The following is a 43,001-nucleotide window of genomic DNA, read 5'->3' as shown; positions in this document are numbered from 1 at the left end:
CCCCCGGCAATATCTGGCCTGGTGGCACCCCCCCGGCCTGCGCATGGCCTTTTCTTTTGCCGGTCACTCATCGGTCAGCCGGGCCATTTCCTGGCGGGCATTCTCACACCAGTGGCAGCCACCCTCGCCGGGATCCAATTCCAGCGACAGGCGATAATGCCGGAGCGCCAGAGTCTCCTGCCCGGCCCTGGCATAGGCCGTGGCGAGCGAGTCCTGGAGATTGCCGTCTCCCGGGAAGAGGCGGGTGTTCCACTCCAGCAGGGCGATGGCCCAATCGGTTTGGCCCTCGTCCAGCAGATGAAAGCCGAGACGGTTGAGCACCCAGGAGTCCTCGATCGGACCGGCCCCGCTTTCCTCCAGCCAGGCCGGCAGACGGTCCACGGCGTCGGCCGGATATTGTGCCGTAAAATTTGCCACAGCCCGGATTGAATAGGGCGTGATCGGTGCGGGCTGATAGTCCGCATCAAACAGCATGTGGCGGATCGCATAGCCCATGCGCTCGATCTCGCGGCTGGCCTCATTGGTGAGGTGAAGGACCAGAATATCCTCTTCCGGGTAGCGGTGGATCGAGGCGAAGAAGATGGAATTGCCGCCATTATGGCTCAACACGCGCGTCCCGTCCGGACTGGTCCCGACCGCCCAGCCATAGCCGTAATGGGTAAAGCCCGGCGCATTCTCGAACCCGCTGGGAATATGGGGAGCCTCAAACAGGGCGCGGGAGTGTGCCGAGAGAATGCGGTCCTCCTGCAGGGCGCGATGCCAGCGCTCCAGATCGGCCATGGTCGAGTGCAGGCCGCCATTGCCGCGCAAATGCCAGGTCACCGGCTCTTCACGCCAGCGTTCCAGGAAGAACCAGCCGGTGTCAGCCCGGGACGGATCCGGCTGGCGGTAATTATAGCCCCGCGCCGCTTGGCCCTCGCTCCAATCCATCAGCCGGTATCCGGTGCTTTGCAGGCCGGCCGGTTCGAACAGGGCCTCTCGCAGGAAGGTCTCATAGTCCTGGCCGGACACACGCTCGATGATCGAGGCCAGCACGGAGTATCCGGCATTCGTGTATTCGTGCCGCGTCCCCGGCGCCGAGGTGAGCGGGCTGGCAAGCACGGCCGCCATGAAATCCGCCTCGGACACGAAGGGATCGGCGTCATGGCCCTGGAAACCGCCTGTATCATCGGACAGGCCGGAGGAATGGCTGAGCAATTGGTCGATCGCGATGTCGGCCTTGTCGGCCGGCACGCCGTCGAAATGGTCTGCGAGCCTGTCATCCAGCGAGAGCTGGCCCCGGTCCACGAGAACCAGGATGGCGGCAGCTGTGAATTGCTTGGTCAGGGAGCCGATATCGAACAGGGTGTCCGCGTCAAAGCCGCGGCCGGTGCGCCGGTCGGCCTCACCGAAAAACGCTTGATAAACGGGCTCGCCCTCGATCCAGACGCCGATGGCGCCGGGCACGACACCATTGACCTGGCTTGCCCGCACAAAGCGGTCGATGCGGTCGGTCAGCACCGGGTCAGAGCCGGTGGATTGGGCATGCGTCATGGCTGGCGCAAGGCACAGAACGGCCCCCGCCACGACACCCGCCAGGGTGCGAAGCTGCAACATGATGATCTCCAGATGGAAGGTGTCAGGGACCGGCGCAGCCGGTCCGGGAATGGGCGCCTATTTCCAGCGCCAGCTGATGGTGAAACAGCCCAGCGCGCCGAAGAGGAGCATCAGGCCGGGCACCCAGAACCAGCGCAGGGGCGAGCGCTCAACCACGGTCTGGCTGTCGAGAGCCTGGTAGTAACGGCGTCCACCCTCCACGCGCTCGATATATCCCTCGCCCTGCAGGGTACGCTGGATGCGGACGTCTTCATCGACGCGCTCCAGCATGGCGATCTGCTGGCCTAACACTGTCGCCCTTTCCGCTGGCGTGCCGCTGGGCTCCTGGTGGATGATGTCGAACACATTGAGCGGTTCGTCCGGTGCGATCACGCCGCGGGACATGTAGATGTATTCCTCATGGTGGGTGTCGGACACGGTCAGGGCCGCGCCCACCGATCCACCGCCGGTCAGCAGACAGGCCAGACCGGCCAGCATCCAGCCGCGCGAGAGGCGCTGGGCCGCGCGGTGCACGATCAACCGTGTGGTGCGCAGGCTCTCGATATCGCGCAGCGCTTCCGCCTCGGCCGGGTCGAGGTCGCGGACCAGGGTTTTCACATCGATTTCATAAGCTTGGACCAGGCGGCCGAACACGTCATCGGACGGATAGGATTTCCCGGTCTCCAGCTTGGACAGATAGGATTGCTCGATCCCGGCCCGGGCTGCCGCTTCGGGCTGGGTCCAATGGCGGGTTTCGCGGATCTGTCTGAGATAATCACCGAATTTCATGGTCTCTCTCGTCTGACTGATGGGGCGCTGCGATGGGCGCCCTCTCCTGCAGTCTTGGAAAGTCGGGCCGGGAATGACAGGTGAATATTGCGGAATATCCAAGAAATATCACGGGTTTTTGGCGTCCGCGGGCAGGAATGGAGCGGTTTCGCTTAGTCCTTGCCATCCCCACCGCCGCCGCGCTTAGCTGTCGCCAACCATCGAGGGGAGCGCCATGAGATACCTGATTTCCGCGTCCAGCCTGGCCGTGACCGCATTGCTGACGGCCTGCCAGCCCGCCAATACCGCATCGGAAACGGACCAGGCCGGGTCTGCCAGCGAGACAATTGTGACGCGGTATGATGCTGCGACCTTCCATGAGACGACCAGTTTCAGCATGGCGTCCTCATCCGGCTTTGCCTGGTCGGCGGATGACAGCCGCATCCTGATCTCCTCGGACGAGACCGGCGTGTTCAACGCCTATGCCGTGGACCCGTCGAGCGGCGATCGCGAAGCCCTGACCGCGTCGGAGACGAATGCGACCTATGCCCTGTCCTGGTTCCCCGATGACGACCGCGCCGTGGTCACTGCCGACAGTGGCGGCAATGAGATCAACCATATCTATGTGCGTGAACTGGATGGCCGGCTGAACGACATCACGCCGGGCGAAGAGGTGCGCGCGCAATTCCTCGGCTGGTCGCCGGACGGGACGGATATGTGGGTGATGACCAATGAGCGCGACCAGACCGCGATGGACATCTATGCCTATGACACGCTGAGCTATGAGAGCGGGGTGGTGTTCCAGAATGATGACTCGCTGGATATCGGCGATGTCAGCCCGGACGGGCGCTGGCTGGCCCTGGTGCGCAACCGTACTTCTGCCGACAGCGATATCCTGCTGGTCGATCTGGCCTCCGGCGATGCCACGCCGCGCCTGATCACCGAGCATGAGGGCAATATCGCCCATGGCGTCTACACCTTCACGCCCGACAGTTCGCAACTGGTCTATGCCACGGACGAGCATGGCGAGTTCAACCAGGCCTGGACCTATGATCTGGACACCGGCGAGACCGCGCCGCTGATCGAGGCCGACTGGGATGTGCAATTCGTGATCTATTCGCCGTCGGGCGATTACCGCGTTTCGGCAATCAATGCCGATGCCCGCACTGAAGTGATGATCACCGACACCGCGTCCGGTGAGGCCCTGGCCCTGCCGGACCTGCCGGCCGGGGATCTCGGCTCGGTCCGCTTCTCGCGCGATGAGAGCCGGGTCGCTTTCCTGATCAATTCAGCAACCTCGCCCTCCAATCTCCATGTCGTGGACCTGGACAGCCAGGCGCATGCCCAGCTGACCAATGCGCTCAATCCGGCCATCTCCGAAGCGGAAATGGTGGATGCGCAAGTCGTGCGGTTTGAAAGCTTCGACGGGCTGGAAATCCCGGGCATTCTCTACCGCCCGCATGGCGCCAGCGCCGAACATCCCGTACCGGCCCTGGTCTGGGTGCATGGCGGTCCGGGCGGGCAGAGCCGGATCGGCTATTCCGCCACCATCCAGCACCTGGTCAATCATGGCTATGCCGTCTACGCCGCCAATAATCGCGGCTCATCGGGTTACGGGAAGACCTTCTTCCACATGGATGACCGCCGCCATGGCGAGGAAGACCTGATGGACATCGTCTCCGCCGGCGAATGGCTGCGCCAGCAGGACTGGGTCAATGCCGACCAGGTCGGCGTGATCGGCGGCTCCTATGGCGGTTACATGACCGCCGCCGCCCTCACCTTCCATCCCGATGCCTTCGAAGTCGGGATCAATATTTTCGGCGTCACAAACTGGGAACGCACCCTGGCCTCCATCCCGCCCTGGTGGGAGAGCTTCCGCGAGGCGCTGTATGACGAGATGGGCGATCCGGCCACGGATGCCGAACGTCACCACGCCATCTCCCCCCTCTTCCATGCCGACCAGATCACCAAACCCCTCCTGGTGATCCAGGGCGCCAATGATCCGCGCGTCCTGCAGGTGGAAAGCGATGAACTGGTCGCCGCCGTCGAAGCCAATGGCGTGCCGGTGGAATACGTCCTCTTCCCCGACGAAGGCCACGGCTTCCGCCGCCGCGAAAACCGCATCACGGCTTCGGAGGCCTATGTGAGCTTTCTGGATGCGTATCTGAGGGGGGATGAGGAGTAGGGCCGGTCGCCTCACTCAGGACGCACTTGTCTCCGCGGTCATGGGAATGGCCGTGGAGAATTTGTGGGTGGTGAAGACGACGGCGGTTTCATAGCGCTGGACGACCGGGTCGGCGAGCAGGGTGGACTTCGCCCAATCCTCGAATTCCCGCAGACTGGTTGCGTGGACGTGGAGGATGAAATCCACCTCCCCGGCGATCGAATAGCATTGCGTGACACGGTCACTGGCCAGCATTTGCTCGATGAAGCGCTGATAGGCTTCCGCCATGTCATCGCGGAAGATCACCGAGACGATCAAGGTCTGACCCAGCCGGTCGCGGTCCAGCATTGCGATGTCCGCCTGGATCACCCCGTCCGCCCGCAACCGGTCGAGGCGGCGGCGCACGGCGGTCTCGGACAGGTTCACGCGTGCCGCGATCTCGCGATTGGGCAGGCGATTATCGGCCTGGACGATATCGAGAATGGCACGATCAAAATCGTCGAGCATGAGAGCCTCCCGGGTGCAGCATGTGGCGAATTTCGCCGCTCATTGTACGGAATTCGCCGATTGTCGGCGCGCGACTTCGTCTAGTCTGCGGGTCCGACAAATTCAAGCAGAGTGCTCCATGTCCCTGATCCGCCCCCTCCTCACGGCCCTCCTGGCCGGTTTTTCCGTCACCGCCGCGGCCTATGCGCAATCACCCCTCGATGCGCAGATCGAGGCGCGGATCGACGAAACCCTGGCTGAAGGCATTGCGGGTGCCGTGGTCCTGGTGGAAGCCGGGGGCGAGCCGCATGTCTATGCCCGCGGACGGGCAGACCGTGCCCAGGGCACGCCCATGCCGGAGGGCGCCCTCCTGCGTCTCGCCAGCGTCGGCAAGCTCTACACGGCCGCCATCATCCACCGCCTGGCGCTGGACGGGCAGATCGATCTGGACCGGACCGCGGCCGACTATGTCGCGCCGGAGCTGATCGCCGGCATCGCTAATGCCGACATAGCGAGCCTGCGCCAATTGCTGAACCATTCCGCCGGTGTGCCCGATTATTATGATGAGGCCTGGGAGGCGCAGGTCGGCACGACACCCCGTAATACTGCGCAGATCACGCTCGACCACATCCGCGGCCGGCCGGCCGATTACGCGCCGGGCGAGGGCTATGGCTATTCCAACAGCCATTACCAATTGCTGGGCCTGGTCGCCGAAGCCGTGACCGATGAGCCGCTGGGCACATTGATGGAGCGGATGATCTTTGCCCCGCTGAACCTGCAGGCCACGGGGTTCGACATCGAGGATGATCCGCGCAACACGATCCATGGCTATGGACGTCTGGGCGATGACACGGTCGATACATTTGCGCTGCGCGACAATAACGGCGCCGATGGCGGTGTGATGGCCAGCGCCGTGGACACCGCGCGTTTCCTGAATGCCCTGTTCGCGTCAGACGGCGCGCTGTCCGATATCGGCACCGCCATGCTGTCGGACCGGCTGGACCGCGGCGATGGCCGCTACCGGGCGCTGGGACCACTTTATGTCGAGCATGAATCCGGACTGTCCCTGGCTACGCATAGCGGCTTCATCGATGGCTATGTGACGACAGCTGTGCGGGTCTTGTCACCGGATGTGACGATCATCGTCCATCTCAATGGCAGTCAGCCGCAGCTGGCCGGCAGCCTGGCGCGGGACCTGCTCTTCATCCTGGCCGCACCGCAGGACTAGGCCAGACCCACGCGCTGTTTCAGGACGGCGAGGCGCGCCGCGGACTGGTTGATCCGGTGCTCGCTGAGCCGGCCCTCGGCGATGGCTTCGGTGACCCAGCGGATGAAATTCTGGGGCAGTTCCGGATCGGGCCGGGCCGAGTTGGACATCATGATGATGTCATTGCCCGCCTCGATGGAGCGCAGCACGGCTTCGCGCTGGGCGTAATTATTGCGGATCGCGGCCATGTCGAGATCATCGGTCATGATGGCCCCGGTAAAGCCGAGACGTCCCCGCAACAAGCCTTCCAGCGTGGGCTGGGAGAAGGTCACCGGTACACCGCTGGGATCGACGGTCTCCAGGGTGAGGTGACCGCCCATGATGAGATGGGCGCGGCCGCGATTGATCAGCTGGGCAAAGGGTTCCAGCTCGGCCTCGCTCCAGGTGTGGGTGATGTCGACAAACCCGTCATGGCTGTCGCCACGCGACCGGCCATGTCCCGGGAAATGCTTGATGGCGCAGACGGCGCCTTCGGCCTCGAACGCATCGATGAAGGCGCTGGCATAGTCGGCGATCTGTTCGCCATCCGTGCCATAGGCCCGGCCATGACGGCCAATCACGGCATTGTCCGGATCATGCACATCGGCCACCGGGGCGAGATTCATGTTGAAACCGGCGGTCCGGAATTCCTCGGCCGCCTGATGATACAGCTCACCGGCGCCCTCCGGTGTGCGGCCCTCGGCCACCTGCATGGCGCGGGGGATGGGCGAATAGCCCAGATCGCGCGAAAGGCGCTGGACCAGGCCACCCTCCTGATCGATCGCCATCCAGGCTTTCGGATCGGCCGAAGCAAACAGGCGTGCGGAACTCTCCGCCCCCTCGCGGGAACGGACATTGTGGCGCAGGAAGAGGACACCGCCGATACGCCGGGCCGCCAGATGCTCCGCGACAATCACCGCCCCGTCGGTCTCGGCCTCCCGGCCGATAAAGCCCATCAACAGCATCTGGCCGATCTTCTCGGCCAGGGGGCTGTCCTCGATCTGGGCAAAGGCGGACGGGGTCAGTCCCAGACCCGCCAGCGCCAATCCGGACTGAAGCAGTTTACGACGATCAAGACTCACCACGGCACGGTCCCCGAAACACACATCTTCTGGTTCTGAAGCAAGCGGCAGACCAAGCCGATGTGCAAGCCCTGCCAACATGTCCAATTGGTCACGGCGTCGCAATTACGGCGTTGGCCGGGCCCTGCCAGTCTGATCCTGCCGCGATTGCTCACGATTGCGGCCCCTTAAATACTGCGAACCTAGCGCGGCAGCCGGTCTCCGGTCTGCCGCGCCTTTTCTTCTGGGCACACCCTTCAAAGTATGACGAAATGTTCAGGACACAGAACAGGCGCCGTAAGGCTGAAAGCTCGAGTGTTGTTGGGGCAAAACGAGGGAAAGACATGAAACGATTTCTTCTGGCAGGCATTTCAGTCGCGACCCTGAGCGCGGCGGCCTTTGCCTTTGACGGCGAAAAACAGGAAACCCGTGTCCGCGTGGAAGCGGGACACAATGTGATGATTGGCGGCGATGGCCCGATCATCGAACTGCGTGGCGAGAACGGCGAACGCACCCTTCACATCGAACGCGATGGCGAGGACAGCGTCATCACCGTGAACGGCCAGACCATTGAGATCGAGGATGGGGAAGTCCGGATCGATGGCCAGGTCGTGGAAGCCCGCGCTCACAGCGTTGTCGTGGTGGAAGGTGATGACATCCGCGTTGTCGACGGCGATTTCGAGTTTGAATTCGATCAGGAATTCGCCATCCACATGGCCGAGCGCGCCGAGCACCTGGCCCGGATGGGCGAGGAAATGCGCGCCCAGTTCCACAGTGAAGACGGCAATGTCTACGCTTTCTCCTTCGACACGGAAGGCCTGACGGCAGACGTCATGGCGACCCTGGAGGCCACGCTGGAAGGCCTGGAGATGGACGGCCACCATTTCAACGACTCCGAATGGGACGACCTGACGGAGGAAGAGCGCGAGGAAGTCCGCCAGGAACTTCGCGAAGCCCGCGAAGAGATCCGTGAAGCCATGCGCGAAGTCCGCATCGAAATGGCCGAAATGGAATCGGAAATGGAAGGCGAGCGCCGCCAGGTCCGCATGGAAGTGCGTCGTGCGGCCCGCGAAATGGCCGAGGCCCAACGTGAACTGGCCCGCGCCGAACGCGAGCACCACCGGATCGAAATCATGCGCCGTTTGCAGGATGGCGAAGCCGGTGATGGCGCGCATTACACCTATTCCTGGAGCAGTGATGATGGCGATGAGATGGCTTCGCAAAGCCAGAGCATTCGTGTCGAGGAAGACACGGAAGGCCGTCGGCGCGTCTGGGTCGATGGTGAGGAACAGACCGGCGACGATCTGATCGAATGGCTCAACCAGCTCGAATCGGACCGGCTGGCCGGTGCGGCCGACCGTGAACGCGCGCGTCATGACCGCATGCGTCGTGTCGAACGCCTGGAATTCCGGGGCGAGGCCGGCGAGCGCCGCGTCATCGAACTGGATGGTGGCGGCCAGGTCGTCGTAGAGATCCACACCGATGACGAGGATTCGGACGAGTAATCGCCCTGTCCCGACACGCATTACGGGAACGGGCTGGCGATTGCCGGCCCGTTTTCTTTTGGGGCAAAGACAAGTGCCAATAAAAAAAGGGCTGGCACAAGGCCAGCCCAAAGATAACGGTTGGTCGATAAAGGGCGTCTCCTCCCCGAAACGCCAAAGGACAGGACGGTCAGGCCCGTGTCCTGTTCATACGTTTACGTGGCATGACCCTTACGTCAACCCCCAACTTTTCAGTACGCTGAGGATAAGCTCTTGCTGCAGCGCAATATTTTCTATCATTCATTGCGCGCTGCAATACGCTCCACGGCTTCGATCCAGTCATTCCGGGCGACGGTTTCCTGCGCCGGCTGTTCTTCACGCCATTGCTTGTTGTCGGAAATGTCCGACGCCAGACGCGCGCCCAGCTTGAGGTCCTTGATGGTCACAAGGCCCTCCTCGCGTTCATTCGAGCCGACAATCACGGCCGCCACGGCACCGCGGCGGTCGGCATATTTCATCTGCTTGCCCATATTGCCGCCGCCGACAAAGGCCTCGGCGCGGAAACCGGCTTCACGCAATTCGGCCGCCATGGAGAGATAGTCGGCGGACCGGTCCTTCTCGGCGGCCACGACCACGACCAGCGGACGTTCCTGGGCAGCGCCCGTCAGGTTGAGCGCCGACAGCGCAGCCGCAAACCGGCTGACCCCGAAAGAGAAGCCGGTGGCCGGCACGGCCTGACCGGTGAAGCGCGCGACGAGATCGTCATAGCGGCCACCGCCCCCGACGGAGCCGAACTGGATCGGGGAGCCGTCTTCATAGGTCGCCTGGGCCAGGAGTTCGGCCTCATAGACCGGGCCTGTGTAATAACCCAGACCCCGCACGACGGACGGATCGAACAGGGCCCGATCCTCATTCACGCCAATGGCGCTGAGCACATCATGGATCTCGCTGAGCGCGGCAATGCCCGCCTTGCCCGTCTCGGATGTGCCGACCAGGGGTTCAAGACGCGCGATGACCTCCTGGCGGCTGCCGCCGGTGGCATCGAGGAAGGACAGGACCTTGTCGATGGCGGCCGTGTCCAGCTGCGCACCTTCGGTGAAGTCACCGGACTCATCCTTGCGGCCCGCGCCCAGCAGCGCAGCGACCCCGTCCCGGCCCAGCCGGTCCAGCTTGTCAGCGGCGCGCAGGACACGCATGCGGCGCTCCGGCTCGGCCGCGCCAATGCTTTCCAGAACGCCATCCAGCAGACGGCGGTCATTCACGCGCACGACATAGTCGCCATCATTCAGGCCAACCGAGCGCATGACTTCAGCGGCCAGGGCGATCATCTCGGCATCGGCCGCGGCGCTGGCCGCACCGACCGTATCGGCATCGCACTGGACGAACTGGCGGAAACGGCCCGGACCCGGCTTTTCATTGCGCCAGACATCGCCCGCCTGATAGCGGCGATAGGGCTTGTTCAGGTCCTGGAAATTCTCGGCAACATAGCGCGCCAGCGGTGCCGTGTGGTCATAGCGCAGGGAAAGCCATTGCCCGTCATCATCCTCCAGCGCGAACACGCCCTCATTCGGACGCTCCTCATCCGGCAGGAATTTGCCCAAGGCATCGGCATATTCGAAGGAGGGCGTCATCAGGGGTTCGAACCCCCAATCATCATAGACCTTGCTGGCGCATTCGATCAGATGCCGCTCGACCCGCAGGACAGAACCGCTACGGTCTTCAAAGCCGCGCGGACGGCGGGCCTTGGGTCGAAAGGGCTTCTTGGCGCTCATCAGATCTCTCCGGCGAAAGCGTGCCGACCGGCACGCCCGACTGTGTGACAGCGGTGTTTTCCACGACAGGCCCGTCTCTGTGAACCCGTCTTTGCAGGACTGGCCCCGGAATTGCGTCGTCTTCACGAGAAATCAAGGCGTTATTGCCAAACTGTCCAGGTCTTGAACGGGAGTAGTCCGCCATGTTGCGTGTCATCGGCACCAGTCTGATCCTTCTGACCAGCCTTGCTTCGGCAGCCCAGGCCGGTCCGGGAAGCGATTTTGCCGAGTTTGCCCAACGCCTTGGCGAAGAGGCGACGACGCGTTCGCGCGCGGCTGCCCAGCGTCCGGCCGCTCCGGCCACGCCGCTGGACATCGAGGATCCCTATTCCTTCGAACTGGACCAGTTTGCCGTGGAAGCCATGATGCTGAGCCGCGAGATCGACGCGGCCGGCGGGCCGGTCGATTTGCGCTGCATCTTCCGGGGCATGTCGAATGACACCCAGGCGCGGATCGAGGCGATCAATACCGCCGAGACCGCGGCCGAGCAGGCGCACATCTATGCCGGCCTGGCCGATCTGATGCGCGATGCCGCCGAGATTGCCCCGGCCGTCGACACGGATACCGATCTGAGCGAACTCAACCTGCCCGCCAGCTGCCCGGCGCGTCAGAATTAGCGCCGCGTGGCGCGATCCAGCGCTGCGATGACACCATCCCGCGTGAGCACGGTCGGCAGAACCTGGGCCGGACCACCGCCCACCGGATAGAGCAGATAGAGCGGCACACCCGCCTGGCCATGATCGCGGATCAGCTGGGCGATCGTCTCATTTCGATTGGTCCAGTCAGCCCGCAGGAAGGCGACGTCATAGGCGTCAAAGGCGGCCTGGACATCACCCTGGTTGAGCACACGGATCTTGTTGACCTGGCAGGTCACGCACCAAGCGGCCGTGACATCCACAAACACGGCGCGGCCTTCGGCGCGCAGCTCGGCCACGCGGGCCGGCGACCAGGCCTCTTCCGACACGGACACGGAGACGGCCGGGTCTTCACCCGGCATGCGCGCCACCCAGCCCGTGCTGACAACAGCGCCCAGAAGACCGATCACACCGATCGCCTTCCACACGGGACCGCCCTGCCCCAGCGCCCAGACGCCGAAGGAGAGGAGCACCATGGCGGTGCCAACCAGGAGCACACCTGCAGGACCCGACTGGATCGAGATCACCCAGACCAGCCACAGGGCCGAGCCGAACATGGGGAAGGCCAGCAGCTGGCGGAAAGTCACCATCCAGGCGCCCGGCTTGGGCAGAAGACGCAGCAGTCCCGGCGCAAAGCACAGCGCCACGAAAGGCAGGGCGAGGCCCAGCCCCATGGCGGCAGAGACGAGGATCACGATGATGGCCGGCTGGGTCAGGGCGAGACCCAGCGCGCCCGCCGCAAGAGGACCGACACAGGGCGCCGCCACGACGACCGCCAGAACACCCGTAAAGAAGGCGCCGCGCCCACCCGGCGCTTCGGCCAGTCCGGAGCCCAGCCCCATCAGCCGGGTGCCGACTTCGAACACGCCCAGCAGGTTGAGACCAATGGCAAAGAGGAGGACGGAAAGCGCCGCCACCACGATCGGCAGTTGCAGCTGGAAGCCCCAGCCCACGGGCAGACCGAATTCGCGCAGACCAACCAGGATGGCGGCGAGACCGACAAAGCTGACCAGAACGCCCGCCAGGAAGAAGAGCCCCTGCTGGCGCACCTTGGCGGCATCCGCATGCGCGACCTGGACGAATTTGAGCACTTTGATCGACAGGATGGGGAAGACGCAGGGCATCAGGTTGAGGATCAGTCCGCCGCCCAGGGCGAGCAGGAAGATCACGATGTAATTCACCGGCATGGTGACGTCCGAGACCGTGTCATCGAGCGTCATGTCGTCCACCAGGAGCGCTGGCGCGATCTCCAGCATGCGGGATTCCCAGCGGCCGTTCTCATTGACCTCATAGGTCACGACACCGCCGCGACTGGTCTGGACCCGGTCTTCGGCGGCATAGCCCGGCGCGATGACGAGCACGGTGCGGTCCTCCACCATGCGATGTTCCTGCGTCGCCGCATGGCGGATCAGACCGGCCTTGAACGGGTAGAAGCGCAAATCCCGGATCGCGTCCTGCGGGCGTTCGAAGTCACCGCCCGTCAGAGCCAGCACGATCTGGTCGGACACTTCGCCCAGTTCGGCCGAGACGGCCGGGTCCGGCATCGGCACCGCGTCCAGCGCGGCCTGGATATACCAGTAGCCCGCCTCATCCCGGACCGGAGCCTCGCCAACCGCCAGGGTCAGCTCGAGCACACGTTCTTCCGGGATGCAGATGTCCTCGCACACCAGCCAGGTTGCATCCGCGACTAGGGTGAGGCTGTCGCCCTCAAACCCGTCGGACAGGCGGACCGGCATGGGCAGGGTCACCTCGTCCTTGTAGCCGTAATCCATGATGTCGGCCGTCAGAGGCAGGTCGATCGGAGCCGGCCAGGCGATCTCGCCAATCTCGACACCATCGGGGAGTGTCCAGTCGATCTCGATGGGCAGCCCGTTATCGCCCGGATTGCGCCAATAGGTGTGCCAGCCTTCCGGCATGAGCTGATGGATGCCGATATGGAATTCCGTGCCCGGCTGGGCCTGGGACACGTCCGACACGATCTGCGCTTCGATGATGGGTTCACCCTGCGCCCAACCGGGCTGGGCGAAAGCCGGCGCTGCAGCGGCCAGAGCCATCAAACAGGACAGGAAAAAGCGCATCAGGAGACCTTTCGGGTGACGGAATACGGCACGTATCCACAGCGATATAGAAGAGTTTGGCGCGCAGTCGAACCGGTTTGACGCAAAGGTGATCGCCAAAATGCAAACGGCCGCACCCAAAAGGGCGCGGCCGTTCGTCAAATCATCATCCGCGAAGGGATCAGGCCTGGGCCTGGCCTTCGGCAGCTGCGTTCAGTGAGGTGCGGCGCAGGATACGGTCCCAGCGCTGCAGGGAGATCAGGTGAGCCGTGATGGCGACCAGATCACCGCTGTCATGCAGTTCCTTGAGCTTGTCCGCCGGCAGGGCCGTGAACTTCTCGTTGGAAACACCCCAGTATTCGGCAACCGTGACCGGGTTTTCCGGGTCCTGCGGGTTGGACACCTTGATGTCTTTCTTTTCCAGCAGGTCCAGAGCAACGAGGCGTTCCACGAAAGCTTCCGTGATGCGGGCATCGTTCTCGAAGGCCGACACGAAGTCGACGGCCTGCTTGGTGTATTCCGTCGGCTCGCCATTCTCGTCGAAGAAGGGGCGTTCCGCATTTTCGGAGACCACGAATTCGGCGGCGAGATCGACGCAGACCGTGGACGGCTGGTCGTTCTGGGCCGAAGCGCTCACGAAGGGATAGCGGCGCACATAGGCCGGGATGTAGTGCTCATTGTCGAACTGGCCGTTCGCGTCGACGAACAGGTTGGTCCCTGCGCGCAGACCCATGACCAGAACCGGCATCTTCTTGTCGCCCAGGAAGACGATCGGATAGCTGCCGCAGGCAAAAGCGAATTCCGGGCTGATCGCCGGAACGAAGTGCCATTCCTTCAGGAAGGCGAACGGATTGGAGACCGTCTTCACACCATAATTCTTGTGCTTCTGACGGTTGAGCGGCTCGACATTCTTGTAGAGCGGCACGGATCCGGTAAGGCGCGGCTCGGCGGCGGCGTCGACCATGATAGAAACCCCTTTTAGTCCTTTGGGCGCTAGATAGCGGATATGCCCTGCCGCGGCAACGTAGCCGAGCAGGCCGATTCCACCCGTTCAACGCAAAAACAGTGCCGGACCCGAGCCGGATCCGGCACTGCACTGCTTTTGGCCCGGGGAAGACGCCTAGAAGCGGCGGCCGAAGCCGATGCCGAAGACGACGGGGTCGATCTGGACATCCGCCGCAATCGCGCCGTCGATCAGCACATCCGTGTCGATATCGATGTATTTGACGTCCAGGTTCAGGAACCATTCGTCCTGCAGGGCGATATCGATACCGGCCTGGGCGGCGAGACCGAAGCTGGCGTCATAATCGATCGTGCTCAGAGCCGAACCGGTGGGCAGGTCTTCATTGAAGAAATAGGTGTAGTTCACACCGGCACCGACATAGGGGCGGTACTGGCCTTCCGGATTGAAGTGGTATTGCAGCGTCAGCGTCGGCGGCAGCAGGGTGACGTCACCCAGATCAATGTCGCCAGCCGCTGTACCGACAGCCATCACATCATGCGGTGTCACGCCGAGGATCAGTTCCAGCGCCCAGTTGTCCTGCACGAAATAGGTGATGTCCAATTCCGGCACGATCGAGCTGTCGATGTCGACATCGCCGCCGATGGGCGTGATCGTGGCCTCCTCATTGGGCACGACATTGATAGCGCGCAACCGCACCAGCCAGTCGCCCTGCTCCGCCATCGCCGGAGCTGCGAGAATGAGGGCAGCCGCTGCGCCGAGAAGCATCCGTTTCATGGGTCCGTCCTTTCGTCCCTAAAGAATATGGGGACTTTCTGGACCCGGTTGCGCGCGGGATGAACTGCGCGTTTCGCCGCGCGTCAGCCTGCCGCGCGGCAGGCTGACGCAGGGGTTGTGCGGCTCAGAAATCCAGGACGAGGGCGGCCCGGAAATTGCGGCCCGGAAGCGGGAGCTGGTCCTTCAGGAATGAGGTGTGCAGACGCGCCTCCTCATCCGTCAGATTGCGCCCTTCCAGGATGACGCGCAGACCGCGGTCCGCAAAGGGTTCAACGGAATAGCGGGCATTGAAGATGAGATAGGACTGGGTCTTGAACTCGGCCGCGGTGATCTCGTCCTGCACATCCGCCCATTCCGCCTCGACGTGGAAGTCCTGCCGCTCGGTGCTGGCCGTCACTCCGGCTGTCAGCGAAAGCGGCGGAATGCGCGGCAGGGCAGAGCCATCATCCAGCTCACCATCGACATATTCGCCGGTCAGCTCGCCATCGAAATCCCAATTGCCCAGCGTGCCCAGAGGCCCTTCGATCCGGCCCTCAAAACCGGTCAGGGAGGCGTCTTCCTGCCGGTATTGATAGACGGCGAAGCCATCTTCTTCGGCACCGGTGGCGAAGGGCGCGATGAAGCCATCATATTCGGCATGGAAGACCGCAGCTTCAAAATCCCAGCCCTGCCAGGTGGTGCGGGCCGTCAGCTCACCGGAGAGCGCGGCTTCGACCTGAAGGGCCGGATTGCCGGTTTCATAGGATTGTGTCGCGACATGGGGGCCGTCAGCAAAGAGTTCGACATCTGTGGGCGCACGCTCCGCCGAGGACACGGTGACCGCCAGGAAGGTGTCGCGGACCGGGCGGAAGAAGATGGAGGCGGACAGGCTCTGCGTGTCGAAATCCCGATGGTCCGTCGCAGTATCCAGCTCGCGCTGTTCCAGACGCAGTCCGCCTTCCAGGCCCCAGCTTTCCGCATCCCAGCGCTCCACCAGGAACACGCCCCAGTCGGAGGTCTCGGATGCCGGTACATAGGCTTCATCACCGATCGCCGCGAAGTCCCGGCTGAACGCCTGCAGGCCCATGGCGCCTTCCCACAAACCACCGAAAATATCCTGCGGCGTGTGACGCGCTTCCAGACGGCCTTCCCAGCCATCATTGGTGAACCGGGTCCCGATCGCATCGCCCTCCAGTTCGGCATGCTCATAGCTGCCGGTTCCGAAGGAGAAACGGATGCGTTCGATATGCTCACCCAGATCACGCCACTCACCGCGCAGGTCATAGCGGGTCTGTTCCAGGTCGATGCGCACGCTCTCATCGCCGTGCGCGTCATGGTCACCCTCCGCGCTCAGATATTTGCGGGCGTCATGATCATCATGCTCTTCCTCGCCATGCGCGTGTCCGCCGGGCACACCGTAGAGCGCGGTGGAGCGGCGCACGCCCACGCCGATAAATCCGTTCTCGCCGACCCAGGAAACGCCACCGGAGATCATGTCGAAGGTCAGGCCGGAATTTTCCACCGTGCCGAAGGGATGTTCTTCGTCATCCTCTTCATGATCATGGTCGGGATCGCCGGCCGTTTCGGCCTCATGCTCGGCTTCCTCATAGAGGCGGAAAATCTCGGATTCCGCATAGCCAGGGATCGAGTAGTCGTCCGCCGTCCGGGTCAGGGCTTCAATATTGAACACGAACTCGCCCGCATTGAAGCGGACCTGACCCGCCGCGGTCTCGCCGTCATCGACACTCGTCAACGCGGCGTAGAAGCGACCTTCAAAACCGTCTTCCGCGCGTTCTTCCGGGATACGGCCATCAATAACATTGACCACGCCGCCGATCGCGCCACCGCCATAGGCAATGGCCGCCGGGCCGCGCAGGATTTCCACCTGCTGGGCTTCCAGCGCTTCAGAGGCAACCGCGTGGTCGGGGGAGTTGGTGGAAGCGTCGATCAGGCCGACACCATTTGAGAGGACACGCACGCGGTCCGCGCCGAGACCCCGGATCACCGGGCGGCTGGCAGCGGGACCGAAATAGGTCGTTGAAACGCCCGGCTCGTGCGCAATCGTATCGGCCAGCGAGCCCGCCAGATTGTCTTCAATGTGGCGGCGGTCGACGACTTCCACAGCACCGGCAATCTCGTCGGCCGCTACGCCCAGCGGTGCAGAGGTCACCCGGATGACGTCGATCGTTTCGTCATCGCCCGGCGATGCATCCTGCGCTTGGGACACACCCGTTGCCAGAACACTGGCCAGAGCCGTCGTCGCAATCAAACCTGCACGCATGCCTTACCCCGTTATGAAATAACAAAACACTTGAACGGGGTGATATTATAACGTTCCGGTGATCGCAAGCCCTCAGGGTGTGAAATTGCAAATTCTCGGATTAAATAACTGTCAGATGCGTGCTGATTCTCTCATCCGGGCCCTGGAGGCCGCCGAAGCCCATTGCGTTGAACGCGGTGAGAAACTCACCCCTGTACGCAAGCGTGTGCTGGAACTCGTCCTGACAGCGGAAGGCCCGGTGAAGGCCTATGATCTGCTGGAAGCCCTGAAACCCGGCCCCGGCTCTGCCAAGCCGCCGACGGTCTACCGCGCGCTCGACTTCCTGATGGGCGCTGGTCTGGTCCACAAGGTGGAGGCCCTCAACGCCTTCGTCGGCTGTTCCCACACCCATGATGATGGTGGCGCGGAACTCTTTATCTGCACCGATTGCGGATCGGTCGAGGAGCGCCATGGTGCCCCGGCGCCGGTGAACACGCCCAAGGGCTTCACCATTGAACGCTCCGTGGTTGAGCATTTCGGTCACTGCGTTAAATGCAGCCACTGAAACGGCTCCACGGGGGACGGATCCCATGATTGAACTCTGGCGCGGCAATGTGAACGCGTGGGAATGCGACGAGCTGGGCCACTACAATGTGCGCTTCTATCTCGCCCGCCTGTCTGAAGCTGTCGCCAATCTGGCGGAAGCGGCCGGACTGAACCCGATCCACCGGACCGATGCCTCGGCCACGCTGATCATGCGGGACATCCATGTGCGCTTCCTGGCCGAAGCGCATCCCGGAGCGCCGCTCTATATCGAAGGCGGCCTGATAGAGCATGATGATTGCACGGCACGTGCGATATTCGTGATGCGCCATGCCGGCTCCGGCAAGCCGGCCGCCAGCTATCATGTCGTCCTGGGTCATGCCTCGCCGCAGACAACGCTCGATTTCCCGTGGCCGAAGCGGTTTCACGCGCATGCCGATACCCTGAAGGTCGATCTGCCGGACTTCTCCGCACCGCGCGGACTGAGCCTGGACGCGACGCCCTCAACGCCCAGCCTCGCCCAGGCTGACAAGCTTGGCCTAGAAAGCATTGGACGCGGCCGTTTCGGCCAGTCCGAGATGGATGGCTTCGGATCGATGCGGGCCGAATTCCTGCTCGGCCGCGTCTCGGACAGTGTCACCAATTTCTCAGCGGCCTTTCCCGAAGAATGGGAGCAGCATGCCAGCGGCAAGCCGGGCAATGTCGCCTCGGCCCTGCTGGAATGCCGGATCCTGCCCCGCCATTGGCCGCGCTGCGGGGATGGCTATGTGATCCGCTCCGGCCTGAAATCCGTCAGCCCGAAAGTCCGCAATATCGTCCACTGGGTGATGGAGCCGGCGACCGGAAAGGTCTGGTGGACAATGGAAGGCGTGGCGGCCCCGATGGACCTGACCGCCCGCAAACTCCTGGATGTGCCCGACGCGGTTCAGGCCAAGGTGAAGGCGGCCTGCATTGACGGTCTGAGTGCCTGAGCCGACTGTCCGCCCTCCCCCGCCTCGCAGAATCGCCGCACTGATAGGTCATGGCACGCGCTCGCGCCGTAGACCGGCGCCTTTTTCTCCTGCTGGAAATCGCCGCCCGGCGTCTCGATCGGGAAGCCGATGCACGCCTGCGCAAGACGGCCGGTGTCTCGACGGCCCAGGCCGCCCTCCTCTTTCTTCTCGCCCGTCGCGGCGAACGCCGGATGAGCGATATCGGCGACATGCTCTCGCTGAACCCGCCCGCGGTCACCGGTCTGGTCAGCCGCATGGAAGCCCTGGGCCTGGTCGTGAAATCTGCATCGCGGACAGACCGCCGCTCTGCTGTGGTATCCCTGACCGAAAAGGGCCGGGCCCTGGGTGATACGGCCGACCATATCCTGCGCGACATGAATACCGAGCTGGAGGCCCGCCTGGGCGAGGATGACAGCGATGCGCTCTACCGTGTCCTGACCCGGCTGGCGACGGATTCCTGAGCGCGAAACTGACGTTTACGTAAACTGCAGCAGGGTTTTCGCGCCTCCCGTTTCCGGCTAGCATCCGACAAAATCAAAATTTGGGAGGCTCGCGTGAGCGAACTGGTTCTGGTCGAAACCGCGGATCGCATCCGCACCATCACTTTCAATCGCCCCGAAAAGAAAAATGCCCTGACGCAGGACATGTATTCGGCGGCGGCCGAGGCGCTGGACAGCGCCAATGATGACCCCTCCGTGCGGGTCTGCATCCTGACGGGGACGCAGGGCGTCTTCACCGCCGGCAATGATATTGTCGACTTCACCCAGCGTCCGCCGAATTTCGGTGAGCATGACACACCGCCGGTCCGCAAATTCATGCTGGCCCTGCTCAATTGCCAGAAGCCGGTGATTGCCGCCGTTGATGGCCTGGCCATCGGGATCGGCGTTACGCTCCTGCTGCATTGCGACCTCGTGGTGGCCTCGGACCGCGCCGTCTTCAAGACGCCCTTCGTGGATCTGGCCCTGGCGCCGGAATTTGCCTCCTCCCAGCTCATGCCGCGCATTTTCGGTCATGCTGTCGCGGCCGAACTCCTGCTGCTGGGCGACACATGGGACGCAAACCGCGCCCGCGAGACCGGGCTGGTGAACCGCGTCACCCCGGCCGACAAGCTGGCCGAGACCGCAAACTTCATGGCCGCCATCCTGGCCGCCAAGGCGCCCAGTTCGCTGAAAGCCTCCAAGGCGCTGATGCGCCAGCCGGTGGAAAGCATTGAGGACCGGATGGATCGGGAAAACACGATCTTTGCCAATCAGCTGCAATCGCCGGAATTTGCCGAAGCCGCTGCGGCCTTCCTGGAACGCCGCGCTCCGGATTTCGACAAGCTGGGCTGACCGGATATCGCCCGGATCGGGCGGGGGGAAACATGATCAAGCGTATTCTGGCCGGAACGGCCGCTATCATCCTGGTGGGCGGTGTCGCCGCCCTCAACCTCTCGCCGATCGGACGCGTCTACCTGCCGTCCGGAACGGGGATTGTCGCCAAACAGATCTGCTCCCAGACCTGGGTGGCGGGGCTGGACAGCGACTTTGCCCGCGAGGTCTATCTCGATCCGCTTCTGGGTGGCGCCGCCTCGGTGATCACAACGCAGATCGATGAAGAGGCCCGCTCCGTAAGCGCGGGTGTCTTCGGAATTTTCTGGCAGCAGACGGCGGTCTGGCGGGACGGGCTGGGCTGTACGCTGGTGCATGATGCCGGCACCTTCGATGCCGATCTGACCGTCCCGGTGAGCCAGGATTTCCAGCCGATGGAGATCGATGCGGATTTCCGGGATACGCATTTCGACACATCTGCCCTGGAAGCCGCGATCGATGCCGCCTTCGGCGATCCGGAGACCGATGACCGCAATACGCTGGGCGTGGCGGTGCTCTATCAGGGCCAGCTGGTCGCAGAGCGCTATGCGCCCCAGGCCAGCCGCGAGACGCGCTTCCATGGCTGGTCCATGACCAAGAGCACGATGGCAACACTGGCGGGACGGCTGCAATATCAGGGCCTTATCGATATCGACGCGGAGGGTTCCGTTCCGGCCCTGTCCGCCGTCAGCCCCGACTACGAAGATGTCACGATTGACGCCCTGCTGCGCATGGCCGGCGGGTTTGCGATTGCCGAGCTGAATGACGGCACCGACCCGAATTCGCAAATGCTGTTCACCCAGAGCGATATGGCGCATTTCGCGGCGACGCGGGAACGTCTGTATGCGCCGCTGGAACACTGGCAGTACATGAGCGGCAATACGATCATGGCGACCCACGCCATGCAGCAATTCCTGGGCGACGATATTCCCTCGCGGGTTCAAGGACTTCGTGAAATCCTGTTCGAACCGCTGGGCATGTATTCGCCGATCCTGGAGATCGATGAGGCCGGCACTTTCCAAGGCTCATCCTACATGTATGCCACCGCCCAGGACTGGGCACGGCTGGCCTGGCTCTATGCCAATGATGGTGTGTATGCGGGCGAAAGACTGCTGCCGGAAGACTGGAACGAGATCGTCTCGACACCCACGGATGGGTCGGACCGGGCCTATGGCATGGGTTTCTGGCTGCCCAGCGAGCATGATGGCGTGCCCGAGGGCACTTTCATGATGAGCGGCTTCCAGTCGCAATGGGGTTTCATCATGCCGGAACAGGATCTGGTTGTGGTCCGTTTCGGGGCCACAAACCGCACCTCATCGCGATCCTATGAACTCGCTGCCGCTGTCGTGAGTGCGCTGCGGGAGCCTCAGGACGGTATCGAAACGGACCTGGTCACGCAGCCAGAGTGAGGCGCGGCGAGGTCGCAATGCGGTTCTCGTGCGTGATGTCCCGGATCAGCGCGCGCACCTCACCGGCAGTCAGCGTATCGGTCCCGTCGCAGGCCTGACCGGCCCGCCGCCCGACGCACCAGGTCTCGAACTCGCGGACGTCCACCGGGCCGAATTCCAAACGGCGCAAATCGACCAGTCGCGCATCACGGCGCGCCGAGGCAAGATAGCGCAGAAGCGGCCGGCGCTCGCCTTCCAGGACGAGAAAGAAGCGGTCCCCCTGCCAGGCCATCTCACCGGTCAGGCAATCCTCGATGCTGGCTTTCATGCAAGCGGTCAGGAGAGAGCCCAGCGGACCGCTGAGGGAGCCGGCACCCAGATCGATCGCCGACCGGGCTGTGAGAACCATTCTATGCAACATGGGGGAACTTTCGGAACGCGCAGTCATACTCAAACCCGGTTCTTTAACCGGCAGGGCTGAAATCGATATCAAAACTGCCGGACAAATTTTCGGCAGTTTTGAGTCAAATGCCTGTCATTGCCCGACCTGTGTGACACGTCGTCCGCTGGACTTTCCGTCGCAAACTTGCAGTTTCTCCCACACAGACATTCGGAGTGCCGGCATGGCGTACAAATCCCTGCGCGATTTCATTGACCAGCTCGAGGCTGAGGGCGACCTCGTCCGCATCACCACGCCGGTCTCCACGGATCGCGAGATGACGGAGATCCATCGCCGCACGCTGGAAGCCGGCGGGCCGGCCCTGCTGTTCGAGAATGTCCTGAATGAAAAGGGCGAGCCGAGCGAGATGCCCTGCCTGGTTAACCTGTTCGGCACGGTGAAACGCGTCGCCCAGGCTGTAACGCTGGGCGGGGAGGCGCGCACGACGGGCGAAGAATTGCGGGAAGTGGGTGAGCTGCTCGCCTTCCTGCGCCAGCCGGAACCACCGCGCGGCGTGAAGGACGCGCTGGACATGCTGCCCCTGGCCAAGACGGTCATGTCGATGCGGCCCAAGACGGTGAAATCCGCACCCTGCCAGGAGATCGTGCTGACCGGCGATGAGATCGATCTCGACCGCCTGCCGATCCAGACCTGCTGGCCCGGCGAACCGGCACCGCTGATCACCTGGCCGCTGGTGGTGACCAAGGGGCCGGGCAAGGACCGCACGGATGATTTCAATCTGGGCATCTACCGCATGCAGAAGCTGGGCAAGACGCGCACGCTGATGCGCTGGCTCAAGCATCGCGGCGGCGCGCAACATTATCAGCGCTGGAAAAAGGAAAAGCCGGACCCCCTGCCCGCCGCAGCGGTTCTGGGCGCCGACCCGGGCACGATCCTGGCGGCCGTCACGCCGGTGCCGGACACGCTGTCGGAATACCAGTTCGCGGGTCTCCTGCGCGGCAAGAAGGCGGAGCTGGTGGACTGCAAGACTGTGCCGCTGCAAGTCCCGGCCGAGGCCGAGATCGTTCTGGAAGGCCATGTCCTGCTGGACGAATACGGACCGGAAGGTCCCTATGGCGACCACACGGGCTATTACAATTCCGTCGAGCAATTCCCGGTCTTCGAGATTTCCGCCATCACCATGCGGAAGAAGCCGATCTATCTGACCACCTATACCGGCCGTCCGCCGGATGAGCCCTCCGTGCTGGGCGAGGCGCTCAATGAGGTCTTCATCCCGCTTATCCAGCAGCAATTCCCGGAGATCGTGGATTTCTGGCTGCCGCCGGAGGGCTGTTCCTACCGGATCGCCGTGATCTCGATGAAGAAGGCCTATGCCGGTCACGCCAAGCGCGTGATGATGGGTGCCTGGTCCTATCTGCGCCAGTTCATGTACACCAAATGGATCATCGTGGTGGATGAGGACGTGAATGCGCGCGACTGGAAGGATGTGATGTGGGCGGTCTCCACCCGCATGGATCCGGCCCGCGACATCGTCACCGTCGAGAACACGCCCATCGACTATCTGGACTTCGCTTCCCCCGTTTCCGGCCTGGGCTCCAAGATCGGCCTCGATGCCACCAACAAGGTGGATGGCGAGACCAACCGCGAATGGGGCGAAAAACTCGACATGGATGCCGAGACCAAGGCGAAGGTGGATGCGGTCTGGGATGAGTTGGGGATTGAGCTATGAGAACAATTACTACCAACTCGAAGTTGTCTAAATTCCTGCCCCACACTAACATCTATTGAATTTTAAAGCTTGCCACCCTATAATCTAGGAAAGCCGAAACGCATTTCGCGTCCGCTAGGGGTGGCCTCCCAGCGCTGAAGAGGCAGGCCAATTGAACTCGCCATTCTCATTCACTGACATTCTTGAGCGAATAATTCCTGGAATGTTGTGCCAAATGATTTTTGGCACTTTGTACTTCGGCACGTCGCTCGTTGGCAGAGTGGCACAACTCGATGTCGCCGGCTTCATGATCATAATCGCGATAGCTTATGCGATAGGCGTCGCAGCAAATATAATAGCAGGACTCTTAAATATATTGTTCGTTCCTTCTAGAGACGTTGAGATTCCCAATGCTGTAAAATTGGCGATAACGAGTTTCTTCTCTTTAGATTTTGACAAAAATTCCTGGAAATACTGCTACGGAATAGCTCACAAGCACGGACATAGCGCAAAATCTCAAATTCTAAGCAATCTTGATGTATTTTGCAGGTCAATGTCTGTGATATGCGCAATCGGAGCAGTGTCAGGGATTATAACAAAGATAGTAATATGCAATTCCACGCTGGAAACTCCTAGCGCAAACTTTCCTATTGCCATATTCTCAACAATTATTGGAATTTTTTGCATCACATTTATATTCGGTGCACGAACATACTCACACGCTTTCGTAGGATCTATTTATCAAGCATTTTTTAGTTGGTATACAGAGACACAAAACCACTCTGCCAATACAAATATTAAATAGAAGAGACGCACTCAGATCAGATCAAAAATTCGCCCCCTCTCATAACTTGGACTCCAATCCAAATCATGCCAGTCTCGCGTCATGACCGAGACCCTCAGCCTCTCTCCGCGCGCCCGGGCCAACCGGGAGAAGATTTATCAGGCGGCCATCACCCTGATCGAAAGACAGGGGCTGGAAGCAACCACGATGGATGAGATCGCGGCAGAGGCCGGGATGGCGCGGGCGAGTGTGTTCAATCATTTCCCGTCCAAGCTTCTCTTCCTGGCGGAGTTCTTTCAGCGCTTCACGGATGATGTCATTGGCGCGGCGCGCTCGGCCCGGCTCACCGGTTTCCGCAACCGGCTGGAAGCCCTGTTCGCCGCGATCGGCCCGATTGCCCACGCCAACAAGGCCATGGTGCGCGAGTTTGCCTCCCTCGCCATGGGGCATGGTCCGCTGGCCGAGGCGGAGAGCGAAGCCGATGATGTCATGCACAGCTTCTTTCGCGAACTGGTCGAGGAGGGCCAGCGCACGGGCGAGCTCCGCCCGGATGTCGACACGGGCGTGTTGACCGACTTCCTGCTCGGAATCCTGACCGTGACCACCCATGACTGGGTGAATTCCGGTCAGTCCTCTTCTCTGCAGGCCGATCTGGCAGCGCGTTTTGAGCTTTTGATTCAAGGCATTGCAAAAAGTTCAGTCTGAACCGCATCCGATTACGCCCGCTGACGCATCTCAGGGTCATCACAATTTGGACTAAGGTCCATTTAGGAGATGGAATGAGACGCAGACTTTCAAACCGATGCTCGCTCGCCGCCGCGTCAGCACTCGCCCTGGGCTGGGCGATGCCTGTCCTGGCGCAGCCGACCCCGCTGGACGCCGACGCCTGGCGCGCGGATGCCGACGCGCTGGTGTCCGTGCTGGAAGCGGAACACGAAAACCCCTTCTTCCACACGCCGGAAACCGAATTCCGCGCTGCCGTCGAGGCTTACAAAGCCGGCGTGCCTGAGATGGACCGGGCCGAACGCATTGCCGGCCTGGCGCATATCCTCGCCCTGGTCGGTGATGGCCATAGCTGGATGCCCATGCACGCCCTGCCCTTCGACGGCCTGCCGCCGGGGCCGGGCTTCCACTCCCTGCCGGTGCGCTTCGAACTGTTTGATGACGGGCTCTATATCGTCGGCGCCACGGGAGAATGGGCCGGACTGGCCGGCGCCCGCGTCACCGCGATCGGGCATGTCGACACGGCACAGGCTGTGGCGCGCACGATGGACTTGCTGCCGACGGATGCGGTGAACCTCTCCCGCGAATTTGTCGCCGAATGGCTGATGCAGGCTGAACTTCTGACGGCTCTGGACCTGGCGCTGAACGCGGACAACATCTCGCTGACGGTCGAGCAGGATGGCCACAGCCATACGGTCGTGATGCAGCCCCTGCCGGGCGATGCGGTCTATGACTGGATCTTCTCGATGGATACCGGCCCGGCCGGTGCCGATAACTGGGTCACGGCCGCGCAACAGGTTCCGGCCTGGCGCATTCCGGTCTCCGAACCCTTCGCCGTCCGCCCGATGGAGGACGCCCTCTATCTGCGTATCGACCAGATCCAGAATGGCTCCCAGATGAGCTATGCCGATGCGGCCCGCTCTGCCGTGGAAGCCGCCGAGCTGATGGAGCATCCCGCGCTCATCCTCGACCTGCGCCGCTGCCTGGGCGGGGATGGCTCCCTGAATGATGAATTCATGGCCGCCCTGTCCGCCAGCGAGGCACTGATGCAGGAGGGCCGCCTGCAGGTCCTGACCAGCCGGCAGACGCATTCCGCCGCCGTCATGCTGGTCTCCGATCTGGAACAGCAGACCCCGGCCCGTTTCTACGGCCAGGCGACGGCTGACCGGCCCAATCATCATGGCGAGACGAATATCTTCGTGACGCCGAACAGCCTTCTGCCGGTGATCCACGCCAGCGAATACTACCAGACCTCGACCCCGGATGATGACCGCCCCTTCGTCACGCCCGATGTCGTCATCCCCTATCTGTTTTCCGACTATCAGGCCGGCACGGACCCTGTCCTGGCTGCCGCCCTGGCCGATCTTGAAGGATAAGACCTATGACCCGTATCACCTCCCTGCTGGGCGCCGCTCTGACCCTGACCGCCACTGCCGCCTGTGCCACCAATGCCGCCCAGGCTGATGACTCTGTGTGGGATTACCAGGCCGAGAACGCCTCGGTTGGCCGGATCTATTACTATGAGCGCTCCAATACGGATGGCTCTCTGGACGAGCGGATCACCATGTTCCACCGCTCCGAAACCCAGATCGACGTCTACAAGGAAAACGGCCTGTGCCGGAATGCCGCCCTGGTGACGGCCGAGCTCGATCCGGAAACGCTGAGTGCGAGCCGCGTGGTCGGCGGCCAGCTCCTGCCCAATGCCGAGCACATGGAGTTTGCCTTCATCGAGTTGGACGAGGCCAGCAATGAGTTGAATCTGGAAGTCCGCCTGCCGCAGATGACGATCACGGATACCGCCCAGGTCGAGAGCGGTCCCTGGCATGTCTATGATTTCGATCTGGCGAGCCTGACCGTGATGACGCCCCATCTGGTCGACCAGAACACGGCGTTCGACTTCGGCATGCTGCTGCTGTGGGCCGACCCGTCCAGTGATGATCCGATGTTCTGGATGGGCGATGTCACCGCCACGCCGGACGCCCATGTCGAGCATCTGGGCCATCAAACCCGCCGCTATGCACTCAGCGGTTCGGCCCTGACCGGCGAACGCGCCACCGGCGGCGACGCCCATCTGTGGCTGGATGCCGAAGAAGGCTACATCGTCGACGCGGTCTTCCCGACGCCGAGCCATCCCGGCTACACGGATTTCCGCCTGCGCCTGGACCATGTCTCCGATGGCGGCCTGGCCGAATGGGAAGCCCTGCTGACCGCCCATTTCGAAGGCTGTGACGAATAAGGCCTAGGTCTGCCCCGTCTTGATCCGGACATCCGCAGGCGGGGCCTTATAGGCCGCAAACATGTCGAGCAGGGCTTCTGCGTCGTCGGACACCATCAGCGCACCGCGATGCTCTGGCGCCAGGAAGCCCTGCTTCGTCATCTTGTCGAGGAAGGCGACGAGTTCGTCGTAATAGCCGCCCACATTCAAAAGCCCGACCGGATTGCGGTGCTGGCCGAGCTGACCCCAGGTCCAGATCTCGAACAATTCCTCCATCGTGCCGATCCCGCCCGGCAGGGCGATGAAGCCGTCGGACAAGCGTTCCATCTTGGCCTTGCGGGCATGCATGGATTTCACGACATGGAGCCGGGTGAGCTCCATATGGGCGATTTCCTTGAGCGCCAGGAATTCGGGAATGACGCCCTCAACCGTGCCACCGGCCGCCAGCACGGCATCGGCCAGCGTGCCCATCAGCCCGACCTGTCCGCCGCCATAGACGAGTTTGATCCGGCGCTCAGCCAGAACACGCCCCAGATCATTGGCGGCCTCGGTGAAGGTCCGGTCCTGCCCGGAATTGGAGCCGCAATAGACACAGATGGATTTCATGCTAACCCTGATCCTTTGGTTTTGGATCGGACCGGACGGCCCTGCCTCACGGATCCGGCAAATGACGGGCAGACCGGATCATGCGTTGGCTTTTTCTCTTAGTCTCAGCCTGGCTGGCGGGCAATCTCCAGGCGGCTGCGTACGCGCAGCTTCCGGCGCAGGACCCGCCTCGCGTCCATGAATTGCCGTCGCAGATGTGCCGGAATTACTTCTTCGTGCCGATCACCCTCTCCGACCAGCCGGACCGGCCGCAGGACCGCACACTCTGGTTCCTCTATGATACGGGCGCCTCGTCCAGCTTTGCCGATCCGGACAGCCTGGCACGCGTCACCGCGCAATCCTTCGACACCGGACAGCGGGTCAATATCCGCGAGGCGACCCTGGGGCCACTGACCTATAACCGCCTGCCGGTTCGCGTGCAGGAGCTGGACCATCTCTCCATGGCGCTGGGCCGGGAGATTGACGGCATCCTGGCCTATGACGCGCTGGGCGATTTCTTGGTCACGCTGGACTATCAGACCGGGCAGATTCGACTGGAGGCCGGGCAATTGCCGCCGCCGGACGGGATCAGTGTGTTTGACACCGACGGACGGGACAGCCGGCCCTGGCTGGACATTGAATTTCCCGGCCGCACAAGGCGCATGCTGATCGATAGCGGTGCTGGCGGCACTGTGCTGGCCGTGAACCGGCTGCACCGTTATCCCACGCAATCCGAGCCGAGACCCACAGGGGCGTCCATGCGGCTCAACCGGGTTGAAACGCGCGACGGGGCGCGGCTGGACGGCGTCGCCCGCCTGGGGCCGCACGCGCTTACTGCCCCCACCCTGCAATCCACGCCGGGCACCGAATTGATCGGCGGTCAGGTGATGCGGCATTTCCGCTGGACCTTCGATGCCGATCGCGAGCGTGTCCGGATCGAGCGGGTCACGCAGACCGAGATCGGGTTTGACCCGGTCATCTCGCACGGCCTGGTCCTGCGCGGCGACGGAAACGGGATGCGGGTCACCGCTGTGCTGGACAATACGCCGGCCGCCGCCGCGGGCGTGCGTGAAGGGGATCTCATCACCCATTTCAACGGGTTGGAAATGCGCGACCGGGACTGCAATCCGGACGGCACGCGCGAAGAACTCGTGATCACCCTGGTCCGGGACGGGACCGTGATGGACGTGCCGCTGGCGCTTTATCCGCTGGTGGAGTGAGACGCGACATGGGCCGCCATGACCCGGATCGCTTCGATGATCCGCTGCGGGTCTGCAGCCAGGGCGCGTTCGCCGATGGCAATTTCCATCGCCGGGACCGGATCCCATTCAAAATTCCAGAACCGGTTACCCAGCCAGACTTTCGTCGCCTTCGCCGCCGCGTCACGGGCGGCTTCGGCGGTGGGGACGTCGCAGTCCAGACGGACATGCATCATGTTCACTTGCGGCGGATTGGGCGTGATCGTCAGGCCCGGCACATCGCCGACGCCCACGGCGATCTCACGGGCCCGGGCGACATAATCCGGGATCTGGCCCAAGCGCAGATCCAGTACGCGCAGGGCGTCCGGCACCATCGGCCAGGCTGAGACAAGGCGTCCGCCCATCCGCGCCAGCCAGAGCCGGGCCTCGGCGGCAAAGTCTTCATCGCCGGCCAGGATCGCCCCGCCCGAGGCGCCCAGATCCTTGTAGAAAGAGGCATAGACCGAGGCGAAACCCTCGCAGATCTCCGGCAGATCATGTCCCGGCCAAGCCGAGGGCAGCGCCCAGAGCCGGGCGCCATCCATGTGCAGGGTCTGGCCCTTGTCGCCGGCCTGCGCCTTGATCGCGACCAGGGTCTCCCAGTCCGGCAGTGCGCCGCCATTATGCCGCTGCGGCAGTTCGATGATGGTGCAACCGGCCTGTTCGGGCAGATCATCCGGACGTATCGTCCGGTGCCAATCCCCGCAAATGACCGTCTCCAGCCCGTGCAAGTGCTCGTGCCCGCCTTCTTCATGCAGGGCGAGATGGGAGGTGGGATGCAGGCCCAGGCGGTGATCGCCCGCCTTTGCGCAATGGATCCGCGCGGCAACGCCTTGCGCCATGGTTCCGGTCGGGAACCAGACAGCAGCCGGCTTGCCCAGAAGCTCGGCCATGCGCGCTTCCAGCCGGGCGACACTCTCGCCGGTCAGATAGGCTTCCGCACCCAGACCCTGCTCACGCATATAGACGGCGACCCGTTCCAGCCGGTCTACGGGATCACCATCGGTGTGAAAGGGAAAGCTGAGATCGAGGTCGCACTGCGCCCGGAGCGGGGAACTCATTCCGCCGCGATCTTGAGTGCGTCCAGCGTGCTGGCGGACCAGCCGACATGGACGTCCTGACCAGCCTCGATGACCGGACGCTTGATCAGGGTGGGCGAGGAAATCAGGGCCCCGGCCGGATCAGTCTCGGCCATGGAGCGCTCTTCATCGGACATGTTGCGCCAGGTGGTGGAGCGTGTGTTGACCAATGCCTTGGAGCCCACGGCATCAAGCCATTTGGGGACCTGGACGGCATTGTCGGCCTCTGCGCGGATATCGACGAATTGGTGTGACAGACCGGCAGCCTCCACGTCCTTCACCGCCTTGCGGCAAGTATCGCAATTCTTCAGTCCGTAAATCGTCACACGCATTGTTCGGTCAGCTCTCCCGTAAAATCGAAGCGGATTGGAAGGGCTTCGCGCCTCCTTGGCAAGGGGGCCAAAAGAATACTCTTATTCCAAGGTTATTCCGCAGCTTCTTCGGCGGCCCGTTCGGCCTGCAACAGGGCGGCCCGCGCCTCCACCATTTCCACGATGTGCTCGATCATTTCTTCATTGGAGACATTGTGGTCCGGCCGGCCGGAGACATACATCTTGCCACGCCCGGCACCGCCACCTGTGAAGCCCAGATCGGTCATCAGCGCCTCGCCCGGCCCGTTCACGACACAGCCGATGATGGACAGGGAAATGGGTTCGGAGATGTGGGCGAGCCGGTTTTCCAGCGTCTCCACCGTGCGGATCACATCGAAGCCCTGACGTGCGCAGGACGGGCAGGCGATGATGTTCACGCCGCGAGTCCGCAAGCCCAGGGATTTGAGGATGTCGAAACCGACCTTCACCTCTTCCTCCGGTTCGGCGGACAGGGAGACCCGGATCGTGTCACCAATCCCGGCCCACAGGAGCGAGCCGATCCCGATCGAGGATTTCACCGTGCCGATGCGCTGACCGCCGGCCTCGGTGACGCCGAGATGGAGCGGCGCATCCGTGGCTTCCGACAGCGCCTGATAGGCCGCCGCCGTGAGGAAGGGATCAGAGGCCTTCACCGAGATCTTGTAGTCGCGGAAGTCCAGGTCATCGAGGATGCGCGCATGCTCCAGCGCGCTCTCCACCATGGCCTCGGGACAAGGCTCGCCATACTTTTCCAGCAGATGGCGTTCCAGCGAGCCGGCATTGACGCCAATCCGGATGGCACAGCCATGATCGCGGGCCGCCTGGACGACCTCCTTCACGCGATCCATCGAACCGATATTGCCCGGATTGATCCGCAGGCAGGCCGCACCGGCTTCGGCAGCCTCGATCCCGCGCTTGTAGTGAAAATGGATGTCGGCGATCAGCGGCACGCTGGCAGCGCGGGCGATTTCGCGGAAGGCAGCGGTCGAATCCTCGTCCGGACAGGAGACGCGTACCATGTCGGCGCCGGCCTCTTCGCAGCGGCGGATCTGGTCGATCGTCGCGCTGGCATCGGCCGTCGGTGTGTTGGTCATGGTCTGGACCGTGATCGGCGCATCGCCGCCGACTTCAAGATTGCCGACCTTGATGGTGCGGCTCTTGCGGCGCTCAATCATGCGCCAGGGGCGCACGGTGCGGGGGTCATGACCGGTCTGGGACATGCGGCTCTCACTCCGTCAACGATGCCAGCCATCGTTACGGGGCGGATATAGCGTTTTCGGGGCGATCTTGCGACCGGGGTGCGACAGTTTATTGCGGCTGGGACGCGGCGTCGTCGACCGGGATTTCCGCGGACGCCAGGATGGGCAGGTTCTCCACCGGCGTGCCGGCGGTGCCCAGCAGGCCCAGCGTCTCGCCATCACGCTCCAGCCGGATCGCACCGGCATTGGCGGCGGACACGGTCAGGCCCGGCTCGAGGGCCTGGAAGGTCTCGCCGGCACCCAGTTCGCGGGCAAACAGGATGCGGCCGGACGCATCACGCACTTCCAGGAAGGTCGGGACGATGGCACGCATCACCACGGCGCTGGACAGGGTCGTGGCCTGGCTGAGCGGAAGATTGTTCCAGATATCCTCGACACTGGGTGCCTGGGCCGCCACGTCGAAATCCGCACGGGCCCAGTCGGGGGCCGCGTCCGGCGGGGATGGCGGGTTGGACAACAGACCGCTCGATCCGCCCTGCTCGGCATACCACCAGGCAGCGGCGGCCACGATGATCAGGATGAAAGCGACACCGAAGACACCGCGCGGCAGCTGGATCGGGTCCCGGGACTTGGCGGCAGCCGTCGGCTGGGCCCGTCCGGTCTCGGTATCCACTTCCCGCTTGAACTGTTCCACCAGGCCATGCGGCTCCAGCGACAGGAAATTGGCATAGGTGCGCAGATAGCCGATCGCATAGGCCCGGGCCGGCAGGCCGCGGGAGTCCATGGCTTCGAGGGCTTCCAGGTAATCGGCCCGGATCCGCGTCGCGTCGGCCGCCTGTTTCAGAGACAAGTTCATCCGGGCGCGCGCCTCCTGGAGACGTTCACCGGCTGTCATGCTCACATATCCGACGCCATCATCGGCATAAACGGCGTCGACGGGCACGAATTCGATACCAGACGCTTGACCCGACATAACCACCTACCGCTCTCGCTACCGGAGCGACACATCCCCCAAGAACACGATTTCGGGATTAACCCTGACCGTATTCCTATAAGATCAAATCGCTCGTCCGTTTTCAACTGCCTCGCGGGGCAAGCCGGCGTCTTCTCCCGCTTCCAGCAGGAGCGGACGCAGGCTGTCCGCAGGGCTTTCCAGACGGCTCGCAAGCCAGGTGCCAAGTTTCGCAGTGTCGAGTCCGGAGACGAGTTTCTTAATCGGGCCTATATTGCCCGAGGCCATCGAAAGACTTCGGTAACCCAAGGCAATCAGGACCGCCGCCTCCAGCGGTTTGGCCGCAACTTCCCCGCAAACCGAGACCGGTGTGTCGTGCGCCACGCACACATCATTGATCCGTTTCAGGAGATCCAGCGCGGACGGGCTGAGCACATCGTACCGATCCGAGACACGTGTGTTCTGGCGGTCGGCGGCGAAGAAATACTGCATCAGGTCATTGGCACCGACCGAGACGAAATCGACCGTGTCGATGACATGCTCCAGCGCCCAGGCCATGCCGGGCGTTTCCAGCATCATGCCGACCTTGAGATCGGACGGGATGGCATGACCGGCATGTTTGGCGTGACGGACCTCACGGTCCAGCATGTCGCGCGCGGCCCGCATTTCCCAGGGCGCGGCGATCATCGGGAACATGAGCTGCAGCGGACGCCCTTCGGCCGCCTGGATCAGGGCGCGCATCTGGTAGCGCAGCAGGCCGGGACGATCGAGCCCCATGCGGATGGCACGCCAGCCCAGGGCCGGATTGGGCTCCTTGGTCGAGGGGGCAAAGGGCGCCACCTTGTCACCGCCCAGATCCAGCGTGCGGAAAACGACCGGCTTGTCGCCGGCAGCGTCCAGTACGGATTTGTAGACCGCCGCCTGCGCCGAAAGACGCGGCAGGGTTTCCGACACCATGAACTGGAATTCGGTACGGAACAGACCCACCCCGTCGGCACCAATCTCGTCCAGCGCCATAAGCTCGATCAGCAGACCGGCATTCATGTGCACGCCGACACGGACACCATCCTGCGTCACTGCCGGGCCCCGCATCTCCGCGTAGGCCATGCGGCGTTCGGACAGAAGGCGCATGCGCTCTTGATAGGTCTCCTCTACATCCGGCTGCGGGCGGATGTGAAGAATGCCGAACTCGCCATCGAGAATGACGGGGTCACCATTTTCCGCCCGGTCGAGCGCCCCTTCCAGGCGGCCGACAAGCGGAATGCCAAGGGCCTTGGCCACGATCGCCGCATGCGAGGAGGCCGAGCCTTCCTCCAGGGCGATGCCTTTGAGCTTTTCACGATCGAAATCGAGCAATTCGGCCGGGCCGATATTGCGGGCAATGATGATCGCATTGTCCGGCAGGTCCGCCAGGTTCACGCCGCCTTCCAGATGGCGCAAAAGCCGGTTGGCGAGATCTTCCAGATCGTGCAGGCGCTCGCGGAACGTCGGATCGCTCGCCTTCATGAGACGGGCGCGGTTCTCGTTCCGGACCCGTTCAACAGCCGCTTCGGCGGTCAGGCCCCGACGGACTGCTTCGCGCAGGCGCTCCATCCAGCCCCGGTCATGGGCGAACATGCGATAGGCCTGAAGCACATCCCGGGTCGGGCCGCCAAAGGGAATGCGGCCGCTGTCGAGCATCTGGTCGATCGAGGCGCGCAGCGAATTGATCGCCGTATCCAGCCGCTCTTCCTCGGCGACCGGATCCTCGGCAATCAGGCGCGTGGATTCGACATGCGGCTCGAACAGGACCGCCACGCCCTGCACAACACCGCCGGAATAGGCGCCACCCTGGAAGCGCTCCGGACGCGACTGGCGCACATCCAGCCCGGCCATTTCCTCGGACTCGACGATATCGCCGGAAGCGACGATCTCGGCCAGGACCATGGCCACGGTCTGCAGGGTCTCGATCTCGTCGACTTCGACCTGGCGTTCCTGCGATGTCTGGGCGGTGAGAACCCCGACCATGCGGCCACCGCGCAGGATGGGAACACCGACGAAGGTGTTGAAGGGTTCTTCCCCGGTTTCCGGCTTGTAGGAGAAGGCCGGATGGGCGCGGGCATTGGAGGTGGAGAGCGGACGCGCCCGGCGGGCAACAAGACCGACCAGACCCTCGCCCGGCTGCAGACGGACCGAGTGGACGGATTCGGGCTTCAGGCCGAAGGTGGCGCACAATTCCAGCGCATTGGACTGACGGGCCAGATAGATGGAACAGACGTCCCATCCGGCCTCCTGGGCGATCATCGCCGTCAGATGGTCCAGCCGGGCCTGGGCGTTCTCCTGGACCGCCATGAGCTCGCGCATGCGCTTGAGCAGGCGGCGGGGATCCCGCACCGAAGGTGTCTTCACATCATCCATGCCTATACCTGATCCAATCCATAGGCTGCGTGCAAGGCTCTCACCGCACGTTCCACCGCATCATTGTCGATCAGTGCTGAAATCTTGATCTCCGATGTCGCAAGAACGCGCACCATGATCGATTCCTCCCCCAGCACGGCGAACAGGGAGCGGGCGATGTCTGCCCGTTGGCGCAGGCCCGATCCGACCACCGACACTTTGGCCAGACCGGTCTCGCTGGTCATGTCGATACCGGGCAATGCGGTATCCAGCGCCGCCTGGGCCTTGTCCAGATCGCGGTGCGCCACGGAGAATTCCAGCGTTACGGAACCGGCAGACCGCGCCTGGGCCTGAACGATCATGTCAACGCCGATCTCTGCCTCGGCCAGTGCGGCGAAGGCCTTGGCCGGCAGGTCTGAGCGGTTGCTGGTTCCGACCAGGGCAATACGGGCCTGATCACGGGCATAGGCGACACCGGAGACGATCCGCCGCTCGGCGACATCCCGGCTGGCCACGACATCCGTACCGCGGCTTTGCCCGGCATCGAGGAAGGAGGACAGCACCCGCATCGGCACGCCGCGCGCCTTGGCGAACTCGACCGACCGGGTCTGCAGGACCTTGGCCCCCTGGGCGGCCAGCTCGAGCATTTCATCATGGCTGATCGCCTCGAGCTGTCCCGCTGCCGGCTCAATCCGCGGATCGGTCGTGAAGACACCGTCGACATCGGTATAGATATCACACCGCGCACCGAGCGCGGAGGCGAGGGCAGCCGCCGACAGATCCGTACCGCCACGCCCCAGCGTGCGCACATCGCCGTCTTGGGTGATGCCCTGGAAACCGGCCAGAACGGGAATGATCCCTGCGTCCATGGCGGCCTCGAGGCTGGACACATCCATGCCCGCAATCCGGGCGGCGCCTGCCGGCCCGTCCGTGATGACCGGCAATTGCCAGCCCAGGAAAGAACGGGACTTGAAACCGGCTTCGCGCAGGGCCAGCGCCATCAGGGCCGAAGACACCTGTTCGCCCGCGGCCAGGGCCACATCGGTCTCCGCATCGCCCAGGCCGGCCCCCAATTCCTGGGTAAGGCCGAGAATGCGGTCGGTCTCGCCAGCCATGGCCGAGACAACCACCGCCATGGCTTCACCACGACGGGCTGCCTCTGCCACGAGACCGGCAGAATGGCGGATACGCTCGATCGAACCGACCGAGGTTCCTCCGAATTTGGCGACCACGCGTGTGCTCAAGCCTGTCCCCCGCACTTTGCCTGTTGGCCTGACCGGCCTAAATCGTGTGCGCACAGTGTCGCACCGGGCTCGATTAGCGCGACGGTCGGGGCCATATTAAGGCCGCACCGATCAACGCCGGCGGTTAGGTAAGCGGACCAGACCCGGCGCGCAACGCCCGAACGCAATCGCAGGCCGTCTCGCCTGCAAGGAGAAAACCCGATGGCAACGGCTCATGCGCCGGAAACCCTGTCCCGTCCCTCCATCGACCCGGTGGAAGTGGAGAAGTTTTCCCGTATCGCGGCGGAATGGTGGGACCCGGAGTCCAAGTTCAAGCCCTTGCACAAGTTCAACCCGGTGCGCCTGGGCTATATCCGCGATGTGATCTGCGCCCATTTCGGACTGAGCGGTGAGACGCCTTTCAAAGGCTTGCGCATGCTGGATATCGGATGCGGTGGCGGCCTGGTCTGCGAGCCGATGGCCCGCCTGGGCGCTTCGATCACCGGTGTTGATGCTGCCGAGGCCAATGTGAAAACGGCGAGCGTCCATGCTGCCGAGCAAGGGCTGGAGATCGATTACCGCCACGGTGTCGCCGAGCAATTGCTGGAGAGCGGCGAAGAACCCTTCGACGTCGTCCTCAATCTGGAAGTGATGGAGCATGTCGCCAACCCGCACACCTTCCTGGCCGATTGCGCGCATCTGGTGAAACCGGGCGGGCTGATGATCTGCGCCACGATCAACCGGACCTCCAAAGCCTTCGCCATGGCGATTGTCGGCGCGGAATGGGTGATGGGCTGGCTGCCGCGCGGCACGCACCGTTTCGGCAAGCTGGTGAAGCCCGGTGAAATCCGCGCTGCCCTGCGCGAAGGCGGCATGACGCTGCGTGAACCGGTCGGGGTCGGCTACAACCCGCTGACGGACCAGTTCTCCCTGAACCAGGATGTGTCTGTGAACTACATGGTGGTGGCCGACAAGCCGGCCGGATGACACCGGGAGACAGGCGTGCTTCCGGAAAATTTCGTGTCGCAACCAGTTAGGGCGCCGTAATATTCTATGAGAAGGCAGCCTCAAGCGGGTCCGTCTTAAGGTTTCAGCAAGCACGAGCGACAAAATTCAGGCCAGATTTTTTCTATGGAGATTCTGGCCATGACCGGTGCTGCAGCCCCCAAAGCGTCGACCCCCTCGGCAACTGCCGTCTCGACTGAATTGCTGGACCGGTTGTTGAGTTTCCTGTCTCCGAAACCGGTATCTCAAGAAGATTGCCGGGACGCCTGGAATGCGCTGGAGCCAGCCCTCAACCCCATCTTGGACGATTTCTACGCCCGGCTGGTCGATGACCCGGACCTCGCCGCCATTTTTTCCGGTTATGAGGATCAGGCCAAAAATATTGCGGCCCGCCAGGTGACCCATTGGCGGGGCCTGATGACAGAGCATCCGGGCATCAATTTCCAGGGCCGCTCGGTCCGCATTGCCGAAGCCCATGTCCGCATCGGCCTGCCTTCGCACTGGTATATCGCCGCCTATGGCCGGGTCCTGTCTGGCGCGATCCCGGCCCTGTTCTCCAAATACCGTCTCAATCCGAAAAAGGCCGAGCGTGTCGTGGCTGCGCTGATCTCCCGCGCCTTCCTCGATATCTGCGCCGCCCAGGAAGGCTATGAGAACGGGATCCGCGTCCGGGTCGAGGAAGACAATCGCCGCGACACCAATCTGGCCAGCCTGCGCAGCGTTGCCGACACGATCGTGTCGATCAATGACCTCTCGCTCAACATGGCCCTGCTGCAATCCTCCACGGAAGAAGCGACCAGCAACAGCCAGTCGATCTCGGCCGCCGCGGAAGAGCTTTTGACCTCGGTTCAGCAGATTGCCGAGAATTCCGACGGGGCCGCCGAACGCGCCCGCTCCACCAATGCGTCCGTGCATGAGAGCATCGGCGCCATGGACAGCGTGGCCTCCTCCATCGCCGACATTGCCCGCACGGCCGAGGAAAGCGCCCAGAGCCTCAAGGAACTTAACGAGGCCTCCGAACAGATCAGCGATTTCCTCTCCGTGATCGAGACGATTGCCGACCAGACCAACCTCCTGGCGCTGAACGCCACGATCGAGGCTGCCCGGGCCGGCGAAGCCGGCAAGGGTTTTGCCGTTGTGGCCTCGGAAGTGAAATCCCTGGCCACCCAGGCCGCCAAGGCCACCGAGGACATTTCCGAGCGCATCTCCGCCCTCAAGAACGGCATGGCCGTGATCGAGCGAGCGCTGGACGGCTCCCGCAGCGCTGTCGAGAACGGCCAGAGCACGATCGAGGGTGCCAATTCCCTGATCCGCTCAGTGGGAGACCAGGTCTCCGACGTGACCGGCCGGATGGAAGAAATCTCCTCCATCCTGAAACAGCAGGAATCCACCACCGCCGAGATCTCGACGAACATCACCGGTGTGGCCGATCGCGCGGGCGATAACCGCAATCGTCTGGATGAAATGGCCCAGTCGCTGAAAGGCTCGAATGATACCTTCCTGAACAATGCCCAGGACTGGTTCGTGGCAGACTCTCACCGCTCCCTGGTGCAGATGGCCAAGATCGACCATGTCGTGTTCAAGAAGAAGATCGTCGACACGGTCTCTGGCTATGTCGAGGGCCGCGCCGTGGACGTGCCGGACCATCACAATTGCCGTCTGGGCAAATGGTATGACGGGCTGAACGTGCCCGCGATCCGCAATCACAAGGCCTATCGCGACCTGGTCGAACCGCACAAGCGTGTCCACGCCGCCGGTCGCGGCGCTCTGGAAGCGCTGGAAGCCGGTGACCGCCGCAATGCCTACGCCAAGCTGGTGGAACTGGAAGATGCCAGCCAGGAAGTCCTCTCCTTGCTGGAAACGCTGGCTGAGGCCTTTGATGGCGAGCTCAAGGAAGCCGACAGCCGTCATGTTTCCCGCCGCCCGGTCAAGGATGTCCAGGCCCAATCGCGCAGCGATAATGGACAGGGCGCCATCCATATCGAGAATATTTCCGAAGGCGGTCTGGGCATTGCCGGTGCCCATGCCGGCGAAGTCGGCGAGACCATCCAGGTCGAGCACAATGGCCAGACCATCCTCGGCGAGATCGCCTGGAAGAAGGATGGCAAGGCCGGTGTCCGCCTGCTCAAGGGCAAGCTGGACGTCTGATCCGGTTCCGGATTTCAAGAAGAGGCGGCGCTTTCGGGGCCGCCTTTTTTGTGTGCTCAGTTCGCTTTCTTGGGCGGTGTCGGCGCGAGCATGTCCGGCAGGGGCGTGACCTCGACCCCATCCTCGATCAGCTGGCGGGTCTCTTCGGCAGAGGTCTCGCCATAGATCAGGCGCGCCGTCTTGCGCCCCTCATGCATGTCCCGGGCTTCGCGGGCGAAATCCTCACCGACATAGTCGAAATTCTGGCGGATATGGGCGCGCACCTTGCCGGCCATTTCGGCCAACTGTTTCTGCTCGGACCGGGCTTCCCTGGCCCGCGACGTGGAAACAGCGGGCGCGGCCAGCGCCTTGCGGACAGAGGTCGTGCCGCAATGCGGGCATTCCACCAGCCCCTTGGCCGCCTGCTCGTCATAACTGTCCGAGCTGGAGAACCAGGCCTCGAATTCATGGGCGGCGTCGCAGATGAGGGCATAGCGGATCATGGCGCTCAGACCTCCGGGCCGCTCAATGCGCGGTCATGGGTCAGGGCCGGTACCCGGCGGCGGGCTTCGTCCACGCGGGAAAGGTCCAGCGACGCGGTCAGCACACCCGGCTCGTCATGGTCCAGCTCGGCGATAATCGCACCCCAGGGATCGACCACCATCGAATGGCCCCAGGTGCGACGGCCATCCGCATGCAAACCACCCTGGGCCGGAGCCAGCACAAAACTGCCTGTCTCGATCGCCCTGGCCCGCAACAGTACCTCCCAATGCGCCTTGCCCGTGGTCCGGGTGAAGGCGGCGGGAACCGTCAGGATTTGCGCCCCGGCCTGGGCCAGGCGGCGATAGAGATAGGCAAAGCGCACGTCATAACAGATCGACAGGCCCAGTTTCGCACCCTCGGCCTCGGTGAGGACGAGCCGCTCACCAGCCTGGTAATTATCGCTCTCGCGATAGCTCTCGCCCTGGCCCAGCCCGACATCGAACATGTGGGCCTTGTCATACCAGGCCTTCACCGCGCCATCGGGCCCGAACAGGAAAGACCGGTTCACCGCCTTGCCGCCCTCGGCCTGTTTCAGCGCCAGGGAACCGATCAGCAGGGAAATGCCCAACTCCTTCGCCAGAGCCGAGAAGGCCGGGATGGCCGGATCGGCCTGGGGCGTCTGCATGACCTGGAAGGCCGCCTCGGAATCCTTTTGGACCAGATGGGTGACTTCCGGTGTTGCGACCAGGCGCGCGCCCTCACCCGCCGCCTGCCGGATCAGGTCCGAGGCGTCGGCCAGATTGGCGGCCGGGTCGATCCCGGACCGCATCTGGATGAGGGCGATATCGAGCTTGGACATCAGGCCGACAGCAGCGCGTCCAGCTTGCCGGCGCGCTCCAGCGCCATCATGTCGTCACAGCCGCCGACATGCATGTCGCCGATGAAAATCTGCGGGAAGGTGCGGCCGCCATTCGAGCGGGCAATCATTTCCTGCTTCTTGGCGACATCGAAACCGGCATCGATCTCATTGAAGGCGACGCCCTTGGATTTCAGAAGCGAAACGGCGCGGGCGCAGTAGCCGCACATCGGACGGGTATAAATGGTGATATCAGCCATAAGTCTTACTCCAGAACTGCGCCTTAGATAGTCGCATCACTCGTCCTTACAACGCGGCACAATGTCATAAGGTATACGGTTTTGGCACCGGCCCGCTTCAATTGGCGGGCGCAGGCATTCGCCGTGGCCCCTGTTGTCAGCACATCATCGATCAGGACAAGGGTTTTTCCCGCCACCCGCTGCGGTTCGGTCACCCGGAAGGCACCCGCCATATTCCGCCGTCGCGCGCCAGCCGACTGGCCCGCCTGGCTGGGCGTGGGTTTGCGCCGCAGGAGGACATCCGCCCAGACGGGCAGGCCGGTGCGGCGGGACAGGGCCCGCGCCAGCAGGGCCGACTGGTTATAGCGCCGCGCCAGAAGACGCCGCCAGTGCAGTGGCACCGGGATCAGCGCGTCGGCCTGGGCCAGATAGTCCGGTGCCGCCAATTCCATCCAGTTCGCAAACCGGTCGATCAACTCATGCCGGCTGCCATGCTTGAACCCCAGGACAAGGCCGCGCGACACATCATCATAGGCCAGCGGCGCCCGCGCGCCGTCATAGCGGGGCGGTTTGGCCAGGCAGGGCGCGCAGGCATGGCGCGCTTCAGACCCGCTCGCCCCGGGATAGGCAAAGGGCAGGCCGCAGGTGTGACAGCACGGATCATCGAGAAAGGTCAGGGCCGACCAGCCGGGCTGGGACAGCAGGCCGTGCCCGGCCACGCGCGCGCCAGTGAGCGGGCAGACCGGGGGCCAGACCAGGTCAGCCAATCCGTTCCAGATGCGGTCCATCCCGCCTCCCCTCTTTTCCTGACGCCATCGAGCGGGCATATCCCCGCCATGACCGAGACACCGCCCCGCCTGTTTGACCGCCAGCTGCTGGCCCGCCGCCGCAACCGGGCCGCGCCGAAACTGGCAGATTACAACTTTCTGGTGCGTCGCGCATTCGACGATATGTGTGATCGTGTCGACAGCATCACGCGGGATTTCGACCGCGCCGCCATTCTGGGCGGCGGGCCGGGCCTGACCGACGAGCTGGGCACGCATCCGGCTGCCGCCAAGATCGGCTGGCTGACCCAGTCCGACCTCGCCGGCGATGTCGCGGCGCGTCTCGACCGCCCGTCTGTTTGCCTGGACGAGGAAGCCCTGCCCTTCGCCGAGGAAAGCCTCGATCTCGTCCTGGCGCCCTGGGGCCTGCACTGGACGAATGACCTGCCCGGCGTGCTGGTCCAGATCAATCACGCGCTCAAACCGGACGGCTTCTTTGCCGCTGCCCTGCTGGGCGGATCCACCCTGACCGAGCTGCGCCAATGCCTGATGACGGCGGAGAGCGAGCTGACCGGCGGGGCCAGCGCCCGCGTCTCGCCCTATGCCGGAACCTTCGACATGGCCGCCCTGCTGCAGCGCGCCGGCTTTGCCATGCCGGTGGCCGATATCGACCGCGTCACCGTGCGCTATGACAATGCCTTCGCCCTGATGGCGGATCTGCGCGGCATGGGCGAAACCTCCGTCCTCGCCGACCGCCCGCAAAAGCCGGCCAGCCGCGCCCTCTTCGTGCGCACGGCCGAGCTCTATGCCGAGAAATTCGCCGACCCCAATGGCCGCATCCGCGCCAGTTTCGACATCATCCACGCCGCCGGCTGGGCCCCGCACCCCGACCAGCCCAAGCCGAAACGCCCCGGCTCCGCGACACACCGGCTGGCGGATGCGCTGGGGGTAACGGAGACATCGCTGGGGGAGAAGGCGGGGAAGTAGGCTTTCTTCCCCACGGAAAGTGGGGAAGTGGGCCGATGCGCAGCATCGGGTCGATGGGGCAGCGCCGCAGGCGCTGTGGGCTGGACACGGGCATTCCGCCGGGCCTCACCCGGCGGCCCCTCCACCGCTCCGCGGTCCCCCTCCCCATGGCATGGGGAGGAAAGCTTCCCTC

38 protein-coding genes and 1 other RNA gene are annotated in these 43,001 nt (G+C 63.3%); 18 read left to right on the top strand and 21 right to left on the bottom strand.

The window, feature by feature from the left end; all coding sequences use genetic code 11:
• Positions 1-63 precede the first annotated feature (63 nt).
• On the bottom strand, positions 64-1,596 hold the full coding sequence (locus I0K07_RS15675) for a serine hydrolase domain-containing protein (RefSeq protein WP_203295130.1): 1,533 nt from the start codon (positions 1,594-1,596) through the stop codon (positions 64-66).
• Positions 1,597-1,653: 57 nt separating this feature from the next.
• Positions 1,654-2,364 (bottom strand): helix-turn-helix domain-containing protein, encoded by a 711-nt coding sequence (locus I0K07_RS15670; RefSeq protein WP_203295128.1) that lies wholly within the window; start codon positions 2,362-2,364, stop codon positions 1,654-1,656.
• Positions 2,365-2,578: 214 nt separating this feature from the next.
• Here I0K07_RS15670 and I0K07_RS15665 point away from each other — a divergent pair, with 214 nt between their 5' ends.
• Positions 2,579-4,528 (top strand): S9 family peptidase, encoded by a 1,950-nt coding sequence (locus I0K07_RS15665; protein WP_203295126.1) that lies wholly within the window; start codon positions 2,579-2,581, stop codon positions 4,526-4,528.
• A gap of 15 nt (positions 4,529-4,543) precedes the next feature.
• On the opposite strand, the gene I0K07_RS15660 is transcribed toward I0K07_RS15665, so the two are convergent.
• Positions 4,544-5,014 (bottom strand): Lrp/AsnC family transcriptional regulator, encoded by a 471-nt coding sequence (locus tag I0K07_RS15660; RefSeq protein ID WP_203295124.1) that lies wholly within the window; start codon positions 5,012-5,014, stop codon positions 4,544-4,546.
• A 118-nt stretch (positions 5,015-5,132) separates the two neighbouring features.
• Between I0K07_RS15660 and I0K07_RS15655 the strand changes: the two genes are divergently transcribed.
• Positions 5,133-6,221: a serine hydrolase domain-containing protein gene (locus I0K07_RS15655; RefSeq protein WP_203295122.1), complete on the top strand. Its 1,089-nt coding sequence runs from the start codon at positions 5,133-5,135 to the stop codon at positions 6,219-6,221.
• Here I0K07_RS15655 and I0K07_RS15650 read toward each other — a convergent pair.
• Positions 6,218-7,324: a glycoside hydrolase family 3 protein gene (locus I0K07_RS15650; RefSeq protein WP_338041085.1), complete on the bottom strand. Its 1,107-nt coding sequence runs from the start codon at positions 7,322-7,324 to the stop codon at positions 6,218-6,220. The two genes, I0K07_RS15655 and I0K07_RS15650, sit on opposite strands and share 4 nt — an antisense overlap.
• 320 nt (positions 7,325-7,644) lie before the next feature.
• On the opposite strand from I0K07_RS15650, the gene I0K07_RS15645 reads away from it, so the two are divergent.
• The gene (locus tag I0K07_RS15645; RefSeq protein WP_203295118.1) at positions 7,645-8,805 is read left to right on the top strand and encodes a hypothetical protein; all 1,161 of its coding nucleotides are present in this window, start codon (positions 7,645-7,647) and stop codon (positions 8,803-8,805) included.
• A 275-nt stretch (positions 8,806-9,080) separates the two neighbouring features.
• On the opposite strand, the gene hisS is transcribed toward I0K07_RS15645, so the two are convergent.
• Positions 9,081-10,556, bottom strand: a complete 1,476-nt coding sequence (hisS, locus tag I0K07_RS15640) for a histidine--tRNA ligase (protein ID WP_203295116.1) — start codon at positions 10,554-10,556, stop codon at positions 9,081-9,083.
• A gap of 182 nt (positions 10,557-10,738) precedes the next feature.
• On the opposite strand from hisS, the gene I0K07_RS15635 reads away from it, so the two are divergent.
• Positions 10,739-11,212, top strand: a complete 474-nt coding sequence (locus I0K07_RS15635) for a hypothetical protein (RefSeq protein ID WP_203295114.1) — start codon at positions 10,739-10,741, stop codon at positions 11,210-11,212.
• Here the strand turns inward: I0K07_RS15635 and I0K07_RS15630 are convergent.
• From I0K07_RS15630 to I0K07_RS15615, 4 genes are all read right to left on the bottom strand, one after another.
• The gene (locus I0K07_RS15630; RefSeq protein ID WP_203295112.1) at positions 11,209-13,308 is read right to left on the bottom strand and encodes a protein-disulfide reductase DsbD family protein; all 2,100 of its coding nucleotides are present in this window, start codon (positions 13,306-13,308) and stop codon (positions 11,209-11,211) included. The two genes, I0K07_RS15635 and I0K07_RS15630, sit on opposite strands and share 4 nt — an antisense overlap.
• A 160-nt stretch (positions 13,309-13,468) precedes the next feature.
• Positions 13,469-14,251, bottom strand: coding sequence for a SapC family protein (locus tag I0K07_RS15625; RefSeq protein WP_203295110.1), 783 nt, complete (start codon positions 14,249-14,251; stop codon positions 13,469-13,471).
• Between the two features lie 156 nt (positions 14,252-14,407).
• The gene (locus tag I0K07_RS15620) at positions 14,408-15,025 is read right to left on the bottom strand and encodes an OmpW/AlkL family protein (protein ID WP_203295108.1); all 618 of its coding nucleotides are present in this window, start codon (positions 15,023-15,025) and stop codon (positions 14,408-14,410) included.
• A gap of 124 nt (positions 15,026-15,149) precedes the next feature.
• Positions 15,150-17,285 (bottom strand): TonB-dependent receptor, encoded by a 2,136-nt coding sequence (locus I0K07_RS15615; RefSeq protein WP_203295106.1) that lies wholly within the window; start codon positions 17,283-17,285, stop codon positions 15,150-15,152.
• A 115-nt stretch (positions 17,286-17,400) separates the two neighbouring features.
• Here I0K07_RS15615 and I0K07_RS15610 point away from each other — a divergent pair, with 115 nt between their 5' ends.
• The 5 genes from I0K07_RS15610 (at position 17,401) to I0K07_RS15590 (ending at position 21,557) form a co-directional block, all read left to right on the top strand.
• Complete coding sequence (locus I0K07_RS15610) at positions 17,401-17,829, top strand: transcriptional repressor (RefSeq protein WP_203295104.1); 429 nt, start codon at positions 17,401-17,403, stop codon at positions 17,827-17,829.
• Positions 17,830-17,854: 25 nt separating this feature from the next.
• Positions 17,855-18,778: a thioesterase family protein gene (locus I0K07_RS15605; RefSeq protein ID WP_203295102.1), complete on the top strand. Its 924-nt coding sequence runs from the start codon at positions 17,855-17,857 to the stop codon at positions 18,776-18,778.
• A 50-nt stretch (positions 18,779-18,828) separates the two neighbouring features.
• Entirely contained in the window at positions 18,829-19,260 is a 432-nt protein-coding gene (locus I0K07_RS15600) for a MarR family winged helix-turn-helix transcriptional regulator (protein ID WP_203295100.1), read from the top strand.
• 93 nt (positions 19,261-19,353) lie between these two features.
• The gene (locus I0K07_RS15595) at positions 19,354-20,130 is read left to right on the top strand and encodes an enoyl-CoA hydratase-related protein (RefSeq protein ID WP_203295098.1); all 777 of its coding nucleotides are present in this window, start codon (positions 19,354-19,356) and stop codon (positions 20,128-20,130) included.
• Between the two features lie 32 nt (positions 20,131-20,162).
• Positions 20,163-21,557, top strand: coding sequence for a serine hydrolase domain-containing protein (locus I0K07_RS15590; protein WP_203295096.1), 1,395 nt, complete (start codon positions 20,163-20,165; stop codon positions 21,555-21,557).
• On the opposite strand, the gene I0K07_RS15585 is transcribed toward I0K07_RS15590, so the two are convergent.
• Positions 21,541-21,945 carry a BLUF domain-containing protein gene (locus I0K07_RS15585; protein WP_203295094.1) on the bottom strand — a complete coding sequence of 135 codons (405 nt, stop codon included), beginning with the start codon at positions 21,943-21,945 and terminating at the stop codon, positions 21,541-21,543. The genes I0K07_RS15590 and I0K07_RS15585 overlap by 17 nt on opposite strands.
• A 214-nt stretch (positions 21,946-22,159) precedes the next feature.
• Between I0K07_RS15585 and I0K07_RS15580 the strand changes: the two genes are divergently transcribed.
• From I0K07_RS15580 to I0K07_RS15560, 5 genes are all read left to right on the top strand, one after another.
• Positions 22,160-23,665 (top strand): UbiD family decarboxylase, encoded by a 1,506-nt coding sequence (locus tag I0K07_RS15580; protein ID WP_203295092.1) that lies wholly within the window; start codon positions 22,160-22,162, stop codon positions 23,663-23,665.
• Positions 23,666-23,756: 91 nt separating this feature from the next.
• An RNA gene (locus tag I0K07_RS15575) (hammerhead ribozyme type II) lies at positions 23,757-23,817 on the top strand.
• 713 nt (positions 23,818-24,530) lie between these two features.
• Complete coding sequence (locus tag I0K07_RS15570) at positions 24,531-25,133, top strand: TetR/AcrR family transcriptional regulator (protein ID WP_203295090.1); 603 nt, start codon at positions 24,531-24,533, stop codon at positions 25,131-25,133.
• Between the two features lie 74 nt (positions 25,134-25,207).
• Positions 25,208-26,527, top strand: coding sequence for a S41 family peptidase (locus I0K07_RS15565; RefSeq protein WP_203295088.1), 1,320 nt, complete (start codon positions 25,208-25,210; stop codon positions 26,525-26,527).
• 5 nt (positions 26,528-26,532) lie between these two features.
• Complete coding sequence (locus I0K07_RS15560) at positions 26,533-27,387, top strand: hypothetical protein (RefSeq protein ID WP_203295086.1); 855 nt, start codon at positions 26,533-26,535, stop codon at positions 27,385-27,387.
• Between the two features lie 3 nt (positions 27,388-27,390).
• On the opposite strand, the gene I0K07_RS15555 is transcribed toward I0K07_RS15560, so the two are convergent.
• The gene (locus I0K07_RS15555; protein WP_203295084.1) at positions 27,391-27,972 is read right to left on the bottom strand and encodes an LOG family protein; all 582 of its coding nucleotides are present in this window, start codon (positions 27,970-27,972) and stop codon (positions 27,391-27,393) included.
• 80 nt (positions 27,973-28,052) lie between these two features.
• On the opposite strand from I0K07_RS15555, the gene I0K07_RS15550 reads away from it, so the two are divergent.
• A complete protein-coding gene (locus tag I0K07_RS15550) occupies positions 28,053-29,171 on the top strand; it encodes a PDZ domain-containing protein (RefSeq protein WP_203295082.1) in 1,119 nt (372 codons plus the stop codon).
• Here I0K07_RS15550 and I0K07_RS15545 read toward each other — a convergent pair.
• From I0K07_RS15545 to I0K07_RS15520, 6 genes are all read right to left on the bottom strand, one after another.
• On the bottom strand, positions 29,153-30,250 hold the full coding sequence (locus I0K07_RS15545) for a threonine aldolase family protein (protein ID WP_203295080.1): 1,098 nt from the start codon (positions 30,248-30,250) through the stop codon (positions 29,153-29,155). The two genes, I0K07_RS15550 and I0K07_RS15545, sit on opposite strands and share 19 nt — an antisense overlap.
• Positions 30,247-30,600, bottom strand: a complete 354-nt coding sequence (locus tag I0K07_RS15540) for an ArsC/Spx/MgsR family protein (RefSeq protein ID WP_203295078.1) — start codon at positions 30,598-30,600, stop codon at positions 30,247-30,249. Before I0K07_RS15540 ends, I0K07_RS15545 begins: the two co-directional genes overlap by 4 nt.
• 92 nt (positions 30,601-30,692) lie before the next feature.
• Positions 30,693-31,838 carry a flavodoxin-dependent (E)-4-hydroxy-3-methylbut-2-enyl-diphosphate synthase gene (gene ispG, locus I0K07_RS15535; protein ID WP_238934969.1) on the bottom strand — a complete coding sequence of 382 codons (1,146 nt, stop codon included), beginning with the start codon at positions 31,836-31,838 and terminating at the stop codon, positions 30,693-30,695.
• Between the two features lie 88 nt (positions 31,839-31,926).
• Entirely contained in the window at positions 31,927-32,790 is an 864-nt protein-coding gene (locus I0K07_RS15530) for a helix-turn-helix domain-containing protein (RefSeq protein WP_203295076.1), read from the bottom strand.
• An 84-nt stretch (positions 32,791-32,874) separates the two neighbouring features.
• On the bottom strand, positions 32,875-35,166 hold the full coding sequence (gene ptsP / locus I0K07_RS15525; RefSeq protein ID WP_203295074.1) for a phosphoenolpyruvate--protein phosphotransferase: 2,292 nt from the start codon (positions 35,164-35,166) through the stop codon (positions 32,875-32,877).
• A gap of 2 nt (positions 35,167-35,168) precedes the next feature.
• Complete coding sequence (locus I0K07_RS15520) at positions 35,169-36,389, bottom strand: aspartate kinase (RefSeq protein ID WP_203295072.1); 1,221 nt, start codon at positions 36,387-36,389, stop codon at positions 35,169-35,171.
• A gap of 201 nt (positions 36,390-36,590) precedes the next feature.
• On the opposite strand from I0K07_RS15520, the gene ubiG reads away from it, so the two are divergent.
• Complete coding sequence (gene ubiG / locus I0K07_RS15515) at positions 36,591-37,355, top strand: bifunctional 2-polyprenyl-6-hydroxyphenol methylase/3-demethylubiquinol 3-O-methyltransferase UbiG (protein WP_203295070.1); 765 nt, start codon at positions 36,591-36,593, stop codon at positions 37,353-37,355.
• A gap of 159 nt (positions 37,356-37,514) precedes the next feature.
• Complete coding sequence (locus tag I0K07_RS15510; RefSeq protein ID WP_203295068.1) at positions 37,515-39,521, top strand: methyl-accepting chemotaxis protein; 2,007 nt, start codon at positions 37,515-37,517, stop codon at positions 39,519-39,521.
• 56 nt (positions 39,522-39,577) lie between these two features.
• Here I0K07_RS15510 and I0K07_RS15505 read toward each other — a convergent pair whose 3' ends face one another.
• Genes I0K07_RS15505 through I0K07_RS15490 form a run of 4 tightly spaced genes read right to left on the bottom strand, consistent with a single transcriptional unit; the run spans position 39,578 to position 41,866 of the window.
• Positions 39,578-40,003, bottom strand: a complete 426-nt coding sequence (locus tag I0K07_RS15505) for a DUF1178 family protein (protein WP_203295066.1) — start codon at positions 40,001-40,003, stop codon at positions 39,578-39,580.
• Positions 40,004-40,008: 5 nt separating this feature from the next.
• Complete coding sequence (locus tag I0K07_RS15500; RefSeq protein WP_203295064.1) at positions 40,009-40,842, bottom strand: carbon-nitrogen hydrolase family protein; 834 nt, start codon at positions 40,840-40,842, stop codon at positions 40,009-40,011.
• Positions 40,842-41,099 (bottom strand): glutaredoxin 3, encoded by a 258-nt coding sequence (gene grxC, locus I0K07_RS15495; protein ID WP_203295062.1) that lies wholly within the window; start codon positions 41,097-41,099, stop codon positions 40,842-40,844. The genes I0K07_RS15500 and grxC overlap by 1 nt, the downstream gene beginning before the upstream one ends.
• Before the next feature lie 23 nt (positions 41,100-41,122).
• On the bottom strand, positions 41,123-41,866 hold the full coding sequence (locus tag I0K07_RS15490) for a ComF family protein (protein WP_203295060.1): 744 nt from the start codon (positions 41,864-41,866) through the stop codon (positions 41,123-41,125).
• Positions 41,867-41,914: 48 nt separating this feature from the next.
• Between I0K07_RS15490 and I0K07_RS15485 the strand changes: the two genes are divergently transcribed.
• Positions 41,915-42,829: a methyltransferase domain-containing protein gene (locus I0K07_RS15485; RefSeq protein ID WP_203295058.1), complete on the top strand. Its 915-nt coding sequence runs from the start codon at positions 41,915-41,917 to the stop codon at positions 42,827-42,829.
• The last annotated feature ends 172 nt before the right edge of the window (positions 42,830-43,001 follow it).

Source organism: Maricaulis parjimensis (genome assembly GCF_016817355.1).
GTDB classification, from domain to species: Bacteria; Pseudomonadota; Alphaproteobacteria; order Caulobacterales; family Maricaulaceae; genus Maricaulis; species Maricaulis parjimensis.
Note: the sequence above shows the minus strand (reverse complement) of the source record. Positions and strands in the feature narration are given on the sequence as shown.

Bases quoted from the DNA above. Each gene is read 5' to 3' on its own strand.
- I0K07_RS15530 (WP_203295076.1), bottom strand. From the start codon at position 32,790: ATGTCGGGTCAAGCGTCTGGTATCGAATTCGTGCCCGTCGACGCCGTT.
- I0K07_RS15505 (WP_203295066.1), bottom strand. From the start codon at position 40,003: ATGATCCGCTATGCCCTCATCTGCGACGCCGCCCATGAATTCGAGGCC.
- I0K07_RS15655 (WP_203295122.1), top strand. From the start codon at position 5,133: ATGTCCCTGATCCGCCCCCTCCTCACGGCCCTCCTGGCCGGTTTTTCC.
- grxC (WP_203295062.1), bottom strand. From the start codon at position 41,099: ATGGCTGATATCACCATTTATACCCGTCCGATGTGCGGCTACTGCGCC.
- I0K07_RS15660 (WP_203295124.1), bottom strand. From the start codon at position 5,014: ATGCTCGACGATTTTGATCGTGCCATTCTCGATATCGTCCAGGCCGAT.
- ispG (WP_238934969.1), bottom strand. From the start codon at position 31,838: ATGTCCCAGACCGGTCATGACCCCCGCACCGTGCGCCCCTGGCGCATG.
- I0K07_RS15605 (WP_203295102.1), top strand. From the start codon at position 17,855: ATGATTGAACTCTGGCGCGGCAATGTGAACGCGTGGGAATGCGACGAG.
- I0K07_RS15615 (WP_203295106.1), bottom strand. From the start codon at position 17,285: ATGCGTGCAGGTTTGATTGCGACGACGGCTCTGGCCAGTGTTCTGGCA.
- I0K07_RS15565 (WP_203295088.1), top strand. From the start codon at position 25,208: ATGAGACGCAGACTTTCAAACCGATGCTCGCTCGCCGCCGCGTCAGCA.
- I0K07_RS15540 (WP_203295078.1), bottom strand. From the start codon at position 30,600: ATGCGTGTGACGATTTACGGACTGAAGAATTGCGATACTTGCCGCAAG.
- I0K07_RS15600 (WP_203295100.1), top strand. From the start codon at position 18,829: ATGGCACGCGCTCGCGCCGTAGACCGGCGCCTTTTTCTCCTGCTGGAA.
- I0K07_RS15485 (WP_203295058.1), top strand. From the start codon at position 41,915: ATGACCGAGACACCGCCCCGCCTGTTTGACCGCCAGCTGCTGGCCCGC.
- I0K07_RS15580 (WP_203295092.1), top strand. From the start codon at position 22,160: ATGGCGTACAAATCCCTGCGCGATTTCATTGACCAGCTCGAGGCTGAG.
- ubiG (WP_203295070.1), top strand. From the start codon at position 36,591: ATGGCAACGGCTCATGCGCCGGAAACCCTGTCCCGTCCCTCCATCGAC.
- I0K07_RS15500 (WP_203295064.1), bottom strand. From the start codon at position 40,842: ATGTCCAAGCTCGATATCGCCCTCATCCAGATGCGGTCCGGGATCGAC.
- I0K07_RS15570 (WP_203295090.1), top strand. From the start codon at position 24,531: ATGACCGAGACCCTCAGCCTCTCTCCGCGCGCCCGGGCCAACCGGGAG.
- I0K07_RS15510 (WP_203295068.1), top strand. From the start codon at position 37,515: ATGACCGGTGCTGCAGCCCCCAAAGCGTCGACCCCCTCGGCAACTGCC.
- I0K07_RS15645 (WP_203295118.1), top strand. From the start codon at position 7,645: ATGAAACGATTTCTTCTGGCAGGCATTTCAGTCGCGACCCTGAGCGCG.
- I0K07_RS15555 (WP_203295084.1), bottom strand. From the start codon at position 27,972: ATGAAATCCATCTGTGTCTATTGCGGCTCCAATTCCGGGCAGGACCGG.
- I0K07_RS15675 (WP_203295130.1), bottom strand. From the start codon at position 1,596: ATGTTGCAGCTTCGCACCCTGGCGGGTGTCGTGGCGGGGGCCGTTCTG.
- I0K07_RS15550 (WP_203295082.1), top strand. From the start codon at position 28,053: ATGCGTTGGCTTTTTCTCTTAGTCTCAGCCTGGCTGGCGGGCAATCTC.
- I0K07_RS15665 (WP_203295126.1), top strand. From the start codon at position 2,579: ATGAGATACCTGATTTCCGCGTCCAGCCTGGCCGTGACCGCATTGCTG.
- I0K07_RS15545 (WP_203295080.1), bottom strand. From the start codon at position 30,250: ATGAGTTCCCCGCTCCGGGCGCAGTGCGACCTCGATCTCAGCTTTCCC.
- I0K07_RS15620 (WP_203295108.1), bottom strand. From the start codon at position 15,025: ATGAAACGGATGCTTCTCGGCGCAGCGGCTGCCCTCATTCTCGCAGCT.
- I0K07_RS15630 (WP_203295112.1), bottom strand. From the start codon at position 13,308: ATGCGCTTTTTCCTGTCCTGTTTGATGGCTCTGGCCGCTGCAGCGCCG.
- I0K07_RS15635 (WP_203295114.1), top strand. From the start codon at position 10,739: ATGTTGCGTGTCATCGGCACCAGTCTGATCCTTCTGACCAGCCTTGCT.
- hisS (WP_203295116.1), bottom strand. From the start codon at position 10,556: ATGAGCGCCAAGAAGCCCTTTCGACCCAAGGCCCGCCGTCCGCGCGGC.
- I0K07_RS15590 (WP_203295096.1), top strand. From the start codon at position 20,163: ATGATCAAGCGTATTCTGGCCGGAACGGCCGCTATCATCCTGGTGGGC.
- I0K07_RS15490 (WP_203295060.1), bottom strand. From the start codon at position 41,866: ATGGACCGCATCTGGAACGGATTGGCTGACCTGGTCTGGCCCCCGGTC.
- I0K07_RS15560 (WP_203295086.1), top strand. From the start codon at position 26,533: ATGACCCGTATCACCTCCCTGCTGGGCGCCGCTCTGACCCTGACCGCC.
- I0K07_RS15585 (WP_203295094.1), bottom strand. From the start codon at position 21,945: ATGGTTCTCACAGCCCGGTCGGCGATCGATCTGGGTGCCGGCTCCCTC.
- I0K07_RS15610 (WP_203295104.1), top strand. From the start codon at position 17,401: ATGCGTGCTGATTCTCTCATCCGGGCCCTGGAGGCCGCCGAAGCCCAT.
- I0K07_RS15625 (WP_203295110.1), bottom strand. From the start codon at position 14,251: ATGGTCGACGCCGCCGCCGAGCCGCGCCTTACCGGATCCGTGCCGCTC.
- I0K07_RS15670 (WP_203295128.1), bottom strand. From the start codon at position 2,364: ATGAAATTCGGTGATTATCTCAGACAGATCCGCGAAACCCGCCATTGG.
- ptsP (WP_203295074.1), bottom strand. From the start codon at position 35,166: ATGGATGATGTGAAGACACCTTCGGTGCGGGATCCCCGCCGCCTGCTC.